Origin of the sequence: Pseudoxanthomonas sp. SGNA-20, from assembly GCF_003931635.1 — a bacterium.
In the GTDB taxonomy this organism is placed as follows: Bacteria; Pseudomonadota; Gammaproteobacteria; order Xanthomonadales; family Xanthomonadaceae; genus Pseudoxanthomonas.
In genome coordinates this window covers 55753-112102 of record NZ_RRYK01000003.1, presented here as the reverse complement: position 1 = coordinate 112102, position 56350 = coordinate 55753, and the positions used below count along the sequence as shown (strand labels likewise).

The following is a 56350-nucleotide window of genomic DNA, read 5'->3' as shown; positions in this document are numbered from 1 at the left end:
CGTTTCGGCCGTCCCTTGCCGCGACGCCGGCGCCGCGGCGGGTAGAATCGGGAGAACGTCCCCCGTGCAAAGGAATGACCCATGACGCTCCCCGCTTTCAAGGCCTACGACATCCGTGGGCGCGTTCCGGACGAACTGGACGAGGACCTGGCCCGCAGGATCGGCGTGGCCCTCTCCGACCAGCTGCGCCCCGGCCCGGTGGTCCTGGGCCATGACGTGCGCCTGAGCAGCCCGGCGCTGCAGGCGGCGCTGTCGGCCGGCCTGCGCAGCAAGGGCCGCGAGGTGATCGACATCGGCCTGTGCGGCACCGAGGAGGTGTACTTCCAGGTCGACCACCTCGACGCGGCCGGCGGCGTGATGGTGACCGCCAGCCACAACCCGATGGACTACAACGGGATGAAACTGGTGCGCGAGAATGCGCGCCCGATCTCCTCCGACACCGGCCTGTTCGCCATCTCCGACGCGGCCGAGGCCGACACCGCCCCGGCCGCGCCGCCGACCGCCGGCGAGCGCGCGCTAACCGACAAGGGCGCCTACATCGAGCACCTGCTGTCCTACGTGGACGTGCCGGCGCTCAAGCCGCTGAAGCTGGTGGTCAACGCGGGCAACGGCGGCGCCGGCGCCATCGTCGACCTGCTGGCGCCGCACCTGCCCTTCGAGTTCGTGCGCGTCAACCACGAGCCGGACGGCAGCTTCCCCAACGGCATCCCCAACCCGCTGCTGCCGGAGAACCGCCAGGCCACCATCGACGCGGTGCGCGCGCACGGCGCCGACTTCGGCATCGCCTGGGACGGCGACTTCGACCGCTGCTTCTTCTTCGACGAGCAGGGCCGCTTCATCGAGGGCTACTACCTGGTCGGCCTGCTGGCCCAGGCGATCCTGGCCAAGCACCCCGGCGGCAAGGTGGTGCACGACCCGCGCCTGGTCTGGAACACCGTCGAGCAGGTGCAGGAGGCCGGCGGCGTGCCGGTGCTGTGCAAGAGCGGCCACGCCTTCATCAAGGAGAAGATGCGCGCCGAGGACTGCGTCTACGGCGGCGAGATGAGCGCCCACCACTACTTCCGCGAGTTCGCCTACGCCGACTCGGGCATGATCCCCTGGCTGCTGATCGCCAGCCTGGTCTCCACCAGCGGGCGCAGCCTGGGCGACCTGGTCGAGGCGCGCGTGCGCAAGTTCCCGTGCAGCGGCGAGACCAACTTCCGCGTGGCCGACGCCAAGGCGGCGGTGGCGCGGGTGATGGACCACTTCGCCGCGCAGTCGCCGGCGCTGGACCACACCGACGGCATCAGCGCCGACTTCGGCGACTGGCGCTTCAACCTGCGCAGTTCCAACACCGAGCCGCTGCTGCGGCTGAACGTCGAGGCCCGCGGCGACGAGGCGCTGCTGCGCGCGCGCACCGAGGAAATCTCGCGGCTGCTCTCGGCCTGACCTGGAAGCCCATGAACGACCTGCTCCCCGTCCTGTTGTCCGGCGGCTCCGGCACGCGGCTGTGGCCGCTGTCGCGGGAGTCCTATCCCAAGCAGTTCCTGCCGTTGCACGGGGAGCTGACCATGCTCCAGGAGACCTGGCGCCGGGTGGCCCCGCTGGCCACCCGCGCGCCGCTGGTGGTGGCCAACGAGGCGCACCGCTTCGTCGCCGCCGAGCAGCTGCACCAGGTCGGCGCGGTGCCGCAGGCGATCCTGCTGGAGCCGGCCGGCCGCAACACCGCCCCGGCGATCGCCGTGGCCGCGCTGGAGGCCGGCGCCGGCGGCGAGGATCCGGTGCTGCTGGTGCTGCCCTCCGACCACGTGGTGCGCGACCCCGAGGCCTTCCGCCGCGCGGTGCTCGAGGCCCTGCCGGCGGCCGAGGCCGGGCGCCTGGTCACCTTCGGCATCGTCCCCACCGGCCCGGAGACCGGCTACGGCTACATCCGCGCCACCGCCGGCGAGGGCGTGCGCGCGGTGGAGCAGTTCGTGGAGAAGCCGGACCTGGCCACCGCGGAAGGCTACGTCGCCTCCGGCGCGTACTACTGGAACAGCGGCATGTTCCTGTTCCGCGCCTCGCGCTACCTGGCCGAGCTGGAGCGGTTCAACCCGCAGATGCTGGCGGCGGTGCGCAAGGCCTGGGCCGGCGCGCGCCGCGACGCCGACTTCGTGCGCCTGGACGCGGCGGCCTTCGCCGAGGTGCCCTCGGACTCGATCGACTACGCGGTGATGGAGAAGACCGACCACGCCTCGCTGGTGCCGCTGGACGCCGGCTGGAGCGACGTCGGCTCCTGGACCGCGCTGCGCGAGGTGTCCGAGCGCGACGCCGACGGCAACGCCCACCACGGCGACGTGATCGCGATCGACTGCCGCAACACCTTCGCCTACGGTGAACGCCTGATCGCCCTGGTCGGGCTGGACGACGTGGTGGTGGTGGAAACCGCCGACGCGGTGCTGGTCGGGCGCGGCGACCGCATGCAGGAGGTCAAGGAAGTGGTGGCGCGGATCCGCGCCGAGGATCGCCCGGAGGCCACTTGGCACCGCAAGGTCTACCGTCCCTGGGGCGCGTACGACTCGATCGACAGCGGCCAGCGCTTCCAGGTCAAGCGGATCACGGTCAAGCCCGGCGCCAGCCTGAGCCTGCAGATGCACCACCACCGCGCCGAGCACTGGGTGGTGGTCAGCGGCACCGCCGAGGTCACCCGCGGCGACGAGGTGATCCTGCTGACCGAGAACCAGAGCACCTACATCCCGCTGGGCGTGACCCACCGCCTGCGCAATCCCGGCAAGCTGCCTCTGGAGCTGATCGAGGTCCAGTCCGGCAGCTACCTGGGCGAGGACGACATCGTCCGCTTCGAGGACACCTACGGCCGCACCTGAGCGGCCGCGGGCAGCGCCGGCACGTTCCCGTGCCGGCCGTCAGGCCGCCGGAGCGGCGGCGCGTTCGGCCGCCAGTGCGGCGATCACCGGGCGCAGCGCGTCGCGCCAGTGCGGCAGCGCCACCGCGAAGTCGCGCCGCAGCGCGGTGGTATCCAGGCACGAGTAGGCCGGGCGCCGCGCCGGGGTCGGGAACTCGGCGGTGGTGATCGCCTGCACCCGCGGCGCGCGCGGCAGCAGGCCCGCTTCCACCGCTTCGGCGAAGATCGCCTCGGCAAAGCCATGCCAGCTGGTCTGGCCATCGGCCACCAGGTGCCAGGTGCCGCTGGTGCCGGTATCGTCCAGCGCCCGGCGCAGGGCCACCGCGGTGACCTCGGCGATCAGCGCCGCCGGGGTCGGCGTGCCGACCTGGTCGGCCACCACCCGCAGCTCGTCGCGCTCGGCGCCCAGGCGCAGCATGGAGCGCAGGAAGTTGTGGCTGTGCGCGGCGTAAACCCACGCGGTGCGGAACACCAGGTGGCGGCCGCCGGCGGCGCGGATCGCCTGCTCGCCGGCCAGCTTGCTGGCCCCGTACGTACCCAGCGGCGCGGTCGGGTCGTCCTCGCGGTACGGGCGCGTGCCGCTGCCGTCGAACACGTAGTCGGTGGAGTAATGCACCAGCGGGATGCCGGCCGCGGCGCAGGCCCGGGCCAGCGCGCCGGGCGCCTCGCCGTTGATGCGGAACGCGGCCTCCGGCTCGGACTCGGCCTTGTCCACCGCGGTGTAGGCGGCGGCGTTGATGACCGCGTCGGGCGCGACCTCGCGCACCACTTCAGCCAGGCGCCCAGGGCTATCCAGGTCGGCGGCGATGGCCTGGCCGCCATCGTGCAGGCGGCCGTCGCGGGTGGTGGCGACGACCTCGCCCAGCGGCGCCAGGCTGCGGCGCAGCTCGCGCCCCAGCTGGCCGTTGCCGCCGACCAGCAGCAGCCGGGTCATGGCGCGTACACCGGCAGGCGGTCCTCGGGGATCCCGGCCAGGAACGGCGCGCTGCTGTCCTTGGCCGACAGCACCGGCTCGGCGATGGGCCAGTCCACGCCGATGTCGCCGTCGTTCCAGCGCACCCCGGCGTCGGACTCCTTCACGTACACGTCGGTGCACAGGTAGCTGAAGATCGCGTGCTCGGACAGCACCGCGAAGCCGTGGGCGAAGCCCTCCGGGATCCAGAACTGGCGCCGGTTCTGCGCACTGAGCACCACCGCTTCCCAGCGGCCGAAGGTCGGCGAGCCGCGGCGGATGTCCACCGCCACGTCGTAGACCTCGCCTTCCAGCACGCTCACCAGCTTGCCCTGCGGCCGCGGCCACTGGTAATGCAGGCCGCGCAGCACGCCGCGGGTGGAGGTGGACACGTTGCTCTGCACGAACCGGGTCGGCAGGCCGTGCTGGGCGAAGCGCTCGGCGTTCCAGGTCTCGAAGAACACGCCGCGGGCGTCGCCGAACACCGCCGGCTCGATCACCACGCAGCCCGGCAGGGCGGTCTCGATCACCTTCATCGCACCACCCCGCGCTTGAGCAGGGCCAGCAGGTACTGGCCGTAGCCGTTCTTGGCCAGCGGCTGCGCCAGCTTCTCCAGCTGCGCCGCGTCGATCCAGCCGTTGCCGTAGGCGATCTCCTCCGGGCAGCACACCTGCAGGCCCTGGCGGTCCTGGATGGTCTGGATGAAGTTGGAGGCATCGTGCAGCGACTGGTGGGTGCCGGTGTCCAGCCAGGCGTAGCCGCGGCCCAGCTGCTCCAGGTACAGCGCGCCCTCGTCCAGGTAGCGCTTGTTGAGGTCGGTGATCTCCAGCTCGCCGCGGGCCGAGGGCTTGAGCTCGGCGGCGTAGTCGGCGGCCTTGCCGTCGTAGAAGTACAGGCCGGTGACGGCGTAGTTGGAGCGCGGGTTGGCCGGCTTCTCCTCGATGCCCACCACCTTGCCGTTGGCGTCGAACTCGGCCACGCCGTAGCGCTGCGGGTCGTTGACCCAGTAGCCGAACACGGTGGCGCCCTCGGTGCGCGCGTTGGCGCGGGCCAGGGTCGCGGTCAGGCCGTGGCCGTGGAAGATGTTGTCGCCCAGCACCAGGCAGCTGGGCTGGCCGGCGACGAAGTCGCGGCCGATCAGGTAGGCCTGGGCCAGGCCGTCGGGGCTGGGCTGGACCGCGTAGCGGATGTCCATGCCCCACTGCGAGCCGTCGCCCAGCAGGTTCTGGAACAGGGCCTGCTCGTGCGGCGTGTTGATGACCAGCACCTCGCGGATGCCGGCCAACATCAGCACGCTGAGCGGGTAGTAGATCATCGGCTTGTCGTACACCGGCAGCAGCTGCTTGCTGACGCCCTTGGTGATCGGATACAGCCGCGTGCCGGAGCCGCCGGCCAGGATGATGCCCTTGCGTTGCGTCATGGTTCTGTCCCGTGCGGCTTCAGGCCGCGGTGCCGATGCGTTCGAGGCGGTAGCTGCCGTCCAGCACCCGCCGCACCCAGTCCTGGTGCGCCAGGTACCAGTCCACGGTCGCGGCAATGCCCTGTTCGAAGCTGTACTTCGGCTCCCAGCCCAGCTCGTTCTTGAGCTTGGACGCATCGATCGCGTAGCGGCGGTCGTGGCCGGGGCGGTCGGTGACGTGGGTGATCAGGACCTCGTGCGGCTGCCCGTCCGGGCGCGGCCGGCGCTGGTCGAGCAGGCGGCAGATGGTGCGCACCACCTCGATGTTCTCGCGCTCGGCGTTGCCGCCGACGTTGTAGGTCTCGCCCACCCGGCCCTTGGCCAGCACCGTGCGGATCGCCTCGCAGTGGTCGGCCACGTACAGCCAGTCGCGCACCTGCTTGCCGTCGCCGTACACCGGCAGCGACTCCCCGGCCAGCGCGCGCTGGATCACCAGCGGGATCAGCTTCTCCGGGAAGTGGTACGGCCCGTAGTTGTTGGAGCAGTTGGTGGTGAGCGTGGGCAGGCCGTAGGTGTGGTGGAAGGCGCGCACCAGGTGGTCGGAGGCGGCCTTGGACGCCGAGTACGGCGAGTTGGGCGCGTACGGGGTGGTCTCGGTGAACTTGCCGGTCGCGCCGAGGGTGCCGTAGACCTCGTCGGTGGACACGTGCAGGAAGCGGAACGCGGCCTTCGCCTCGTCTTCCAGGCCCTTCCAGTAGTCGCGCACCGCCTCCAGCAGGGCCAGGGTGCCGACCACGTTGGTCTGGACGAAGGCCGCCGGCCCGTCGATGGAGCGGTCCACGTGGCTCTCGGCGGCGAAGTTGAGCACCGCGTCGGGGCGGTGCTCGGCCAGCAGGCGCGCCACCAGCTCGCGGTCGCCGATGTCGCCATGGACGAACACGTGGTCCGGATTGCCCTGCAGCGAGGCCAGGGTGTCGAGGTTGCCGGCGTAGGTCAGCGCGTCCAGGTTGACCACCCGCACCCCGCGGGCCACGGCCTCCAGGACGAAATTGCCGCCGATGAAACCGGCACCGCCGGTGACGAGCCAAGTGGCCAAGCCGATTCTCCTGTTCATTGGCGCTTTTCGCGCCCGAGCCGGCAAGCATACCGATGCCCCTTGAATCGGAGCTGTTCAGGCGGATCGGAGCGGGCCGCCCGGCCACCATACGTGATCGCATGGTGGCCCCGGGCCCGGTAGAATCGGTGACTCCGCCCCGGATTGGCCGCCGCGAACCGGGCCGTTCCCGTTCCAGCTCAAGGATTCCGCAAACGATGAAGATCCTCGTCGCCTACAAGCGCGTGGTGGACTACAACGTCCGCATCCAGGTCAAGCCGGACGGCTCCGGCGTGGTGACCGAGGGCGTCAAGCTCTCGCCCAACCCGTTCGACGAGATCGCGCTCGAGGAGGCCCTGCGCCTGCGCGACAAGGGCATCGCCACCGAGGTGGTGGTGGCCACGATCGCTCCGGCCGACGCCCAGGCGCACCTGCGCAACGGCCTGGCGATGGGCGCCAACCGCGCCATCCACGTGGTCACCGACCAGCCGGTGCAGCCGCTGGCGGCCGCCCGCACCCTGCTGAAGCTGGTGGAGAAGGAGCAGCCGGACCTGGTGATCCTGGGCAAGCAGGCGATCGACGACGACGCCAACCAGACCGGCCAGATGCTGGCCACCCTGTGGGGCCGCCCGCAGGCCACCTTCGCCAGCAAGCTGGAAGTGGCCGATGGCAAGGCCACGGTGACCCGCGAGGTCGACGCCGGCCTGGAGACCCTGGAAGTGGACCTGCCGGCGGTGGTGACCACCGACCTGCGCCTGAACGAACCGCGCTTCATCAAGCTGCCGGACATCATGAAGGCCAAGAGCAAGCCGCTGGAGACCCTGCAGCTGGCCGACCTCGGCGTGGACGCCGGCCCGGAGCTGAAGACCACCGCCTACGCCCCGCCGCCCAAGCGCAGCCGCGGCGTGATGGTCAAGGACGCGGCCGAACTGGTCGCCACGCTCAAGGCCAAGGGCCTGCTCTGATCCTCCCGGCCGCGCCGGGCGCCCCGCGCCGCGCGGCCCCCTGATTCCGGAGAACGCTCCAATGTCCAAGATCCTCGTCGTCGCCGAACACCTGGACGGCAAGCTCAACCCCGCCACCGCGCGCACCGTCAGCGCCGCACAGGCGCTGAACCCGGAGGCCATCGACGTGCTCGTGCTGGCCGCCGACCCTGCGGCGGTCGCGGCCGAGGCCGCGCAGATCGCCGGCGTGACCCGCGTGCTCGCCGTGGCCAACCCGGCCAATGCCCAGGCCATCGCCCAGGTGCTGGGCCCGCAGGTGGCGAAGCTGGCCGCCGGCTACAGCCACGTGTTCGGCCCCTCGACCACCTTCGGCAAGGACCTGATGCCGGTGGTCGCCGCCCTGCTGGGCGTCAACCAGGTCTCCGACCTGATGGCGGTGGAGGGCGAGTACACCTTCAAGCGCCCGATCTACGCCGGCAACGCCATCGTCACCGTCGAGGCCCCGGCCGGGCAGGTCGTGGTCGCCACCGTGCGCACCGCCTCCTGGCCGCAGGCCGCCGGCGGCAACAGCGCCCCGGTGGAGGCGGTGCAGGTCGAGGCCGCCCTGCCCTCGCATACCCGCTACGTGGGCCTGGCCGCCGGCGCGTCCGACCGCCCGGACCTGCAGTCCGCGCGCCGGGTCGTCTCCGGCGGCCGCGGCGTCGGCTCGGAGGAGAACTTCCGCCACATCTACTCGCTGGCCGACAAGCTCGGCGCGGCGGTGGGCGCCTCGCGCGCGGCGGTGGACGCCGGCTACTGCCCGAACGAGATGCAGGTCGGCCAGACCGGCAAGATCATCGCCCCGGAGCTGTACGTGGCCATCGGCATTTCCGGCGCGATCCAGCACCTGACCGGCATCAAGGACGCCGGCACCATCGTGGCCATCAACAAGGACCCGGAAGCGCCGATCTTCGAGATCGCCGACATCGGCCTGGTGGGTGACCTCTTCACCATCCTGCCGGAGCTGGAAGCGGCCCTCTGAGGGCCGCACCCGGGCCTACGGGCTGCACGGTTCGGTGGCCAGGGTGCGCCGGGCAAGCAGGCGGCCGCCGGCGGTCCGCAGGGTCACCGTGTAGCCGTCGTGCGCCCAGGCCCCGGCCTCGGCGCGGCCGCGCGGGCCCTCCAGCACCCACAGCTTGGGCGGCTTGCCGAGGTTGTTGACCTCCAGCCGCACGCCTCCCTCGCCGGCCTTGCCGGCGTCCCACTCCACCGCGGTGGCCGCCGGCGTGGTGCAGGCGCCGACCCGGCCGGGCTCCAGCACCAGCCGCGCGCTGCCATGGTCGACGTTGAGCCAGGCCGCGGCCGCCGTCGCAGCGGCCAGCAACGCCCCGCCGATGCAGCCACGCAGGCGCGCGCTCATCGCAGGAACTCCTCGAACCGGCCCTGCATGCGCGCCGCCGCCGCGGCCTCCACGCCGCGGCGCAGTTCATCCGCCTCCGGCGAATCGGGCGGCAGCGCGGCCAACCTGCGCCCAGCCACCCGCACCAGGTCGAAGTACGGGTCCCCGGCCAGCCCGGCCACTTCCAGCGCTTCGGCCGCCAGCTCCCAGGAGTGCAACGGCCGCGCCCCGGCCCGGCGCCCGCCGTCGCCCACGACCAGCCACGGCACCATCTGCTCCTCCGCCTGGCCGCCGTCGGCGAACTGCAAGGTGTTGTAGACCTCCGGCAGGGCCGGCAGGTGGTCGCCGAAGAACACCGCCACGAACGGACGCCCGCGCTGCTCCATCCGCCGTAGCAGGCGCTCCAGTTCGCGGTCGGCGTTGCCCAGGTGGTAGAGGTAGTTGCGCAGGCTGCCGGCAGCGCGCGCCGGCAGGAGGTCGGGCACCGGCACCGCCTCCTTGGCGGCGGCATCGCGAACCGGGGCCTCGCTTTCGTAAGGGCCGTGGTTCTCGATGCTGATGGCCGCCACGAACAGCGGCGCGTCGGCCGCCTCAAGCTCCTGCAGCACCAGGTCGGTCATCGAGGCGTCGGAGTACCAGACGCCGTCGCGCACGCCCTGCCCGCGGAATGCCTTCTCGGTCAGGAAGCGCTGGATGCCCATGGCGCGGAAGGCATCGGTGCGGTTCCAGAACGCGCCGGAATTGCCGTGCACCGCCACCGTGGCGTAGCCGAGGTCGCGCAGCAATGCAGGCAGTCCGGGCATCCGCGGCCTGGCCATGTCCACGTAGGGATACATCACCGAGGGGAAGGCGCTGACCGGCATCCCGGTCAGCACCTCGAACTCGGTACGCACGGTGCCGCCACCGTAGGTCGGCACCCGCATCGGCCCGCCCGCGCCCCGCTCCAGCAGCGCGCGGGTGGCGGGAATCGGGTCGGCGACCTGGTCCATGCCGGCCAGGATCCGCGGATCCATGAACGACTCGCTGAGGATCACCACGATGTCTGGCAATGCCTCCGCGCCGGCCTGCGCCGGCACGATGCCCGCGCGCTCCTCAGCGGTGGCCTCCAGCAGCGCGCGCAAAGCCGCCTCGTCCACCGCATGCACGGCGTTGGAAAGGTCCAGGTGCTTGAACACCAGGCTGCTCATCAGCCCGGCGTGGAGTGCGCCCGGCCCCGGCCCCAGCGGCGAGGGCCGCACGGCGTCCCGGGTATAGAACGCGGTCCATGGCCAGGCTGCCAGGTACAGCGCGGCCACCAGCGCCGCGCCGGCGCCGAAGACCACCACCTTGGCCAGGCGGGCGCGGCCCATCCACGGCCGCTCGGCCCAGAAGGCCAGGGCCAGCAGCAAGGCCCCGCCGCCGGTCCAGGCCCAGACGGCCGCAGCATCCTCGAGGTAGGAGCCGAGCAGCTCCAGGCTGGCGCGGTTGAAGCTGGTCAGGAAATAGAAGTCCTGCAGCGCCAGCGGCGCGCCCAGCACCTGCAGCTTCACCGCCGACACCTTGTACAACAGCACCTGCAGCAGCAGGACCAGCAGCAGCGAGGACAGCAGGCGCCGGCTCAGGCTCCACAGCACCAGCACGAACGGCACCGCGACCGCGGCGTTGAGCAGCATCGCCGCCGGGGTGCGATAGGCGCTGGCCGCCACGCCCAGGACCCAGCGGTCCATGCCCCACAGCAGCGGCACGTACAGCACTAACCCGAGGCACGCGCACAGCCAGTGCCAGGGTACCCGCCCCTGCCACGCGTCGCTTGCCGGGACCGCAACAGGCAACGCCTGCCTCATGCCACCGGGCCATCCGGCTGGCGCCGGACCGCGATTTCCGATGTCGGGAATCTTTCCACTTGCCCCTCCCGGACCCGTCGGCGAGGGCCGACGGATCCAGCTACCGCCCCCCCCGGGGCTGACAACTGGCAGGGGGCAGTCTAGCACCCGGCGCCGGCACTGCCGGGAAAGGGCCGGGAACGGCCAATCCCGGCAAAACCCGGGCGCCGGAGCCGCCACGGCACGGACCGGGGCGGCGGGAGGTCCACTGCGCCGGGCTAGTGGCCGCGCAACCTGCGCCCCAGGCGGCTGCTCAGTACCTTGCGCGGCACGGAGGCGATGTCATAGGCCAGGAATGCCAGCAGCAGCTGCAGGCCGACCAGCAGCGGGAGGGCGGCCAGCATCACGGTGCCGGTACTGGCGGGCGCGCCGGTCGAGACCGACCGCCCCCAGTGGTAGAGGCCGAACACGGCGCCGAACAGCACCAGCGCGCAGCCGGCCAGCAGCTCCAGCGACGCCAGCGACATGTCGCGCAGGAAGTAGCTGTAGAACACCCGCTTGAAGAAGTTGCGGCCGTGCTTGAGCAGGAACTCGGTGAGCACCTTGCCGATCCTGAGGTTGCTCACCTCGTCGCCGTAGCGGGCGTCCATCGGGATATCGACCACGACCGCGCGGAAGGTCCCGAGCCGGAACAGCAGGTCGGTCTCGAAGAAATAGCGGCGGCTGATCCGCTCGAACGGCAGCAGCGCCGCGACCCTGGCGGAAATGGCGGTATAGCCGTTGGTCGGATCGAACAGGTCCCAGTAGCCGGTGGAGACCTTGGCCATGAACGACAGGGCCGCGTTGCCGAACAGGCGGATCGCGGGCATCTGGCCGATGTTGCGCAGGTCGTAGAAGCGGTTGCCCTTGGTGTAGTCGGCCTCCAGCGCGGCGATCGGGGCGACGAAGTTGGGCAGCAGCGCCGGATCCATCTGCCCGTCGCCGTCGATCTTGACGATGATGTCCGCGCCCAGCTCCAGCGCGCGCTGGTAGCCGGTCAGGACCGCGCCGCCCACGCCCTGGTTCTGCGCGTGGTAGACCACGCACACCCGCGGGTCGCTGCAGCCAGATTCCACCAGCTTGCCGGACCCCTCCGGGCAGGCGTCGTCGACGACGATGATGTGGTCCACGTCGTCGCCGATGGATGCGATGACCTGCAGGATGTGGCGGGTCACCTTGTAGCTGGGGATCACCACCGCCACGCTGGGCGGCGAGGAATCGGTCGGTTTCATCGGTTGTTCCTCTGGAGGATCCGCCTGGCCTGGTCGCGTACTGCGCCGAGGCGGCATTCGCCCTGGCGGTTGCCGGGCAGCGACCACAGTTCGACCCCGCGCTCCCGGTCGACCGGGACGTAGCCCAGTGCCTGCATCGCCGCGCGCTGGCCGGGACTGGCCTCGGCCGGCACCACGATGCCGGAGGTGCCGGTGGCCCTGAGCACTTCGCGCCAGCGTTCGCCACTGGGGTCCTCGTCGGCCCACTCCTTGGCCAGCTTCAGGCGCTGGTCGTACCAGGCCATCGAGTGCGCGCGCCCCTTGCCGCCGGCGACGAACGGCGCGCTGGTGTCGGAATTGAGCACGCAGGTATCCGGATCCCGCGCCAGGTAGCGCTCGATCAGCGCGCGCTGCGGGATCATCTCCGCGACCAGCTGCGTCCTGGCGCCCCTGCCCTCGAGCAGCAGCGCCTGCCACGGGTTCTCCTTGAAGATCCAGATCGTGGTGGGCACCAGCGCCAGGTTGGCCGCGGCCAGCAGCGGGATGCCGGCCGCGAAGCCGGCCCGGCGGAGGCAGCCGGCGGCGCCCACCACGCCGACCGTGCCCAGCAGGGCCAGCGCCGGGAAGACGTAGCGCAGGTACTGCAGCTGGGCGAACAGCAGCAGGCCGGAGGCCAGCGCCCACAGGCCCACGGCGCAGGCGGCACGCGAGCAGGACATGGCGTAGATGCAACCCGGCAGCAGCACCAGGAACGCCAGTCCGGCCGCACCGGGGGCGTGCTCGCCGAAGCGCGGGCTGTGGAAGGTCAGGTCCCACAGGAGCGAGGCGTCGATGCCCGCGCGCCAGCGCGCATCGAGGAAGTCGACCGGCGGCATGTACGGCGACTGGAAGATCGAGTTGAACAGCGGGAACACCGGGTTGCCGGTGACGAGCAAAGCGTAGAAATAGCTGCTCCCGCCCACCACGCTGGCGGCGACCACCAGCCTGGCCAGCCCCCACCACTGCCGGTGCCGCAGCGCCTGCCAGCCGATCCAGGCCAGCGCCGGCAGGGCATAGACCACGTTCGACGCCTTCAGCCCGGCCAGCAGGCCGAACAGCGCGCCGATCGCCAGCGCGCCGCGCGACAGGTCGCACCTGCCGGCGAGCAGCGCCGCCAGGTGCAGCACCACCGCGGCCACGCAGCCGTCGACCTGCATGGTCGAGCCGAAATAAACCGTCAGCGGGTGCGAGGCGAATACCGCCGCCGCGGCCAGCGCGACCTCGCGGCGCCCGTCCAGCGCCAGGGCCAGGCGGTAGGCGCCGGAGATGCCGAGCAACAGCCACAGCAGGCCCATCGAGGCCCGCGACTCCTGGCCCGCCAGCAGGGCGGCGAGGGAATGCAGGACGTTGTTGGCCCAGGGCGCGACCGCCCAGACCTGGCTGGAGACGTCCAGCCGGTAATAGCCGCCCTCCAGCAGCTGGCCGACCATGCCCAGGTGGGCGGCGTTGTCGTCGTAGTTGAGGCTGGGCAACCACAGCGCGATCGAGGCGAAGCCGGCGACGCCCGCCAGCAGCGAGCTCCACCACGGGTGCTGGCGGCGCAGCTGGCCGAACCCGGCAGCCACCGCACGGGCCTGCTCGAGGACCGCTTCCCGGCGCCAGGCGACCAGCAGCACCGCCGCGGCCAGGTGGATGCGGCCGTCGTGCACCTGGAACGGCAGCAGCCAGCCGACCACCGCCGCGACCACCGCGAGGCCGACCAGGCTGGTCAGCCAGGGATCGGACCCGGAGCCGGTGTGGAACAGGCTGCCGACGCCCCAGGACACGGCCAGCAGCAGGGCCGCCGCGGCAAGCGCGGAAAGCCCGCAGTAGTAGGCCACGCCCAGCACCGCGAGGAAGCCGAGCACCAGCGCTGCCCCGCCCGGGCGCCCGGAACGGGCGGCCACGAGGTTGACGAGCAGTGCCCCGGCCGCGGCGGCGAGCGCCGCCTGCAGGTAGCCACCGAGGTAGCCATTGGCGCTGGCCGGGAACAGGCCCTTCCGCCATGCGGCATAGCCGACGACCACGAAGAACAGCACGAGGAGGAGCTCCGCCCCCCCGCGCAGGCCGGACCGCAACACCTGCTGGTTCATTCCATTGCTCCGTCAGTCGGTCCGAGGCAGGCCAGGCCCGCGACCTCGAAGGCGGCGAGGTCCCGGCGGCTGTCGGCATCGACCAGATGGAAGCGCGTGCCCCCGGCGACCCACTGCCCGGTTTCCGCCTCGCCCTGCGCCGCGCCTGAGGCGAACACCTTGCGCCCGCCATCGTCGCCGCGCACCTGGACCAGGACCGACTGCACCGCCGGATCCTTCACCTTCCACGCGATCCGCGCCGCGACCCGCTGGCCCTCACAGGCGCCCACGGCGCCGGGCTCGACGCTGAGCACGGCATCCTCGTTCTCCACCGAGGTCGGATGGGGGGGCACGCCGTCCTGCACCGGCTCGATCCGCCCGCAGGCGGACAGGAGCGGGAGGGCCAGCACCGCCAGGGTGCCAACGATGGCAGTTCGCATCATGTGTTACCGGACTCGCCTTTCAGGAAAAGACCCGCGGGATTCCCGCAGGCAATTCGAACCTCGTTACTCCACCGGCACTGTCGGCGGATCCATGGATGGCAAGCCGCTTTGCGTCGCGCGGTCCGCCGGGCCCGTGCCTGGCGACGACCGGCCGCATCGGGCGCCGATGATCCGGGCATTGCCCATGCACTTCAAGCTTTCACGCCAGCGGCGCGCGCGAACCGTGACGGCCGGCCGCCGGAGCGGCCTCCCCGGCGCCGGCCACCAGCGTCCTGGCAACCTCGTCCAGGCTGGCGACCGCGATCCCCGCCGCACGCTCGCCCGGCTCCGCCCCGGGGCCGCACAGCAGGAACCGGCGGACGACCCCCGCAGCCGCGGCCGCCTCCATGTCCTTGGGCGTGTCGCCGACCATCACCGACCCGGCCGGATCCAGCCCGTGCCGGCCAATGGCCTCCAGCAGCATCCCCGGCTCCGGCTTGCGGCAGGCGCAGGCCACCTTGTACGCGCCCTGCCCCGCCTCCGGGTGGTGCGGGCAGTAATAGGTCGCCAGCAGCGGCGCGCCCTCCTCGGCGAAGCGCGCGTGCACCCAGCGCATGTAGGCGCGGAACTGCGCCTCGTCGTAGTAGCCGCGGGCGATGCCGGCCTGGTTGGTGGCCACCACGAGCACGTAGCCGGCCGCGCGCGCGGCGCGCGCCAGCTCGAAGATCCCGGGGACCCACTCGGTGCGCCCGGGGGTATGCACGTAGCCGTGGTCGACGTTGACCACGCCGTCGCGGTCCAGGAACAGCGCCCGGTGCGGCCCGCCACCGACCAGCCCCGCCGCTTCCGGCGGCACCGTCACCACGGGCTCGCGGACCCCGCTCACGCCGCGCCTTCCCGGAACAGGTGCTGAGCGCGGGCGTAGTCCTCCGGTACGCCGATGTCGATGAAATCCGCGGTGCGCTCGAACGCGGCCACCTGGCCGGACTCGCTCCATGGCCGCAGCACCAGCTCCTCGAACGACCAGGCGCCGGCGGCGTCCGGCAGGCGCGCGAATCCCTCGGCGGCCAGGAAGTAGCTGCCGGCGTTGATCAGCCCGGCGCCGCTGCCGCCCTTCTCGCGGAAGCCCACCACGCGCCCGTCGGCGACCTCCACCGCGCCGTAGCGGCCGACGTCGTCCACCGCCGCCAGGGCGATCCCCAGCACGCAACCACGCGCGCGGGTGGCGTCCTCCAGCGCCCGCGGGTCGTAGCGGAGGAAAGTGTCGCCGTTGGCCAAGTGGACGCCGTCGCCCCGCACGTATGCCAGGGCCTGGCGGATGGCGCCGCCGGTGCCCAACGGCGCGTCCTCCACCGAATAGGCGATCTCCATGCCCTGCCAGCGGCGCCCGACCGCGTCCTCGACCTGCGCGGCGCGATAGCCCGTGGCGAGGATCACCCGGCGCACCCCGGCCGCCGCATAGGCGTCCAGCAGCCAGGCCAGGAACGGGCGGCCGGCCACCGGGGCCAGCGGCTTGGGCACGTCGCTGACCACCGCACGCAGGCGCGTGCCGAGGCCGCCGACCAGGACGATCGCTTCCTCAGCGGCCATCTTTGGGGAAGATCTCCGACTCGATCAGGGCGCACAGCAGGTGGCCGATGAACTCGTGGCCTTCCTGGATGCGCGGGGTCTCGTTCGATGGGACCTGGAAGCAGACGTCGCAACGGCCGGCCATGTCGCCGCCGCCCGCGCCAGTGAAGCCGATCACCTTCACGCCCTTGGCCTCGGCCGCGTCGAGCGCGCGCAGGATGTTCTTCGAGCGCCCGGAGGTGGAGATGGCGATGAACACGTCGCCCTCCTGGCCCAGCGCCTCGACCTGGCGGGCGAAGGTGTAGTCGTAGCCGTAGTCGTTGCCGATCGCGGTGAGGATCGAGGTGTCGGTGGTCAGCGCGATCGCCGGCAGGCCCGGGCGGTCGTAGTAGAAGCGGCTGACCAGTTCGCCGGCCCAGTGCTGGGCGTCGGCGGCGCTGCCGCCGTTGCCGGCGAACAGCAGCTTCCTGCCTGCGCGCAGGGCGTCGACGCACAGCCGCACCGCCTGCGCGATCTGCTCGCGCAGCCGCGCGTCGGCGGCCATCGCGTTGAAGTTGGCCAGGGTCTTGTCGAACTCCGCCTGGACGAAGGTATTCAACCGATTTTCCATGAGGACGCTCCGTGCGGAGTGAAGTGGGTGTCGTAGACGGTGCCGCCGGCGCCGGACAGCGCGCGCACCAGGCGCACGCGTTCGGCCGGGTCGCACACGAACATCATGAAGCCGCCGCCGCCGGCGCCGGAGACCTTGGTGGCGAGGGCGCCGTTGGCGAAGGCCAGCGCCTCCAGTTCGTCGATCATCGGGTTGGTGATGCTGGATGCGCTCTGCTTCTTGGCTTCCCAGCCGGACTGCATGACCTGGGCGAAGCGCGCCAGGTCGCCGCGCAGCAGCGCCTCCTTCATCTGCACCGCCTCCTGCTTGAGCCGGTGCATCGCCTCCAGCGAATCGGTGCGGCCCTCGCGGATGTTGCGCGACTGCTCGTCGATGATCTTGGCCGAGGCCCGCGACACGCCGGTGAAGTACAGCACCAGGCTGGCCTCCAGCTCGTTCCAGATCCATTCCTTGATCCGCAGCGGGTTCACGATGACCCGGTCGCCGGCGTAGAACTCCATGAAGTTGAAGCCGCCGAACGCCGCCGCGTACTGGTCCTGCTTGCCGCCGGCCAGGGCCAGGTCCTTGCGCTCGATGTCATAGGCGATCTGCGCGATCTCGTACTCGCCCAGGGCCAGGCTGAAATACTCGTTGAACGCGGTGACCAGGGCCACGACCATGGTCGAGGACGAGCCCAGGCCGGATCCGGGCGGGGCGTCCGAATGCGCGCGGATGCGCAGCGCCGGGCGGCGCCCGCCGAGCAGGCGGTCGGCCACGTGCAGGTACACGCCGCGCATCAGCTGCTGCGGGCCCGGCGAGCGGTCCACCTCCTCCGGGTCGAGCACCTGCACCGAACCGGCGTCGAGCGCATGCAGTTCGAGCTTGCCGGTCGGGGAACGGTCGAGGGTGGCGTACGCGAACTTGTCGATGGTGACGTTCATGACGAAACCACCGTGCTGCTCGCTGTACGGCGAGACGTCGGTGCCACCGCCGGCCAGGCCCAGGCGCAGCGGCGCGCGGGAACGGATGATCATGCCCGGTTTTCCTTGTCGCGATTGGTCGAAAGCGCGTCCAGCAGCTGCGCGGTCAGCGCCTGGCGCGAGAACAGCGAACGGGCCAGGCGCGCGCCCTCGCGCGAGCGCCGGCGCCACAGGCCGTCGTCGGCCAGCAGGCGGGCGATGGCCTCGGCCAGTTCCACGGCGTCGTCGGCCACGGCGGCCACCTGTTCCAGGCCCGGCAGGCCCTGGGCACCCACGGAGGTCGTCGCCAGCGGCAATCCGTTCTGCAGCGCCTCCACCACCTTGCCCTTCACCCCGGCGCCGTAGCGCAGCGGCACCACCGCCACCCGCGCCTGGCGGTAGCGGCGGCAAAGTTCGGCGTCGCTCACGTAGCCGGTGACCTCGACCTGGCGCCCGGCCAGGCCCTTGACCACGTCGGTGGGATTGGAGCCGACCAGCGACAGCGTCAGCTGCGGATGTTCGCGCCACAGCCGCGGCATCACTTCCTGGACCAGCCACAGCGCGGCGTCGACGTTGGGCGAATGCGCGAAGCCGGCGACGAACACCAGCCCCGAACGCCCGTCCGGCTCGGCGTCGTCGACGAAGTGGTCGAAGGCATACGGCGAGATGGCGCGGACCGGGGTTCCGGGCGCCAGCGCCGCGACCTCGTCGGCCTCCTCCTGCGACGGGTAGAGGACGATGTCCGCCCCCTGCCACAGTTGCCGTTCCAGCGCCTCGATGCGGCGCGCCTCGTGGCGCAGGTCATCACGCCCGGCCACGTCCGCCTCGCGCGCCAGGCGGCGGAAATGCAGGTCGTGCCCGTAATAGGCCACCGGCACCCCCGGCGCCTGCTTGCGCAGCGCCTGCAGGTAGGGCAGCGAGATGTGCGGCCGCGACAGCAGCACCGCGTCCAGCCCGGCCCCGCACTCGCGCAGGTAGTCGGCGAAGCCGCCCATGCGCCGGCTGCCGTAGATCACCTCCACCCCGCGCCGCTGCAGCGGCGGCGTATACACCGGATCCTGGTGCAGGTTGTCCGGCCAGAACTTGACCACCCAGCCGGCGGCCAGCAGGGAATCGATGAAGGCCACCATCGTGCGCGAGCCGGCGTCGCGGTCCGGCTGCGGCACGTAGTGGTCGACGATCAGCACGACCTTGCGGCCCCAGGCGCGGTCGCGCGCCCGCATCACCTGCTCGCCGTTGGGGTAGTGCGCCGCCAGTTCCGCCTCCCAGCGCCGGCGCAGCTTCTCCTGGTTGGCGACCTGGTAGGCCTTCACGCCACCGGAGGTGTCGGTGCCGTGGGAGATGCCCTCGAAGTGCACCACGGTGGAGAACGGGGTGTAGTAGACCTCGCGCCCGGACTGCCGCACCTTGAACGCCAGGTCCGAGTCCTCGCAGTACGCCGGGCAATAGTGCTCGTCGAACCCGCCCAGCTCGCGGAACAGGGCCAGCGGCAACAGGATGCTCGCGCCGGAGCAGTAGTCGGCCGGGCGCACGTAGTTGAACTCGTGCTCGCCCGGGTCGCGCAGGCGGCCGTAGTTCCAGGCCGAGCCGTCGCGCCAGACGATGCCACCGGCCTCCTGCAGGCGGCCATCGGGGTACACCAGGCGCGAGCCGGCCATGCCGGCGTCCGGATGGTCGGCGAACACGTCCAGCAGGCCGTCCAGCCAGCCCGGCATCACCTGGGTGTCGTTGTTGAGGAAGCACACATACTCGCCGCGGGCCAGCTCCGCCGCGGCGTTGCACGAGCGGATGAAACCGAGGTTCTGCGGATGCTCGTGGTAGCGCAGCCCCGGCACCCCGGCCAGGCGTCCGATCTCGGTGTCGCCGGAGGCGTCCTCGGCGACGATGATCTCGTAGGGCACGCGCGGCGCCGACTCGACGATCGAGCGCACCGCCGCGGCGGTGTAGCCCAGGTTGCCGTAGGCCGGGATCACCACCGAGACCCTGGGCGCCTCGAACTGCGGCACCACCAGGCCGTCGAGCAGGCGCTCCACGTCCTTGACGGCGGGAACCACGAAGGCGGAGGCGCGCTGGCGCTCGAGCCTGGCCTGCAGCCAGCGGCGGGCGGGAGCGGCCAGCGGCGCCAGCAGCGGATGCGAAGCCAGGCCGCGGCCGCGCAGGGAGGCAGCCACGGAGTCCCAGTCGCCATGCAGCAAGCGCCCGGCCAGGCGCAGCGGCCTGGTGATGCGCCAGGAGCGCGAGCGGGTGATCACCGCCAGCTGCTGCTCCAGCTCGCGCACGCGCTGCAGGTGCTGTTCGGCATCGCAGCTGCGCGCCTGCAGTTCGGCGGCACGCGCCTGCAGCTCGGCGGCACGCGCCTGCGCCTCGTCCAGCCGCGCCTGCAGCTTGGTGGTCCGCGCTTGCAGCTCGCGGTTGCCGGCCTCCAGCTCTTCCGCGTGGTGCCGCAGTTCCCCGCTACCCTGGAGCTCGCGCTCCCTGTCGGCCAGCGCTTTGTCCAGCGAGTGCGCCCAGGCTGCGACCTTCTCGTGGTCGGCTTCCAGCTGGGCATAGACGCGGCGCAGGCGTTCCAGGTCGGCGCCCTGGGCAAGGGCGCGTTCGACCGCGGCGCCGGCGGCGCCCTCCACCGTCGCGAACGGCGCGCGGTGCAACCGCGCCGCCTCCAGTTCCGCGCGCGTGGTGCCCTCGCGGCCGGCCACGGCGCGCTGGAAGCCGGACTCCAGCTCCAGGTAGGCCTGCAGCCGCTGCGCGGAAAGTTCGAAGCCCGCGCCGGCGGTGGCCATCAACCGGGTGATGAAGGCCAGGAACGAAAGCTCGCCCTCGTCGTGCGGCCGCGCCACCGGCGGGCAGGCGGACAGGGTCTCGAACAGGCCACGGAACACGAGGTAGCCGAGCGGCACCCCACCCTCGCGCGCCCATTCATGGTCGATGAAGCGCGCCGTGCCGTCGCCGGCCAGGATCAGGTTGTGCGGGAGCAGGTCGATGCTGCTGCCGGGCAGCACCAGGTCGGCATTCCAGTGCGCGGCGCTGCTGCCGGCCACGCCGGCGGATGCGCATACCTGCTCCATCCAGCCTTGCAACCAGTCGCCGCAGTCCGCCGCGCGCCAACCGTCGCGCCGCAGCCGCCGGTAGAGCGAAGAGCTCCACGCTTCGCCGGCCACGTACGGCTCGCTGGCCGGGTGGAAGCGCAACGGCGCGCCGTCCTCACCGGCGTCCGGGGCCAGCGCGCGGCGCACCACCATCGGGCCTTCCGCTGCGCGGACGAAGGCCGCCTCCTTGCAGTAGGCCGGGCGGCGGTCGACCGAATAGTGGTACGCGGATCGGTCGGCGTTGTCGTCGCCGTACACATGCCCCTGGGCGTCGACCCGGGCCACCACGAGGAACGAATTGGCCATGTCCACCAGCAGACCGTTCTCGGCCAGCACCCGCCAGGTGCGGTCGAGCGGGAACAGGGGCAGGCCCTCCAGGCTGGCGTCGCGCGCGACCGATGCCTCGGCCAGTGCCGCGCCGCCGTCGAACCCGGGCATGGCGTCGTCGCCCTCGGACAGCAACACCGAGCTGGGCAGCTTGTAGTCCGGCAGCGGCACGGCGAAGCCGGTGCGCGCGAAACCGGCCTGGTGCAGCATCGCCTCCAGTTCGGCGCGGCCCCAGGTGCGCGGGCCACGGGCCTCGTACAGGTCGCCGATGCCGAGCATGGGCCGGCCCAGGTGGTCCTCGGGCGCACCGGCGAAGTACTTCAGGCCCAGCTTGTTCTCGATGGCCAGCAGCAGCGCGCCGCCCGGGCGCAGCATGCCCCTGGCCAGCCGCAGCCAGTGCAGCGCCGCGTCCGGGCGCTCGCAGAAGCGGTGGGCGTACTCGAGCACGCCAATGAGGGTGATCGCGTCGAAGGTCTCGCCGGTCCGGGCGAACGATTCCAGCTCGTCCACCACCACCTTCACCGACGCCAGCCCGCGGCAGCGCGCCGCGGCCACCCGTGCGCGCTGCGCCGAGGGCTCCAGCGCCACGACCTCGGCCGCGGTCTCGCCCAGGTAGCGGGTGACCGCGCCGCAGCCGGCGCCGATCTCCAGCACCCGTCCGCGCAGCAGGCCGGCGAACGGGCGCAGCAGGTTGGCGCGGCGCGGGCTGAAGTAGTACATCGTCGGCCAGTCGTGGATCCTGCGGGCCAGCTCGGGCGACAGCGCCGAGCGGTCCGTGCAGGCTTCCACTGCCTGCAAAAGCGCCTGCTCCACCTGGTCTCCGTCGCTGTAACCCCAGGAGACGGGCGTTCCCTCGCGCATCCACAGCCCGCTCGCCTCGTCGCGCGCGTAGGACGGAGGGACCGGATTCTCGTGATTCATCATAGGACCTGGAGTTCGGCCTTCAGATCGGTGATACCCAGGAACGCGTCGGACGACTCGACGCACAGGTGGACCGAGTCATAGCGGCGGTCGTGCGGCACCACCTCGCCATTGCCGTCGCGGCTGGCGATGCCGAAGGAAAGGAAGTAGTCGCCCGGCGCGCAGTTGAGTTCGAAGCTGCACGCGACCACGCCGTCGCCGGCCGCCAGCGCGTCGCCCATCCCGGCCATCTCGCTGTTGGTGCCGTACACCGTCAGCCCCTCCTTGGTCTTGAGGGTGATGCCGAAGATCGGCCGCACCACCGGCGCGTGCAGGCGGTAGCGCACGTAGCAGTCGACCCGGGTGCGGGCGCGCACCTGCTGCGGGTAGGTCTCGCCGGCGGCGAACACGGCGAAGTCGGTGATCTCGGCGCGGCGGTCGCCCCAACGGTGCTCGTACGGGTTGTACAGCGGGCGGGTGGCGAACAGCGGATCGGCGCGGGTGGCGAATTCCGGGTCCAGCGCCTGCAGCTGCTCCGGCAGGCCCGCCTCGCGTCCGGTGCCGGCCGCCGGGGCGGCCTCCGCCGCGCCGCCGGCGGCAGCGGCGGGCTTGCGCCCGTAGAGCAGGTCCAGGTAGCGGTTGACGATCGGCCGCGGCTCGCCTTCGTCCAGCTTGTGGCCGCGGTCGAGCAGCACCGCGCGGTCGCAATGGGTGACCACCTGCTCGGTGGAATGGGTCACCAGCAGGATCGAGGTGCCGCGCTCGCGCAGCGCCTTCAGGCGCGCGAAGCACTTGGCCTGGAAGCGGGCGTCGCCCACGGCCAGCGCCTCGTCCACGATCAGCACGTCCGGGTCGATCTGCGCCTGCACCGCGAAGGCCAGGCGCACGACCATGCCGCTGGAGTAGGTCTTCACCGGCTGGCGCACGAACTCGCCGATGTCGGCGAAGGCGAGGATGTCGTCGAGCTTGGCGTCGACCTCCTCGCGGCGCATGCCCAGCAGCGAGGCGTTGAGGTAGACGTTCTCCAGGCCGGTGAACTCCGGGTTGAAGCCCGAGCCCAGCTCCAGCAGCGCGGCCACCCGCCCGTCCACCGCGATCCGCCCCGAGGTCGGGGCCAGGGTGCCGGTGATGATCTGCAGGAGGGTGGACTTGCCGGAGCCGTTGCGCCCGATCAGGGCCACGCACTCGCCCTTGCGCACCTGCAGCGAGACGTCGCGCAGCGCCCAGAACTCGCTGTAGTAGCGACGCGGGCTGCCGCGGGTCAGGCGCGCCATGCCCGAGGCCAGCATCTGCCGCAGGCGGTCGGCCGGACGGTCGTAGATGGCGTAGCACTTGGACACGCCATCGGCCCGGATGGAAAGGTTCGCGTCAGATGACATCGGCGAAACCCTTCCTGGTGAGCTGGAACGCCAGCCAGCCCAGCCACGCCGTGGCCAGCGCCACGACCAGGTAGGCCAGCGCCAGCCTCCAGTCGGGCAGCCGCCCCCACAGCAGCAGGTTGTGCGCCGTTTCCACGATGTAGCTCAGCGGATTGAGCAGCAGCACCCAGCGGTATTCCTCCGGGAGCATGGTGCGCGGGTAGAAGATCGGCGCCAGGAACACCAGCGCGGTGGACAGCACGGTGACGAACTGCAGCAGGTCGCGGAAGTAAACGCCCATGGCCGCGAGGAACCAGGTCAGGCCGGCCACCATCGGCACGAACAGCACGAACACCAGCGGCAGCAGCAGCGCGGTGGCCGGCAGGTGGGTGCCGGTGGCCACCATCGCCAGCAGCAGCACCGCCACGCCGACGCAGGCGTGGAACAGCGAGGTGCCAACCGCCACCCAGGCCAGCACGTCCAGCGGGAACACCACCTTCTTGACGTAGTTGGGGTTGGACACCACCAAGGCCGGCGCGCGGTTGAGGCACTCGGTGAAGAAGTTGGCGAAGATCAGGCCAACGAACAGCACGATCGGGAAGGCGACGTTCCCGGTCTGCGCCGCGGTCCAGCGCGCCTGGAAGATGTAGCCAAAAACGAACGAGTAGACCGCCAGCATCAGCAGCGGGGTGAGGAAGGCCCACAACTTGCCGCCCATGGCGCCGCGGTAGCGCCCGGCCACGTCGCGCCGCACCAGGTCCAGGATCAGCCGGCCGTGGGCGGCGAAACCGAGGTAGGGCGCGAGCGGGTTGAGGAGACGCGCCGTCGGGAGCCGGGCCCCGACGGCATGCCAGGGGCTCATCGGAGCGCCTCCTCCAGGTCGCGCCGCAGGTCGCCGACGTCCTCGATGCCCACGCTCAGGCGCACCAGCGAATCGCTGATGCCCAGGCGCGCGCGGCGCTCCGGCGGGACCGAGGCGTGGGTCATCACCGCCGGGTGGTTGAGCAGGCTTTCCACCCCGCCCAGCGATTCGGCCAGGGTGAACAGCCGGGTACGCGAGCAGAAGCGGCTGGCGGCCTCGAAGCCGCCCTTGAGCACCACCGAGACGATGCCGCCAAAGCCGGACATCTGCCGCGCCGCCAGGGCGTGCTGCGGGTGCGATTCCAGGCCCGGGTAAATGACCTTTTCCACCTTCGGGTGCGACTGCAGCCACTGAGCCAGCGCCAGGGCGTTTTCGCAGTGCGCGCGCATGCGCAGCGGCAGGGTCTTGGCGCCGCGCAGGGCCAGGAAGCTGTCGAACGGCCCCTGCACCGCGCCGACCGAGTTCTGCAGGAAGGCCATGCGCTCGCCCAGCTCGTCGCTGGCGGCAACCACCACGCCGCCGACCATGTCCGAATGGCCGTTGAGGTACTTGGTGGCCGAGTGCAGGACCAGGTCCGCACCCAGCTGCAGCGGACGCTGCAGCGCCGGCGAGGCGAAGGTGTTGTCGACCACCACCAGCAGGCCGTGGCGATGGGCGATCTCCGCCACCGCGGCGATGTCCACCAGCTTGAGCATCGGGTTGGTCGGGGTCTCGATCCAGACCATGCGCGTGCGCGGGGTGATCGCCGCGGCGAACGCGTCCAGGTCGGCCAGGTCGACGAAGCTGAAGTCCAGCGCCGCGCTGCGCCGGCGCACGCGCTCGAACAGGCGGTAGCTGCCGCCGTAGAGGTCGTCCATGGCGACCACGTGGTCGCCGCTGTCCAGCAGTTCCAGCACGGTGGAGCTGGCGGCCATGCCGGAGGCGAAGGCGAAGCCGCGGCTGCCACCCTCCAGCGCGGCCACGCAGCGCTCCCAGGCGAACCGGGTGGGGTTGTGGGTGCGCGAGTACTCGAAGCCCTGGTGCTCGCCCGGCGCGGACTGCGCGTAGGTCGAGGTGGCGTAGATTGGCGGCATCACCGCCCCGGTGGACGGATCGGGCGCCTGGCCGCCGTGGATGGCCAGGGTGGCGAACGCGTGAACGTCCGGGGACAGGCCGTCGCGGGCGGTGTGGTCGGGCATGGCGGCTCTCTCGAGGTAGCCGCGGATTCTAGCAACCGCCCCTTAACCAAACCTTGGCGCCGGTCCCGTCCCGGCCAGGAACCGGCGCCCGGCCCTCACTGCGCCCGCCGGCGCAGGTAGTTGAGCAGGTCGATGCGGGTGATCAAGCCCAGGAAGCGGTCGCCGTCGATGACGATCGCCACCTGGCCGCGGTCGAACACCGGCAGCAGGGCCTCGATCGGCGACTTCACGTCCAGCTTCTCCAGCTTGGTGACCATGGCCACCGAGACCGGGTCGCGGAAGCGCGCCTCGTCGCCGTACACGTGCAGCAGCACGTCGCTCTCGTCGATGATGCCGGCCAGGCGGTCGCCTTCCATCACCGGCAGCTGCGACACGTCGTACAGCTTCATCCGCTGGTAGGCGGTGGTCAGCAGGTCGGTCGGGGCGACCACCACGGTGTCGCGCTGCGCGTACGGGCGCATGATCAGGTCGCGCAGGTCGCCGTGGTGCGGGCGCTCCAGGAAGCCGTTGTCCAGCATCCAGTAGTCGTTGTACATCTTCGACAGGTACTTGTTGCCGGTGTCCGGCACCAGCACCACGACCTTCTTCGGCGTCGTCTGTTCGCGGCAGTAGCGCAGAGCGGCGGCCAGCAGGGTGCCGGTGGACGAGCCGCCGAGGATGCCCTCCTTCTCCAGCAGTTCGCGCGCGGTGTGGAAGCTCTCCGCGTCGGGGATGGCATAGGCCTTCTTCACCCGGCTGAAGTCGGAGATCGAGGGCAGGAAGTCCTCGCCGATGCCCTCCACCAGCCAGCTGCCGGACTTGTCGCTGAGCACGCGCTCGTTGATGTACTGGGCCAGGATCGAGCCGACCGGGTCGGCCAGCACCATCTCCACGTGCGGGGCGTGCTTCTCGAAGCAGCGCGACAGGCCGGTCATGGTGCCGGAGCTGCCGCAGCCGAACACGATCGCGTCTAAGCCACCGGCCGCGGCCATCTGCTCGATGATCTCCGGGCCGGTGCCGAACTCGTGCGCGGCCGGGTTGTCAGGGTTGCCGAACTGGTTGATGAAGTACGCCCCCGGGGTCTCGGCGGCGATCCGCGCGGCCAGGTCCTGGTAGTACTCCGGGTGGCCCTTGCCCACGTCCGAGCGGGTCAGCACCACCTCCGCGCCCATGGCCTTGAGGTTGAAGATCTTCTCCCGGCTCATCTTGTCCGGGACCACCAGGATCAGCTTGTAACCCTTCTGCTGGGCCACCAGCGCCAGGCCCAGGCCGGTGTTGCCGGCGGTGCCCTCGACCAAGGTGGCGCCTGGCTTGAGGTCGCCGCGGCGCTCGGCCGCCTCGATCATCGACAGGCCGATGCGGTCCTTGATCGAGCCTCCGGGGTTGAAGTTCTCGAGCTTGAGGTAGAGCTCGCACGGGCCGGTGTCCAGGCGGCGCGCCTTGACGATCGGGGTGCGGCCGATGAGTTCGAGCACGGAAGCGTGCAGGGCCATTCTCGGGTCCGTTTCCTGGGCGCCGCGTCGCGGCGGAGCCCGGATTATCGGCCGGATCGCCGGCGCCGGTAAGGGCGCCGGCGGGCATCGCGGCGGCACCGGCCCCGGAAAGAATTGCGCGGGCGGCAGTGGCCGACGAGGAGGCCACCACCGCCCGCGGCGGTGAAACGCGGGAGATCGCGGTCAGTGCGACCGTTCGTAGATGCGCAACAGGCGCTCCTTGGCGGCAAGCTTCTCGCGCTTCATCTGCCCCAGGGTCATGTCGTCGATGGGGAGCACCCCGAGTTCGGCCTGCATGCACTTCTTGTCCAGCAGCCGGTGTCGCTGGTAGAGCTGCTTGAATTCGGGGTTGCTCTTGATCAGCGCGTCGATTTCGGCCTGCGATTGCCCTTCGAACATCTGTGCACCTCCTGGGTCGTTACGTCCCTGACGGCGTACTGCCGGCGGTCCTGGCCGGCGCCGGAAAAACAAACGCCCCGGGCCGGGAGCCCAGGGCGCAGGATTGCCGGAATGGCAGATGCGGGATTTTCCGCTCCCCAAGCCGCCGCCGCGGCGGATGCCCGGCTTCGACAGGGACGGGAGCGGCGGAATGCAGCATCGGCGCGTACTCCGGATCTGAGCGGCGGCACGGGGGTGTGCTGCCGGCTCGATTCCGACCCTACTCCCAAGCCCGGGGGCCTTCAAGGGGCCGCGGCGTGAAGGCGCCGGAAGTGTTAACCGCGCCACCCGGCGTCCCGCACCAGGGCGAGACGCCGGCTGCAAGCCATTGATTTTACAAACCTAAATGAAGTCAGAGGGCGACGGTGACCTCGGCCGCGCGCTTGCTGGTGGCCGGATCCTTGACGCCGTCGGCCTTGATCCTGCCCTTGTCCACCCCGGCCGCCACCAGGGCGTCGCGCAGGGCCGAGGCGCGGGCCATCGCCACCTTCGGGTCGCTGTCCCAGGCACGGATGCGGACCGAGCGCCGGGCACCGATCTGCAGGTACGCGGCCAGCGCTTCCGCCGCGTCCTTGCCGGCGGCGGTGAGGCTGGACTTGCCGCTGGCGAAGACCGCGCCGGGCAGCACGAAGACCTCGCCCTGCCTGCCGAAGGTCGAGGCCGGCAGCTTCTTTCCGGACACCAGCTCCGCCTCCTGGCGGGCCAGCTCGGCTTCCTTGCGCCGCGCCGCGCTCACCTGCGCGCTCTGCCGGCCGGCGGCCTTGCCCAGCGCCGCCTCGGCCTCGCTGCGCGCCAGCGCCTCGGCCTCGGCGACCAGGCGCAGGCGCTCGGCCTCCTCGGCCTGGATCTGGGCCTGGATGCGCAGCTGCTCGGCCTCGCGGCGGGCCCTCTCGACCTCGCGCCGACTGGCTTCCACCAGCAGTTCGCTGCGCTGCAACTCCAGCCGCGCCAGCTCGCCGCGGGCGGCCGCGGCGCGGCCCATGGTCTCGGCGATCTCGACCCGGCGCTCGGCCAGGTACAGGGCCTCGGGGCGGTCGCTGCGGCGGGCCTGCTCCAGGGCGGCAATCGCCTGCTGGGCCTGCAGCAGCTCCAGGCCGGCGCCCCGCGCCAGCGACGGATCGGCCTGCAGCGCCTCCAGCCGCGCGCGCAGGCGTGCCGCGTCGGCGTCCTCGGCGGCCAGCGCGGGGGCGGCCAGGGCCAGCAGCAGGCAGGCGGCCAGTGGACCGGACAGGCGGCGCGCGCTCATTCGGCGCCCTCCAGCCGGGCCAGGCCCAGCTGCCGGCGCAGGCCATCGACCTCCTGCCGGCGCTGCAACACGTCCGCCTCGGCCCTGGCCAGCTCGCTGCGGGCCCGGGCCAGGTCGGCATCGGCCGCCACCCGGCGGGCGCGGGCCTCGGCGTTGCGCTGGTCGCTGCGCGAGCGCGAGGCGGCCAGCGCCTGGGCCTCGATCAGCCCCTGGCGGGCGGCCTCGATCAGGTCCGGGGCGTAATGGTCGGCGTCGGCCTGCTGGGCCTCCAGTACCGCGCGCTCGGCCTGCTGCACGGCCGGCAGGGCGGTCTGCGCCTGGGCCGTGACAACCAGCCCGAAAGTGCATACCAGCGCGTACAGGGTCCTGCGGAAGTATGCGAAGCTAGGATCGTTCATCGGGGAAAGTCGCGTCCCTTGGGGTCGCGGCCATTGTCGGAAGCCGGAGGCGTCCATGCAAATGGATGCCCGGGCACCTTGCTATTGGGGAACGTCACTTAATGGATATCGGCTACTTCCTGAAGCTGATGACCGAGAAGAATGCCTCGGACATGTTCCTGACCACCGGGGCGCCGGTCTACATCAAGATCGAAGGGAAGCTCTACCCGCTCGGCAACACCGGGCTGCCGCCGGGCATGGTCAAGAAGATCGCCTATTCCCTGATGGACGAGGGCCAGGTGCCGCAGTTCGAGCGCGACCTGGAGCTGAACATGGCCATCGCCGTGGCCGACGCCGGCCGCTTCCGCGTCAACGTGTTCAAGCAGCGCGGCGAGGTGGGCATGGTGATCCGCGCGATCCGCAGCGTGATCCCGTCCATCGAGGAACTGAACCTGCCGGAGGTGCTGAAGGACATCATCATGACCCCGCGCGGGCTGGTGCTGATCGTCGGCTCCACCGGCTCGGGCAAGTCGACCTCGCTGGCGTCGATGATCGACTACCGCAACAGCAACATGACCGGGCACATCCTCACCATCGAGGACCCGATCGAGTACCTGCACAAGCACAAGAAGTCGATCGTCAACCAGCGCGAGGTGGGCCTGGACACCCACGCCTTCCACAACGCGCTGAAGAACGCCATGCGCGAGGCGCCGGACGTGATCCTGATCGGCGAGATCCTCGACGCGGAGACCATGGAGGCAGCGATCGCGTTCGCCGAGACCGGCCACCTGTGCCTGGCCACCCTGCACTCCAACAACGCCGACCAGACCATCGAGCGCATCCTCAACTTCTTCCCCGAGAGCGCGCACAAGAACGTGCTGATGAACCTGGCGCTGAACCTGCGCGCGGTGGTCTCGCTGCGCCTGGTCCGCGGCGTCGACGGCCGCCGCCTGCCGGCCACCGAGGTGCTGCTGAACACGCCGATGATCCGCGACCTGCTGCGCCGCGGCCAGGTGCACGAGATCAAGGCGGCGATGGAGGCCTCGCTGGAGGAAGGCATGCAGACCTTCGACCAGTGCCTGTTCCGGCTGGTCAAGCAGGGCCGGATCGACCAGGAGGAAGCGCTGCGCGCGGCCGACTCGCGCGACGGCCTGGCGCTGAAGTTCCGCCTGTCCGAGGGCGCCGAGGGCGAGCACGATCCCTACGCCGACCTCAACCAGCCCAGCGCCGGCATCAGCCACGGCTTCGTCTGAAGCCTGGCCGCGGTGGACCCGGGGGCCGCGCACTGCGCGGCCCCTTGCCTTTGCAGGCTCAGGAACGCGGCGCGTCCGGCTGCGCCTCCGGCGCCGCCGCGGCGAACGCCGGCAGCGCGGCGCAGGCGGCCCCGATCCGGGCGATCGCCGGCCACGCCGCCAGGTCCAGGCCAAAGCGGCGGGCGTTGTACAGCTGCGGCACCAGCACGCAGTCGGCCATGCCGGGCGCATCGCCGTGGCAGAAGCGGCCGGTGGCCGGATCGCCGGCCAGCAGCCGTTCCAGCGCGTCCAGGCCCAGCCCGATCCAGTGCCGGACCCAGGCCTCGCGCGCCGGCTGGGCCTGTTCCAGCCCGTGCTCCAGGTACTGCAGCACGCGCAGGTTGTTGAGCGGATGCACGTCGCAGGCGATCGCCTGGGCCAGCGCGCGCACCCGCGCGCGGCCGGCGGCGTCGGCCGGCAGCAATGCCGGCTCGGGCCAGGTCTCGTCGAGGTACTCGAGGATGGCCAGCGACTGCCGCAGCACCAGATCGCCGTGCCTGAGCACAGGCACCAGCTCCTGCGGATTGAGCGCGGCGAACGCGGGCGCGTGCTGCTGGCCGCCATCCCGGACCAGGTGCACCGGCTCGCTGGCGTAGTCCAGGCCCTTGAGCGCCAGGCCGATGCGCACGCGGTAGGCGGCGCTGGAACGCCAGTAGGTGTAAAGCGTCAGTTGCGCGGACATCCTGCCTCCCGGTGCGGCGCGCCTGCGTGGGCCGGCCTCAGGCCGCCGGCGGCTGCGGTTCGATGCGCTGCTCGATCGCGCCGAAGATGCTGTTGCCCTGGCGGTCGAACATCTCGATGCGGATGCGGTCGCCGAACTTCATGAACGGCGTGGACGGCTTGCCGTCGCGCAGGGCCTCGACCGTGCGCCGCTCGGCGAAGCACGAGGCCCCCCGGGACACGTCCTGGTTGGCGATGGTGCCGGAGCCGACGATGGTGCCGGCCGCCAGCGGCCGGGTCCTGGCCGCGTGCGCGACCAGCTGGGCGAAATCGAACTGCATGTCCTCGCCCGCCTCCGGGGCGCCGAACCACTCGCCGTTGTAGTGGGTGACCAGCGGCAGGTGCAGCTTGTTGCCGCGCCAGGCATCGCCCAGCTCGTCGGGGGTCACGAACACCGGGCCCAGCGCCGAGCGCGGCTTGGACTGCAGGAAGCCGAAGCCCTTGGCCAGCTCGGCCGGGATCAGGTTGCGCAGGGACACGTCGTTGACCAGGCCGACGAGCTGGATATGGCCGGCGGCCTGCTCCGGCGTCACCGCCATCGGCACGTCGTCGGTGACCACCACGATCTCGGCCTCCAGGTCGATGCCGTAGTCCTCGCTGACCACGCGCACCGGGTCACGCGGGCCGAGGAAGCCGGCGCTGGTGGCCTGGTACATCAGCGGGTCGGTGTAGAAGCTCTCCGGCACCTCGGCGCCGCGGGCGCGGCGCACCCGCTCGACATGCGGCAGGTAGGCGCTGCCGTCGACGAATTCGTAGGCGCGCGGCAGCGGCGCGGCCAGGGTGGCGTGGTCCAGCTCGAACGCGTCCGCGGCCTGGCCCTGCTCCAACGCCTCGGCCAGCGCCACCAGGCGCGGCGCGGCACGCTGCCAGTCGTCCAGGGCCTGCTGCAGGGTGGCGGCGATGCCGGTGGCGCGCACGGCGCGGGACAGGTCGCGGGAGACCACGACCAGGGTGCCGTCGCGGCCGCCTTCCTTGAGGGTTCCGAGCTTCATTGCGCGCTCCTGCTGGCTGTGGATGGCGGATTGTAGCGGCTCGGCACGGACGGTTTCACCCGAAAGCATCGCCGCGGGACGCGCCTGAATGCTTCCCGCGGCCGCGCCGGACGCCGCCGGCGCGCTTGCCGTAGAATGCGCGCACCGATTGCCAGCGGCCGTCCGTTTCCCCCAGGGACCGGCAGCGCCGGAACAGCTCCGGCGTCCCGCTCCATCCCCGACGCCTTCCGCCTGGCATTCGCGCCGGACCTTTCCGGCCCATCCCTTCTCGCAGCGCGGATTCACGGGAACGCTCCGAGTCATCGGCCTTGACGGCCACCCGGCGGCAGCCGCCGCGGGTCACCCATGGAGTGTTCCCTGATGTCGTTCGAATCCCTGGGCCTTGCGCCCTTCCTGCTGCGCGCGCTTGCCGAGCAGGGCTACCAAACCCCTACCCCGATCCAGCAGCAGGCCATCCCGCTGGCGCTGGCCGGCCACGACCTGCTGGCCGGCGCCCAGACCGGCACCGGCAAGACCGCCGCCTTCGGCCTGCCGCTGCTGCAGCACCTGGGCACCGCGCCGCAGAAGGTCAGCGGGCCGCGCAAGCCGCGCGCCCTGGTCCTGGCGCCCACCCGCGAGCTGGCCACCCAGGTGCACGACAGCCTGCGCGGCTACAGCAAGTACCTGCGCATCCCCAGCGCCGTGGTCTACGGCGGCGTGGGCATGGGCAACCAGCTGGATGCGCTGCGCCGCGGCGTGGACCTGGTAATCGCCTGCCCGGGCCGCCTGATCGACCATATCGAACGCCGCAGCATCGACCTGTCCGGGATCGAGATCCTGGTCCTGGACGAGGCCGACCGCATGCTCGACATGGGCTTCCTGCCCTCGATCAAGCGCATCCTGGCCAAGCTGCCGAAGCAGAACCGCCAGACCCTGCTGTTCTCGGCCACCTTCCCCGAGTCGATCAAGCAGCTGGCGATGGAGTTCATGCGCAACCCGCGCGAGGTCCAGGTCACCCCGCAGAACACCGTGGCCGAGACCATCGCCCACCGCGTGCACCCGGTCGACGCGGCGCGCAAGCGCGAGCTGCTGCTGCACCTGCTGGGCCAGGACACCCGGGTGCAGACCCTGGTGTTCGCCAAGACCAAGCACGGCAGCGACAAGCTGGCCACGCACCTGGAGAAGGCCGGCATCCGCGCCGCGGCGATCCACGGCAACAAGAGCCAGAGCCAGCGCCTGCGCGCGCTGGGCGACTTCAAGTCCGGCAAGGTCAACGTGCTGGTGGCCACCGACATCGCCGCGCGCGGCATCGACATCGACCAGCTGCCGCGGGTCATCAACTACGACCTGCCGATGGTCGCCGAGGACTACGTGCACCGGATCGGCCGCACCGGCCGCAACGGCGCCAACGGCGAGGCGCTGTCGCTGGTCTCGCAGGACGACGCCAAGCTGCTGCGCCAGATCGTGCGCCTGCTCGGCCGCGACATGGAGATCCGCGACCTGCCCGGGTTCGAGCCGCAGGTGTCGATCCGCTGGGGCAACAGCGCGCCGGGCAAGGCCGAGCAGCCGGGCGGCCAGCGCCCGCCGCGCAAGCCCGGCGGCGGCCGCGGCCGGCGTCCGCATGGCGGCGGCGAAGGCCAGGCCCACGCCCATGCCGGCAATCGCGCCGGCAACCGCGGCGGCAATGGTCGCGGCAACCGCGCGCCGGCGGCCGCCACCCATGCCCAGCAGCGCAACCAGCAGCGCAATGGCGGCGGCCCGCGCCGCGACGCCAACCGCTGATATCCACGGATAACGCGCAGGATGGAACGGCAGCCACGGCTGCCGTTCCCGTCCCGAGGCCCGCAACGGGCCCAGCCCGTGGCATTGCCCGCCCGCCCGGCCACGAACGACAATCCACGCCATGGAAATCTTCAAGGTCTTCACCCTCGAGGCGGCGCACCGCCTGCCCAACGTGCCCGAGGGCCACAAATGCGCGCGCCTGCACGGGCACTCGTTCCGGGTGGAACTGCACGCGGAAGGGCCGGTCGACCCACAGGCCGGCTGGGTGATGGACTTCGCCGACCTCAAGGCGGCGTTCAAGCCGCTGTACGAGCAGCTGGACCACCACTACCTCAACGAGATCCCAGGCCTGGAAAACCCGACCAGCGAGAATCTGGCCGCCTGGATCTGGGCCCGGCTCAAGCCCTCGGTGCCGCTGCTGAGCGAGGTCGTGGTCCACGAGACCTGCACCTCCGGTTGCCGCTACCGCGGCTGACCCGGCGACCTGCCGGGCCGCCCCTGCCCTCCTTCCGCGCCGCCGGCCCGTGCCGGCGGCGTTTTCGTGCGCGCCTTCACAAAGCAGAACAACGGTTGCGGACGATGTTGCATCGCACAAAAGGACGGGGTATGCTGCATCGCACCATAGAGGTGATCCGTACTGGAGCCAGCCATGTCCTACCAGTTCAACGAGCAGCTCAGCGCCTATACCCACCAGTTTGCGGCCGTGGCCGCGCGGGTGAACCGCCTGGCCCTCGAGAACGCCGAGTCGCTGTTCGGCGTGCAGCTGCGCACCCTGGAGAAGAACGTCGAGGCGACCACCAGCTACCTGGGCGAACTCGCCGAGGCGCGCGACCTGGACGCTTACCGCACCCTGCTGCCGAAGGGCCTGCAGGTGGCCCGCGACAACGCCGAGCGCGTCGCCGCCGCCGGCCAGGAAGTCATCGGCCTGACCCTCAAGACCGGCGAGGCGCTGGGCGAGCTGGCCAAGAGCCAGTTCGAGAGCGCCACCAGCCAGGTGCAGGCGACCGTCGCCAAGGCCGCACGCAAGCGCTGAGCCATCCCGGGCCGCGGCCCGGACCACGATTCAAGTCTTTGCGCGGTTCCCTCCCCCGCGCAAACCCGGGCCCGGCAGCATCCCCTCCCGCTGCCGGGCCTTTTTTTGTCCCGGTTCCGGCGCCGGCGCCCGGGGCGGCCGGCCCCGGCAACCGGGGTGCGCGAGGCATGCGCGACGTCCAGGCACTCGACGCCAGGATCGCCGGCGCCATCACCGTGCGCACGCCCGGCGGGCACTTCCATGGCAACGGGAGAAGCGCGAAATTGCGCTCCCCCGACAGCGTGGAGCACGCCATGAAAGCGATCGGTACCGCACAACCCCTGCCTGTTTCCGACCCGCGCTCGCTGCTGGACCTGGAACTGCCCGATCCGGAGTACGCGGCGCACGACCTGCTGGTCGAAGTGCAGGCGATCTCGGTCAACCCGGTGGACGTGAAGGTGCGTCTCTCGGCGCGGCCCGAGCCGGGCGAGCACCGCATCCTGGGCTGGGATGCCGTGGGCCGGGTGCGCGCGGTGGGCAGCCAGGTGCAGGGATTCCAGCCCGGCGACCGCGTGTTCTACGCCGGCCAGATCGACCGTCCCGGCAGCAATGCCCAGCTGCAGGCGGTGGACGCGCGGATCGCCGCGCATGCGCCGCAGACCCTGGGCGACGAGGACGCCGCGGCGCTGCCGCTGACCTCGCTGACCGCCTGGGAAACCCTGTTCGACCGCCTGCGCGTGGACGACCCGGTGCCGGGCGCGGCCAATGCCCTGCTGGTGATCGGCGGCGCCGGCGGCGTCGGCTCGATCACCGTGCAGCTGGCGCGGGCACTGACCGGGCTGACCGTGATCGCCACCGCCTCGCGCCCGGAAACGGTGGAGTGGGTGAAGAAGATGGGCGCCCACCACGTGCTCGACCACCGCCAGCCGCTGGCGCCGCAGGTCGCGGCGCTGGGCCTCGGCGCGCCGGCGTTCGTGTTCTCCACCACCCATACCGACCGCTACCTGGCCGACGTCGTGGAACTGATCGCGCCACAGGGCCGGATCGCGCTGATCGACGACCCGGCCGCGCTGGACGTGATGCCGCTCAAGCGCAAGAGCCTGTCGCTGCACTGGGAGCTGATGTTCACCCGCCCGCTGTTCGGCACCGCCGACCTGCAGCGCCAGCAGGAGATCCTGCGCGAGGTGGCGCGCCTGGCGGACGCCGGGACCATCGCCACCACCCGCACCGGCTCGCTGGGCACGATCAACGCCGCCAACCTGCGCAAGGCGCACGCGCTGCTGGAGAGCGGCACGGCGATCGGCAAGACCACCCTGGCCGGCTTCGACTGATGCTGCCCCTGGCGCTGGCCCGTCGGGTTCAGCCGGCCAGCGCCAATCCTGCCGCCATGCGTTCCGGATCGGGCGCCGGCACGTACGGCAGCCGTCCCAGGCAGGGCGCGTCCAGGCGCGCGGACAGCAGCTCCAGGTTGTCCTCGCGGCAGGCCATGTCCGGATCGACCTCGCTGGCGATCCAGCCGGCCAGGCGCAGGCCGTCGGCGGCGATGGCGCGCGCGGTCAGCCGCGCATGGTTGAGGCAGCCCAGGCGCATCCCGACCACCAGCACCACCGGCGCGCGCAGCGCACGCACCAGGTCGGCCTGGTCCAGGTCGCCGGCCAACGGCGCGGCCCAGCCGCCCACGCCTTCGACCACGACCACGTCGGCCTGCGCGCGCAGGCGGGCGAAGGCCTCCAGCAGCGGTGGCAGCGCGACCTCGATGCCCGCGGCGCGCGCGGCCAGTTCCGGCGCCAGCGGTTGCGGCAACGCGAACGGGTTGAGGTCGGCGTAGGCCGGGCGCGGCGCGCTGGCCGCCTGCAGCGCCAGCGCATCCTCGTTGCGCCAGGCGCCATCCACCAGCGCGCAACCGCTGGCCACCGGCTTCATCCCCACCGCGCGCCGCCCGGTCCGGCGCAGCGCATGCAGCAGGCTGCAGCTGGCGACGGTCTTGCCGGCGCCGGTATCGGTGCCGGTGACGTAGAGGCGGTCGAGGCTGCGCAGGTCCATGTCCAACTCCAGGCGGCCGCACGATGCGGCCGGCGGATCATACGCGCCACGCAGCATCCCGCGATCCGGGCGATGCCCGGCCAGCGCTGCGGGTAACATGCGCGCATGTCCTTCTCCGCCATCCCGCTTACCGGCAGCAAGCCGGAACAGTACGAACAGCTCCTGGCCCAGGTGCGCGGCCTGCTGCACGGCGAGCGCGACCGCGTCGCCAACGCCGCCAACCTGTCCTCGCTGGTCTACCACGCCCTGCCCGCGCTCAACTGGGTCGGCTTCTACTTCTACGACGGCAAGGAACTTGTCGTGGGCCCGTTCCAGGGCCTGCCGGCCTGCGTGCGCATCCCGCTGGACAAGGGCGTGTGCGGCGCGGCCGCGCGTACCCGCCAGACCCAGCGCGTGGCCGACGTGCACGCCTTCCCCGGGCATATCGCCTGCGATTCGGCCTCGCGCTCGGAGCTGGTGGTGCCGCTGGTGGGCGGCGACACCCTGCTCGGCGTGTTCGACCTGGACAGCCCGGAGCCCGACCGCTTCGACGCCGAGGACCAGGCCGGCCTGGAAGCCATCGCCGCCGCGTTCGTGCAGTCGCTACGCTGACCGCACGGTCCGCGGGCATGGCTGCACGGCCTGCCCGCCATCCCGCTCCATTGCCCGCCCCCGCCGATAGGCATAGACTGCGCCCACTTTCGGGTGACCGCGGCATGGGCCGCGGTTGAAACGGGAAGCCGGTGACTCCGTCGCGGCCGCAGGGCCGCGCGGACATTCCGGCGCTGCCCCCGCAACGGTAAGCAGGACAAGTCCGGGCAACACCGCCACTGTGCCCCGCGCATGGGAAGGCGCCCGGATGGAGCAGGCCATGCGCCTGTTCGCCCGCGAGCCCGGAGACCGGCCCGGAAGACGACTGATTGCGATGCGGAGGGCATTGCGGGCGGCAGCCGCGTGCGGTCGCACGCGCCTGGCGTTTGCCTCTCTCCCTCGCAGCCCCACGCCACCGGTCGCGCGGGCGTGCGCGACAGCAGGAGAGATGCATGAAGCCGTTCCCGTTCCGTCCCCTATGCCTTGCCGTGGCCGCGGCCCTGGCGCCGGCCAGCGCCTGCGCGCTGGAGGCCGCCACCGACCTGGACGAGGTCGTGGTCACCGCCACCCGCACCGTCCAGTCCGTGCACGAGAGCCTGGTTCCGGTGCAGGTGATCGACCGCGCCACCATCGAGCGCAGCCAGGCCGGCTCGCTGCAGGACCTGCTGCGCGGCCGCGCCGGCGTCAACCTGTCCAACCAGGGCGGGCACGGCAAGGTCAGCGCGCTGATGCTGCGCGGCACCGAGTCCGACCACGTGCTGATGCTGGTGGACGGCATGCGCATCGGCGCGGCCAGCAACGGCATGCCGGCGCTGCAGGACATCCCGCTGGACCAGGTGGAGCGGATCGAGATCGTGCGCGGACCGCGCTCGAGCCTGTACGGCCCGGAGGCGATCGGCGGCGTGATCCAGGTGTTCACCCGCGGCGCCGGCAAGGGCCTGCGCCAGGACCTGCGCCTGGGGGTGGGCAGCCACGCCCTGCGCGAGGCCAATGCCGGCCTGTCCTGGCGCGGCGAGCGCGGCTGGGTCTCCGCCCGCGCCGGCCACCGCGAGGAAGACGGCTTCGACGCCTGCCGCGGCACCGCCGCCGGCTGGGGCGCCGGCTGCTATGTCGACGAGCCGGACCGCGACGGCCACCGCAACAACTCGCTCAACCTGCGCGCCGGGACCAAGCTTGGCGAGGACGTGGAGCTGCAGGCGCACCTGCTGGATTCGGACAGCCGCAACGAGTACGACGGCGGCCCGTACAGCGGCAACGAGGCCGACAACCTGCAGCAGGTGGCCGGCGCGCGCCTGGACTGGCGCCTGGGCGAGCGCGTCTCGCTGCAGGCCCAGGCCGGCCGCACCCGCGACGACGCCGAGGGCTATTACCGCCAGGACGGCGCGCGCCGCCTGGTCAACAGCTACCGTACCCGCCGCGACCTGGCCTCGCTGCAGCTGGACGCCGGCTTCGGCGCGGGGCAGCTGTTCAGCGCCGGACTGGACTGGCAGGACGACCGCGTTTCCAGCAGCGCCGGCTTCGAGCGCGGCCGCCGCGACAACCTCGGCGCCTTCGTCGAGTACCAGGGCCGCTTCGGCGCGCATTCGCTGCAGGCCAGCGCGCGCAACGACGACAACGCCCAGTTCGGCAACCACGCCACCGGCAGCCTCGGCTACGGCCTGGCCCTGGGTGAAACCTGGCGGCTGAGCGCCAGCGCCGGGACCGGTTTCAAGGCACCGACCTTCAACGACCTGTACTACCCCGGCTTCAGCAATCCGCTGCTGGAACCGGAGGAGTCGCGCAGCGTGAACCTTGGCGTGCACGGCCAGGGCGAAGGCTGGAGCCTGGGCGTGGACGTGTTCCAGACCCGGATCGACGAACTGATCGGCTATGACACCGGCTTCAACCTGGTGAACATCGACCGCGCCCGCATCCGCGGCGCCGAGCTGACCGCGGCCACCGCGCTGGCCGGCTTCGACCTGGCGCTGGAACTGAGCTGGCTGGATCCGCGCAACGACAGCGACGGCCTCAACGACGGCAACTGGCTGCCGCGGCGCGCGCGCCGCAGCGGTCGGATCGACCTGGACCGCCGCTTCGGCGCGTTCGCCGCCGGCCTGACCGTCAGCGGCGCCGGCCGGCGCTACGACGACGTGGCCAATACCACCCGCCTGGGGGGCTACGGCCTGCTCGACCTGCGCCTGGAATGGACCCTGTCCCCGGCCTGGACCGTGCAGGCCAAGGCCAGCAACGTGTTCGACCGCCAGTACGAGACCGTGGCCTGGTACAACCAGCCCGGCCGCGAGTACGCGCTGGCGCTGCAGTACCGCACGCCCTGAGCGCGCGCCGGCGGTGCGGGCGGCGCCGTCCGTCCGCGCCGCGCCCCGCGGATCAGGGCGCCGCGGCCGCCGCCGGCTTGTCCCTGGCCTCGGCCATGAACGCGCGCACCTCGCGCTGCAGGGTCGTCAGCGGCACCGCGCCCAGGCCGAGGATGCGGTCGTGGAAGGCCTTCTGGTCGAAGCGCGCGCCCAGCTCGCGTTCGGCCTCGCGGCGCAGGTCGAGGATGGTGCGGTAGCCGACGTAGTAGGACAGCGCCTGCCCCGGCCACGAGATGTAGCGGTCGACCTCGTTGACGATGTCGATGTGCGCCAGCGCGGTGTGGCTGGCGAGGTAGTCGATCGCCTGCTGCCGGCTCCAGCCGTACTCGTGCAGGCCGGTGTCGATCACCAGGCGCGCGGCGCGCCACATCTCGAAAGTCAGGCGGCCGAACTCCTCGTACGGGGTCTCGTAGATCCCCATCTGGGTGCCGAGCCATTCGGTGTACAGGCCCCAGCCCTCGCCGTAGCCGGAGAAGTACACCTGCTGGCGGAACTCGGGGCGCGCCGGCGCCTCCAGCGCCAGCGCGGCCTGCAGGCTGTGGCCGGGCGCGCACTCGTGCAGCACCAGCGCCGGCAGGTTGTACAGCGGCCGCGACGGCAGGTCCCAGGTATTGAACAGGCACGACTCCAGGCCGCCGCGGCCGGAGGTGTAGTTGGGCGCGATGTCGTCCGGCACCGGGCGGATGGTGAAGCGGTAGCGCGGCAGGGTGCCGATCACGTGGTTGAGCTCGCCGTCGATGCGCTTGGCGTGGTACGAGGCCGCCGCCAGCAGCTCGCGCGGGGTCCTGGCGTAGAACCGCGGATCGGTGCGCAGGAACTGCAGGAACTCGGCGAAGCTGCCCTGGAAGCCTGCGCGCGCCATCACCTGGCGCATTTCCGCCGAGATCCGCTCGACCTCGGCCAGGCCCAGCTGGTGGACCTGCTCCGGGGTCATGTCCAGGGTCACGTATTCGCGGATCTGGCTGCGGTAGAACTCCGCGCCGCCGGGCAGGTCGCGCGCCGAGACCGTGGTGCGGGTGCGCGGCAGGTACTGGTTGCGGAAGTAGTCCAGCAGCCCGGCGTAGGCCGGCACCACCTGTTCCAGCACCACCTTGCGGCCTTCCTCGCGCAGGGCGCGGCGCACCTCCTCCGGGACCGAGGCGGGGATCGCGTCGAACACGTCCAGCGCCGGGTTGCCGGCGCCAGTGCGGGTGTACGGCTCGATGGTGCGGTCGCGCCCGTCCAGCGAGGCGCGCGGCACGCTCCAGCCGCGCGCCAGGCCGGCCTCCATGTTGGCGCGCTGGTCGGCGAAGTAGCGCGGCACGTCGCGCAGGCGCTGGATGAAGCGGCGCCACTCGGCCTCGCTGCGGTACGGCGCCCAGGGCACGATCTCGGCCCAGAAGAAGCTGTCGCTGTTGAACGGCGCCTCCCAGGTGCGCCAGCGGGCGTTGTTGAGGTCGGCCTCCACCATCGCCCGGAACACCTCGGCGTTGATCCGCTCCTCCGGCGGCAGCGCCGCGGCCGGGATCGCGTCGAGCCTGCGCAGCACCTGCTCCCAGTAGGCCACGCGCCGCTCCCAGTCGCGCGGGGCGACCGCGGGCAGGCGGCTGCCCGGCTGCCAGCGACCCTCGACGTACTCGTAGCCGTACTCGCGCTGGCGCCATTCCCACTCGGCCGTGTACAGCTCGCGCAGGGCCTGCGCGGCGGCGCTGGCTTCGGCGGCCGGGCGGTTGGCAGCGGCGGCCGGGCTGGCGGCGGCCAGGCCCGGGGCCAGCAGCAGGGACAGGGCGAGGACGGAGGCGCGGGACAGCTGGGACATGAAGGCTCCGGATTGGCGGCTGGGCGGCGCCGTCCACGGCCGATGTTCGCGCAAGGCCGCGGCGACGCCGATCGCGCCGGCAGGCGCGGATGGCGGATGGTAGCCGGCGGTCCACACCCCCGCCCCTGCCAAAGGGGCTAGCGCGCCGGCGCGTCCGCGGGCACGGCCAGCTCGCCGAACAGGTCGCCCTGCGGCGCCACTTCCTCGGCGTCGCGGAAGCCGGACAGGCCCACGCCCACCAGCCGGTAGCGGGTGTCGGCCGGCAGCGCCACCCGCGCGCGCAGGGCGCAGGCCAGCTCGCCCAGTTCGGCGGCCGAGGCCGGCGGCCGCTCCAGGGTCAGGCTGCGGGTAAGGATGCGGAACTGCGCGGTCTTGAGCTTGAGCACCACGGTGTGCCCGGCGCGGCCGGCGCGGCGGGAGGCGTTCCAGGTCTTTTCCGCCAGCTGCCGGATCGCCGGCTCCAGCGCTTCCAGCGGCAGGTCCTGGGCGAAGGTGTCCTCGGAGGAAACCGAGCGCACCGGCTGCTCCGGTTCCACCGGGCGCTCGTCGATGCCGCGCGCGCGCCGGTACAGGGCCGCGCCGAAGCTGCCGAAGCGCCGCTGCAGTTCCTCCAGCGGGCGCTGGCGCAGGTCGCCGACGGTGGCGATGCCCAACTGCGCCAGCTTGCCCTGCATCACCCGGCCCACCCCGGGGATGCGTTCCACCGGCAGCGGGGTCAGGAACCGCTCCACGTGCTGCGGGCGGATCACGAACAGGCCGTCGGGCTTGTTCCAGTCCGAGGCGATCTTGGCCAGGAACTTGTTCGGCGCCACCCCGGCCGAGGCGGTCAGCCCGGTCTCGGCGCGGATCCTGGCGCGGATCGCCTCGGCCACCGCGGTGGCGCTGGGCAGGCCGGTCTTGTTCACGGTCACGTCCAGGTAGGCCTCGTCCAGCGACAACGGCTCCACCAGGTCGGTGTGCTCGAGCATGATCTGCCGCACCTGGCGGGAGACCGCGCGGTAGCGCGGGAAGTCCGGCGGCACGAACACCGCGTCCGGGCACAGGCGCTCGGCGCGCAGTGCCGGCATGGCCGATCGCACCCCGAACCTGCGCGCCTCGTAGGAGGCCGCGCACACCACCGAGCGCGCCCCGCGCCAGGCCACCACCACCGGGCGGCCGCGCAGGGAGGGATCGTCGCGCTGCTCGACCGACGCGTAGAACGCGTCCATGTCCACGTGGATGATCTTGCGCTGGGCGGGAACGGGCGGGGACTGCATCGCCCGCCATTGTGGACCGCGGCGGCGCACCCGGCGCGACCCGGCGCCCGCGGCCCGCCAGGCAGCCCGCCGCGCGCGGATGGATGGGCCGGCGGCGGGTGGTCGCCGGGCGCGCCGGTGTAAAACATTTGATTGAAACGCCGCCCTCGGGCACGCTTCTAGTGCTTTCTCCACCGGATTCCGCATGAACCGCGCTTCTTCGTTCACCCGCGAGCAGCTGGAAGCCAGCGCCCGTGGTGAGCTGTTCGCCACCGGCGACGCCCGCCTGCCCGCCGACCCGATGCTGATGTTCGACCGCATCGTCGAGATCAACGAGGACGGCGGCAAGTACGGCAAGGGCTTCATCCGCGCCGAGCTCGACATCCGCCCGGACCTCTGGTTCTTCCAGTGCCATTTCATCGGCGATCCGGTGATGCCCGGCTGCCTGGGCCTTGACGCCATGTGGCAGCTGGTCGGCTTCTACCTGACCTGGCTGGGCGCCCCGGGCCGCGGCCGCGCCCTGGGCTGCGGCGAGGTCAAGTTCTTCGGCCAGGTGCTGCCGACCGCCAGGCTGGTCGCCTACGAGATCGACATCAGCCGCGTGATCAACCGCAAGCTGGTGATGGCCCAGGCCGATGCGCGCATGCTGGTGGACGGTCGCGAGATCTACACCGCCAAGGACCTGCGCGTGGGCCTGTTCACCTCGACGGAGGATTTCTGACCATGCGTCGCGTCGCCATTACCGGCATGGGCATCGCTTCCTGCCTGGGCAACGACCTGGACACCGTCTCGGCCGCGCTGCGCGAAGGACGCGCCGGAATCCGCCACCTGCCCGACGCCGCCGAGCACGGCCTGCGCAGCCAGGTCGGCGGTGCGGTGGACCTGGACCTGGACGCGGTGATCGACCGCAAGCTCAAGCGCTTCATGAGCGACGCGGCGGCCTACAGCTACGTCTCCCTGCGCGACGCCATCGCCGACGCCGGCCTGGACGAGGCCTTGGTGAGCCATCCGCGCACCGGCCTGGTCGCCGGTTCCGGCGGCGGTTCCAGCCACTGGCAGGTGGAGACCGCCGACCTGCTGCGCGCCAAGGGCGTGCGCAAGGTCGGCCCGTACATGGTCCCGCGCACGATGTGCTCGACGGTGTCCGCCAACCTGGCCACCGCGTTCAAGATCAAGGGCGTCAGCTATTCGATCAGCGCCGCCTGCGCGACCTCGGCGCACTGCATCGGCGCGGCCGCGGACCTGATCCGCCACGGCGCGCAGGACATCGTGTTCGCCGGCGGCGGCGAGGACCTGGACTGGACCATGAGCGTGATGTTCGACGCCATGGGCGCGCTGTCGTCCTCGTACAACGAGACCCCGGAGAAGGCCTCGCGCCCGTACGATGCCGGCCGCGACGGCTTCGTCATCGCCGGCGGCGGCGGCATGCTGGTACTGGAGGACTGGGACCACGCGGTGGCCCGCGGCGCGCGCATCCACGCCGAGCTGGTGGGCTACGGCGTGACCTCCGACGGCGCCGACATGGTGGCCCCGTCCGGCGAAGGCGCGGTGCGTTGCATGCGCATGGCGCTGGAAGGCCTGGGCGGGCGCAAGATCGACTACCTCAACACCCACGGCACCTCGACCCCGCTGGGCGACATCGTCGAGCTCAACGCGGTGCGCGAGGTGTTCGGCGAGGACATGCCGCCGATCTCCTCGACCAAGGCGCTGTCCGGCCACTCGCTCGGTGCGGCCAGCGTGCACGAGGCGATCTACAGCCTGCTGATGATGCGCGACGGCTTCATCGCCGGCTCGGCCAACATCGAGACCCTGGACCCGAAGGCCGAGGGCTTCCCGATCGCGCGCGAGAGTCGCGATGCGCAGCTGGACGTGGTGATGTCCAACAGCTTCGGCTTCGGCGGTACCAACGCCACCCTGGTGTTCGCGCGGGTGTAAGTGACGCGCTGACGAACACAAAAAAGCCCGGCTTTCGCCGGGCTTTTTTGTGTTCGTGATTCGTGATTCGTGATTCGGGATTGGTGGGACAGGGTCGCCGCCCGATTGGGCGGCCAGGCAAGGGACCGGCACCAACCCAGTGCGGACGCGGCCTCCGGCCTTGCCGGGCCACGCGCAAAAGCCAAGCGAAGCCACACACCAAAACGTGCCCGAAGCCCGCCCTCACACCCGTCCCCTCTCCCGTCCGGAAAGAGGGAGAGGAGCTCTCACGCCGCCATGCCGTTGTGGCGCAACAGGGCGTCGATGCTCGGCTCGCGGCCGCGGAAGGCCTTGAAGTTCTCCAGCGCGCTGCGGCTGCCGCCGCGGGAGAGGATCTCGCGCAGGAAGCGCGCGCCGGTCTCGGCAAGCTGGCCAGGCGCTTCCTCGAACGCGGCATAGGCGTCGGCGCTGAGCACCTCGGCCCACTTGTAGCTGTAGTACCCGGCCGCGTAACCACCGGCGAAGATGTGGCTGAACTGGTGCGGGAAGCGGTGCCAGGCCGGGGCGCGGTTGACCGCGACCTCGTCGCGGATCCGCTCCAGCAGCTGCAGCACGCTGTCCTGCGCCGGATCGAAGCGGCTGTGCAGCTCCATGTCGAACAGGCCGAACTCCAGCTGGCGCACGGTGAACATGCCGGCCTGGAAGTTCTTCGCCGCCAGCATCCGCTCGAACAGCGCGCGCGGCAGCGGCGCGCCACTGTCCACGTGCGCGGTCATCGCCTGCACCCGCTCCCACTCCCAGCAGAAGTTCTCCATGAACTGGCTGGGCAGCTCCACCGCGTCCCATTCCACGCCATTGATGCCGGCCACCGGCAGCTCGCCGATCGCGGTCAGCAGCTGGTGCAGGCCATGGCCCATCTCGTGGAACAGGGTGGTGACCTCGTTGAAGCCCAGGGTGGCCGGCTTGCCGTCCACGCCCTTGCCGAAGTTGCACACCAGGTACACCAGCGGCGTCTGCACGCCGTCGGCGCACATGCGGCGGTTGCGGCAGTCGTCCATCCACGCGCCGCCGCGCTTGCCCTCGCGCGCGTACGGATCAAGGTAGAACTGGCCGAGCAGGCGGCCGTGCGCGTCCTCCACCCGGTAGAAGCGCACGTCCTCGTGCCACACCGGCGCGCTGTCCGGCTTCACCTTCACCCCGTACAGCGACTCGATCACGGCGAACAGGCCGCCCAGCACCTTCGGCTCGGTGAAGTACTGCTTCACCTCCTGCTCGGAGTAACTGTAGCGGGCCTGCTTGAGCTTCTCGCTGGCCCAGGCGATGTCCCAGGGCTGCAGCTCATCCAGGCCCAGCTCGTCGCGGGCGAAGGCCTCCAGCTCGGCGCGGTCGCGGCGCGCGTACGGCAGCGCGCGCGCGGCCAGGTCGCGCAGGAAGGCCAGCACCTCGTCCGGGCTCTGCGCCATCTTGGTCGCCAGGGAATACTCGGCGTAGCTGGAAAAGCCCAGCAGGGCCGCCAGCTCGCCGCGCAGGGCGACGATCCGGTCGATGTTGCCGCTGTTGTCCCACTCGGCCGGGCCGGCCTCGGAGGCACGCAGGCCGTGGGCGCGGTACAGCGCCTCGCGCAGGCCGCGGTCCTCGGCGTAGGTCTGCACCGGCAGGTAGCACGGCATCTGCAGGGTCAGCTTCCAGCCTGGCTTGCCGTCCTTCTCCGCGGCCGCGCGGGCGGCAGCCACCACCTCGGCCGGCAGCCCGGCCAGGCGCGACTCGTCCTCCACGTACAGGGCGAAGGCGTCGGTGGCATCCAGCACGTTCTGCGCGAACTTCGCCGACAGCGCGGCCAGTTCCTCCTGGATGGCGGCAAAGCGCTGCTTGGCCGCCTCGTCCAGCTCGGCGCCCCCCAGGCGGAAGTCACGCAGCGCGTTCTCCACCACCTTGCGCCGCACCGGGTCGTAGCCGGCGTACTCGGGCGAGGCGGCCAGGGCCTTGTACTGCGAGTACAGCGCCAGGTTCTGGCCCAGCGCCGCGCCAAAGCGGGTCACCTTGGGCAGGTTGGCGTTGTAGGCCTCGCGCAGCTCCGGCGTGTTCACCACCGCCTGCAGGTGCTGGACCTGGCCCCAGGCCCGCCACAGGCGCTCGGTGGCGTCCTCCAGCGGGGTGACGAAGCCGTCCCAGGTCACCGGGCTGACGGTCTCGGCGTGCTTCACCGCGGCCTCGGCCTGCGCCAGCAGGGCATCGATGGCCGGGCCGATGTGCCCGGGCCGGATCTGGTCGAAGCGGGGCAGGCCGGAGAAGTCGAGCAGCGGATTGTCCATGGGACCTCGGGGGGCGATGCGGCGGCGCCGCGCATGTCATGACAGATGGCCCCGGCGGCGCGGAATTCAACCCGCGCCGGGGCGGTTCACAGCTCGCCGCAGGCCTCCAGCGGCAGCGGTTCCCCGGCCACCGCGGCGGCGATGGCGCGGTCCGCCTGCTCCACCTCGATGCCGTGGCGGCGGTACCAGTCCGGGTTGTAGTAGCTGTGCGCGTAGCGGTCGCCGCTGTCGCACAGGATGGTGACGATCGAGCCGCCCTGCCCCGCCTCGTGCATCGCCTGGGCCGCGCGCAGCACGCCGACGAAGTTGGTGCCGGTGGAGCCGCCGACGCGGCGCCCCAGCACCGCGCTGACGTGGCGCATGGCCGCCAGGCTCAGGGCGTCGGGCACCTTGACCATCGCGTCCACGCAGGAGGGGATGAAGCTGGCCTCCACCCGCGGCCGGCCGATGCCCTCGATGCGCGAGCCGCGCGGCAGCGACAGGCCCGGGTCGCCGCGGCCCTCGCGCGCGCCGCGGTAGTAGTCGAAGAACACCGAGTCCTCCGGGTCGGCGCACAGCACCCGGGTGGCGTGGCGGCGGTAGCGCACGTAGCGGCCGAGGGTGGCACTGGTGCCGCCGGTGCCCGGGCCGCACACGATCCAGGCCGGCACCGGGTGCGGCTCCTGCGCCATCTGCTTGAAGATGGCCTCGGCGATGTTGTTGTTCGCGCGCCAGTCGGTGGCCCGCTCGGCGTAGGTGAACTGGTCCATGAAGTGCCCGCCGGTCTCGCGCGCGACCCGCTCGGACTCGGCATTGAGCGAGCAGGCGCTCTCGACCAGGTGGCAGCGGCCGCCCTGGAACTCGATCGCGGCGATCTTCTCCGGCGAGGTCGAGGCCGGGATCACGGCGATGAACGGCAGGCCCAGCAGGCGGGCGAAATAGGCCTCCGACACCGCGGTCGAACCGCTGGAGGCCTCCACCACGGTGCTGCCCTCGTGCAGCCAGCCGTTGGCCAGCGCGTACAGGAACAGCGAGCGCGCCAGGCGGTGCTTGAGGCTGCCGGTCGGGTGGCTGGATTCGTCCTTGAGGTAGACGTCGATGCCCGGGTAGCCGGGCAGCGGCATCGGGATCAGGTGGGTATCGGCCGAACGGTTGAAGTCGGCCTCGATCTTGCGGATGGCGGCGGCCACCCACTCGCGCTGCGACATGGCGGTGCACGGGAACGGAAAGACCCGATTATCCCCCTCGGCCCCGGGGACCGGAACCGGGCCGGGCCGCCGCGCGGCGGCCCGTCAGCGCGTTCAGTGGCGGGTCTGCCCCGCCGGTGCCGGCCAGGCGTGCCGGAACTGCGGCTCGCCACGCAGGCCGCGCAACACCTGCACCAGTTCGCGGTAGCCCTCGGCCAGCTGGCCGAACAGGGCGCCATAGGCGGCGCGGCTGGCCTCGGCCACCCCGCGGTAGGCGCCGCGGCCCAGTTCCACGAAGTAGTCCACGCTCACCCGACGGCGCGCGGCCAGGCCCGGGAACAGCCCGGCCACCAGCAGGCAGCGGTCGCCCACGTCGCGCAGGGCATCGGCGCGCAGCCGCCCCACCTGCTCCTGGGCGCGGAACCAGTCCAAGGCATGGGTGTGCGCCAGCAGCTGCGCGTCGCCCTGGTAGCGCAGCAGCACGAACACCAGGTAGGCCTCGCGCGATTCGTCCAGCGGGTGGCCGGCGCGCCCGGCTGCTTCCCGCACCAGCGCCTGCCACAGCTCGGCCGGCGCGCCCTGCTTCATCTCGAACATGTCTTCCTCCTGCCATGAAGACAGCTTCGAGACTAGTACGGTCCGGCGCGCCGTGCTGGCAGCCGCCGGGGACGAGTGCCAGCCAGGCAGGCGTTCCGTCCAGGGACGTGTCAGGCCGTGGCGCCGGTCTCCCGCGCCAGCCGCTCCAGTTCCTCGGCCAGCAGTTCCGGGTGCAGGTCGAACTGGTCGGACAGCAGCAGCTCGCGCGCCGCCTCCTTCACCTCCACCCGCTCGGCCTGCAGCAGGTCGCCGTCGCGGAACAGCTCGATATAGCTGTCCAGCACACCGGACAGGGTGCCCTGGGCGGTATCCGGCGCCGCCAGCACCAGCTGCAGCCCCAGCGAGCGCAGGTAGTTGGTGGTGGCGCGCGCGTTCTGGGCGTCGATCTTGTCGCCGAACTCATCCAGCAGGATCACGCCCATGCCGCCCGGGTGCGCCTCGCTCTTGCCGTAGGCCGCGGCCAGTGCGGCGCCGGCGATCACGTACAGCGGCGCGCGGTGCTCGCCGCCGGAGCCCGAGCGCATGCGCTCGCTGAGGGTGCCGACCACGCGGTCGTCCTGGCGGATCTCCACGCCGAAGTGGAAGAAGCGGCGGTAGTCGTCCAGCGGCGAGGCAGCCAGCTTCGCGCTGGCGCTGTCCTCGATCAGCTGGCGGAACGCCTCCGGCACCTCGCCGGCAGTGCCGAACAGGGTGTCCTCGGCGCCGACGTCAGCCACCTTCTGGATGAAGCGGTGCAGGTCCCTGTACTCGGCCACCACCTCGTAGTGGAAGCGGTAGCGCTCGTTGTTGGAGAACGCCGGGCTGTTGCGCAAGGTGCGGTTGAGCGCGTCGATCTGCGCCTTCAACCGCACGAAGTTGTCGTGCAGGGTGTTGGCGACGTTGGAGCGGAAGGTCTCCACCGCGGTCTCGTAGGCGCGCTCGGCCTCGGCGCGGTAGTTGACCAGCTCGGTCTCGCGCAGCTGCACCAGCTCGCGCTGCATCAGCGCGCGCGCCGGCTTCCAGGCGTCGGCGGCGAAGTCCAGGTCCAGGCCGTGGGCGCCGGCATAGCGCTGCAGCTGGCTCCAGGCCTCCGGCAGCAGCGCGGCCAGCTGGCGGTCGTTGTCCTGGGCACGCCGCTCGCACAGGTTGCGCGCCTCCTCCAGGCCGGTGCCCTTGGCCTCCAGCTCCTCGCGCAGCTGTTCGACCCGGTTGGGATCGACGTGCGGGTCGCGGAAGGCCTCCACCGCGTTGCGGGCGACGATCTCCTCCTGCGCCTGCAGCGCGCGCAGCAGCGCCTGGCGGCGCTCCAGCTCGCCCTGGGCCAGGGCCTCGGCGCGCACCAGGGCCTCGATGGTGGCCTCGGCCTTCTGCACCTGCGCCTTCAGCGCGGTGGCGCGCTCGCCCAGGCGCAGCAGGTCCGGGGCGACCGCCTCGGCCTGGCTGCGCTCCAGCGCCTGGTAGCGCGCCAGCACCTGGCGGTACTGCAGCAGCAGCTCGTGCAGGCCGCGGGCCACGTCCTCGCCCTCCAGCCGCGCCAGCTTCTGGCGCAGGCCCTCGGCCCGGCGCGCCTCCGGCTCGCACTGGCGCAGCTCGCGCTCGGCGTTCTCCAGCTCGGCGCGCAGCAGGCGCAGGCGCTCGCCGTCCTGGGCCACGCCGATCTTCAGCTCGCCGCTGGACGGCAGGCGCCGGCGCTCGATGCCGCCGCCTTTGGCCACCAGGCCGTCGCGGGTCAGGCCCTGGCGGCTGCGCACCACCTCCGCCTCGGTCTCCACGCAGCGCAGGTCGCCGAGCTGGCGGCGCAGGTAAGCCACCGCGTCGGCGTCCTCGCCCTCGACCAGGGCGGCGACGCTGTCCTCGGCCAGGCGGTCCTGGCGGTGGGCGCGGGCCTGGCTGGGCAGGGCCAGCTTGACCCCGTACACCGCGCGCGCGCCCTGCAGCGAGCGGTACACCCGCACCGCGTCCTCCGCCTGCCCGGCCGGGACCAGCAGGGCCTCGACATGGCTGCGCAGGTAGGCCTCGATCGCCGGCTGCCAGCGCTTGTCGGTCACCCGCACCAGGTCGCATACCGGGCGCGCCTCGATCCCGGCCTCGCGCAGGTGGTTGAGCAGGCGCATGACCTCGTCGCGCAGGTTGGCCTGGCCGGCGCCCAGGCGCTGCTGGTTGCCGCGCAGGGCGTCGCGACGCGCGCGCGCCAGCTGCCAGGCCTCGTGCGACTGCCGTGCCCAGGCGGCGACCGTGGCCTGCACCGGGGCGGCCGCGGCCAGGGCCTGCTTCAGGCGCGCATGGAACGCATCCGGCGCCGGGCCTTCGCCATCGCCCCCGGGCGCGGCGGCGACTTCGGCATGCAGCTCCTCCAGCGGCGCCAGCGCCTTGCCCAGGCCGGCCTCGTCCACGCCCGGCAGGCGCAGCGCGGCGACTTCCCGCAGCGGCTCGCGCAGCTGCTCCAGCCGCCGCAGCAGGTCGGCCTGCAGGCGCTGCAGCTGCTCGCGGTCGCGGCCGGCCAGCTCGCGGAACGAGGCCTGCTCGCCGTAGCCGGCGCTGCCCTGCAGCTGCTCGCGCACCCGCTCGTATTCCTCCTGCAGGCTGCGGCGCTCGGCGCGCGCCTGCTCCAGGGCCAGGCCGGCGGCGGCCAGTTCCTCGCGTCCGGCGTCGCAGTCGGCCTGGGCCTGCTCGACCTGCTCGCCGAGCAGGTCGCGCGCGTACTCGGCGGCCAGGGCACGGTAGGACGCGGCGCGCACCGCCTGCGCGGCGACCTTGCCGTACTGCGCGTCCACCGCCTCGGCCTCGGCGATGCGCCGCTCCAGCTGCTCGATCCGCTCCTTGATCTGGCGGAAGCTGTCCAGCAGCGCCTTGAAGCGGGCGATGTCGGTGGGCCGGTCCTCGGCCACCAGGGTGCGCACGAACAGGTCCACGTCCTCGACCCGCTGCAGGTTCAGCGCGTTCTGGAAGGCCTTGCGGTAGGCGTTGAAGTCCACGCCCCCGCCGGGGTTGGCGCGCAGGCGGTGCAGCAGGTCCTTGACGAAGCGCTCGCCGCTGGCGTGGAACTCCGGGGTGGTGCCGGCCTTGCGGCAGCGCTTTGCGGCCAGCTCGCGGAACCGGCTCCACTCCAGCGGCAGTTCGCGGCCGTCGACCTTCTCCAGGTGCTCGTCCAGCTCCAGGGCCACGCCCGGCAGCAGGTACAGGCCATGCTGGCGGTGCTCGGGCTCGTCGGCCGAGGCGCCCAGCGAGATGCCGGCGGTCAGCGGGGCGCCGGTCTCCTCGTCGCGGAACACCAGGCTGATGTAGGTGGTGGCGGTGCGCCGCTTGCGGCCGTCCTCGCCGCTGCGGTACACGCCCAGGCAGTAGTCGCGGATGCTGCGCGCGCGCGCCTTGCCGCCGGCCTGGGCGTTGAAGTGGATGTGGCGGCGGTCGCCGCCCAGCAGGACCAGCTGCAGCGCGTCCAGCAGCGCGCTCTTGCCCGCGCCGTTGGGCGCGATGATGGCGCTGGTGCGGTCCAGCTGCAGGGTCTTGGCCTCGAACAGGAAGTACTGCACGAGGTGCATGCGCTCAAGCAGCTGCATGGTCGTCCTCCGTGTCCACGGCGTCGTCGCCGGCATCGGCTTCCGCGTCGGCGCCGCCCAGGTTGTGCTGGTCCAGCCGGTGCAGCCACTGCTCGCCGACGATGTCCACGATCGCCGGGCGCACCACCAGGTGGAACGGCTGCAGGTCGTCCGGCTCGCCCTCGACCAGGCGGCACACGCCCCAGCGGCGGGCGGTGGCGGCCAGCGCGCGCAGCGCGCCGACCTCAGGCATCGGCCGCCCGGTCAGTGCCGGCCAGGCCTCCTGCAGGTCGGGCAGCTCCACCACCACCTCGCCCAGCTCCTCGACCAGGCCTTGCTTCATGCCCTCGTCGTAGCGCTGGCGCAGGACCAGCAGGAACAGGGTCTCGTCCAGGCGCACCGGGGTGCCCTCGCCGTGCTTGGGCAGGGCCACGACGTAGCGGTGGTGGGCGTTGCGCTCCAGGCGGATGCCAAGCGGGTCCAGCGCCGCGGCGAAGTCCTCCAGGTAGGCCTCCACCAGGTGGTAGGCGCTGCGCGAGCGGGCATCGCTGGCGTACAGCACCTGCTCGGTGACCAGGCGGTAGGCGGCGCGTTCGAAGTCGGCCACGGCATACATGCCGTTGGACTGCTGGCTGAGGGTGTTCCAGGAACGTTTCATGCGGGATCGGGCTCGGCCTGCGCGCTGGCGCGCGCGGCATTGGAAGCGGAGGGACCGCGGCCTGCGGCGTGGTGGACGACGAAGCGCGGGGCGCGCAGCCAGCCGTTGTCGCCCGGCTCGCCGCGGTCGACCAGTTCGACCCGGAAGCCGCGCAGCAAGCGGCCCAGCGGGTCGTCGCGACGCAGGCCGCCGGGGCGGCTGCCACGCAGGGCCAGGGTCAGCAGGGTCTGGTAGGCGCGCAGGTCCTGGATGCTGGAGATCTCCAGCGCGCCGGAATCCACGCTGCCGCCGGGCGGCAGCTGGCGGCCGACGTAGGAGGCCATGTCCTCGGCGGTGACCAGGCGCACCCGCTTCATCCGCCGCAGCAGGCTCAGCCGCGCGATCTGCTCGGCGCTGGGCTGGGCCTGGCTGTTGGCGCTGCGCGGGATCGGCTGCGGGCGGCGGCGCGGCGGGCGCAGCTGGGCCTCGTCCATCAGCGCGCCGGGGCCGACCGGCATGCGCAGCGCGTTTTCGTCGGCGGCCAGCGCACCCCTGGCGGCGCGGTGCAGCAGCACGTCGAGGCGGTCCGGCGCGCGCAGGCGGTAGTCGAGGAAGGCCAGCGCGCGGCGGTTGGCCTGGCGCATGTCCTCGTCCAGGCGTGCGAGGTACTCATCGATGCGCTCCAGCTCGCGCAGGCGCATCAGGCTGCGCTGCAGCAGCTGGCGGGCACGGGCATCGTCGCCCTCGGCCACGTGCTCGCGGTACCAGGCGGCGATGTCCTCGCGCAGCGGGCCGTTCTCGATCTCCTGGACCATCAGCAGGATCTGCGCGCGCCGCGCCAGCGGGTGGTCGGCGCGGTGCAGGTCGGCGTAGTCGCGGATGAAGAACTGGGCCACGTAGCGCTCGAACCACTGCCGCGCGAACTGGGCGGTGGTCTCCGAGCGCACCAGCTCGGGCATCAGGTCGCGCACCTGCAGGCTCATCGAGGCCAGCGAGGACAGCAGCCGGCGCGCCTGCTCGGCCGCCTCGTCCAGCGCCTCGCCGCCGGCGCGGCCGTCGACCACCTGCTGCAGCTGCAGCTCGATCGAGCGGATCTTGGCCGAAACGAAAGTGGGACCGCGGTCGGCGAACTCCACCAGGGTGCCCAGCAGCTGGGCCAGGGCCGGCGGCATCAGCACCATCTCGCGCGCGCCGAGCTTGTCCTGGCGCAGCCAGCCGGCTTGGCGCAGGCGCTCGTACACCGCCGCCGCGCGCGCGGCCAGGCCGCCCTGGAGCGGGGTCTCGCCCTCGTCCTCCCAGGTTTCCTCGGCCAGCAGGTAGCGCTCCAGCGCGGCGACGATCTCGCGCCGGGCGAAGCCGTGGCTGGGCGGCAGCGGCGCGTCCGGGCCGAAGTACTCGTCGAACAGCCGGCACAGCAGGCGCCAGTAGCGCTCGCGGTTGGGCGAGGCCAGTGGCCCGAAGGCGCCGGCCGGCACGTGCGCGAACAGGGACGGGAAGGTGTTGCTCGTCAAGCGTGGATCCTGCCGGGCGCCACGCCCGGATCGGCCGCCATTTTCCCAGATCGGCGCCATGCCCGCGCAGGCGGCGGCGGTTGACCGGTCGCCGGTGGACCGGCTACCTTCTCCGCGCCGAAGGTTTCATCGCTTCATCCAGATGTAGCGATGAATTAAAAGGGAAGTCCGGTGCGTCCTGCCCTGCAGGACAATTCCGGCGCTGCCCCGCAGCGGTAATTGGAAACGAACCCCGCCATCGCACTGGCCCACCGGCCGGGAAGCGGCGGACAGTAGGCACGCGGCCCCGGCCGCCCGTCCATGAGCCCGAAGACCTGCCCCGGCCGGAAGACGCGTCCGTCTTCCGCCTGACCTGGAGCCTCCGCGGGGAGGTGGCCGGAGGCATCGCGTGGCCGTGGCCACGCAGTGTTCCCGCGCCCGTCCCCCTGGCTGCTCCGGCTCGCCCGCGGGGGCGAAGGTCGCCATGGCGGCGTGCGCGGTGTCCAGCCGCGCACGCCGCCGGTCCTTCGTTCCTCATCGTCCACGCATGAGGAATCACATCGATGACACTGACCACCAACCTCGGCTTTCCCCGCATCGGGCCACGCCGCGAACTGAAGCGGGCCCTGGAAGCCCACTGGCGCGGCGAGCTGCCCGCCACGCAACTGCTCGACACCGCGCGGGAGCTGCGCGCCCGCCACTGGCGGCTGCAACGGGAGGCCGGCATCGACCTGCCGCCCTCCAACGACTTCTCGCTGTACGACCAGGTCCTGGACACGGCGTTGCTGTTCGACGCGATCCCCCGGCGCTACCGCGCCGTGGTCGAGGCGGCACCGCTGGCCGGCTACTTCGCCATGGCGCGCGGACTGCAGCGCCCGGGCATCGACCTGCACGCGCTGGAGATGACCAAGTGGTTCGACACCAACTACCACTACCTCGTGCCCGAGCTGGAGGCCGGCCAGGACTTCGCCCTGCGCGGCGACACGCCGGTGGCGCAGTACCTGGAGGCGCGCAGGCTCGGCATCGAGACCCGGCCGGTCCTGATCGGGCCGGTCACCTTCCTGTGGCTGTCCAAGACGGTCGACGGCAGCGACCGCTTCGCGCTGCTGGACCGGCTGGTCCCGGCCTATGTGCAGCTGCTGGAGAAACTGCACGCGGCGGGCGCGGGCTGGGTCCAGGTCGACGAGCCGGCGCTGGTGCTGGACCTGCCGGAGCCGGTTCGCGACGCCTGCCGCCGGGCCTATGCGGCTCTGGCAGCCGGCCCCCGGCCGAAACTGATGCTCGCCTCCTACTTCGGCGCGCTCGGCGACAACCTGCAGCTGGCCGCATCGCTGCCGGTGGACGGCCTGCACCTGGACCTGGTCCGCGCCCCCGAGCAGCTGGAAGCGGCGCTGGATGCGCTGCCGCCCGGGCGCATGCTGTCGCTGGGCCTGGTGGACGGGCGCAACGTATGGCGCACGCGCCTGGACAACGCGCTGCTGCTGGCGCGGTACGCGCGCACCCGGCTCGGCGCGGACAACGTGTGCCTGGCGCCGTCGTGTTCGCTGCTGCACGTGCCGGTGGACCTGGACGCCGAGAACGGCCTGGATCCGGAACTGCGCTCCTGGCTGTCCTTCGCCAAGCAGAAGCTCGGCGAGATCCGGGTGCTGGCCGATGCCCTGGATGGCCACCCCGGTGCCGAGGCCGCGCTGGAGGACGCACGCCTGCGCCACGCCTCGCGCCGCGCCTCCACGCGCGTGCACCGGCCGGAGGTGGCGCAGCGCCTGGCCACGATCAGCCCGGCCCTGGCACAACGTGGCTCGCCCTACCCGGCGCGCCGCCAGGCCCAGCAGGCGGCCCTGGCATTGCCGCCGTACCCGACCACGACCATCGGCTCCTTCCCGCAGACCCGCCAGGTGCGCGAGGCGCGGGCGAAGTTCAAGTCGGGCAAGCTGGAGGGGGCGGCCTATGAGGCGTTCCTGGAGGCGCAGACCGAACAGTGCGTGCGCTTCCAGGAGCAGGTCGGGATCGACGTCCTGGTCCACGGCGAGTTCGAGCGCAACGACATGGTCGAGTATTTCGGCGAACAGCTGGACGGCTTCGCGTTCACCAGGCTGGGCTGGGTGCAGAGCTACGGCAGCCGTTGCGTGAAACCCCCGGTGATCTTCGGTGACGTGGCGCGGCCGGCGCCGATGACGGTGCGCTGGGCGCGGTACGCCCAGTCGCTGACCTCGCGCCCGGTCAAGGGCATGCTCACCGGCCCGGTGACCCTGATGCAGTGGTCGTTCGTGCGCGACGACCAGCCGCGCGCGGACACCTGCAGGCAGATCGCACTGGCCCTGCGCGACGAAGTCCTGGACCTGGAGGCGGCCGGCATCCGGGTGATCC

General features: G+C 71.9%; 46 protein-coding genes and 2 riboswitches (1 of these 48 cut by a window edge). Of the genes, 14 read left to right on the top strand and 32 right to left on the bottom strand.

All coding sequences use genetic code 11. The features are described from left to right. The first annotated feature begins 81 nt into the window (after positions 1–81). Entirely contained in the window at positions 82–1428 is a 1347-nt protein-coding gene (locus EIM48_RS07500) for a phosphomannomutase (RefSeq protein WP_125108812.1), read from the top strand. Positions 1429–1439: 11 nt separating this feature from the next. Beyond that, positions 1440–2843, top strand: coding sequence for a mannose-1-phosphate guanylyltransferase/mannose-6-phosphate isomerase (locus tag EIM48_RS07495; protein ID WP_019399569.1), 1404 nt, complete (start codon positions 1440–1442; stop codon positions 2841–2843). Between the two features lie 39 nt (positions 2844–2882). On the opposite strand, the gene rfbD is transcribed toward EIM48_RS07495, so the two are convergent. The 4 genes from rfbD to rfbB are packed head-to-tail and all read right to left on the bottom strand — an operon-like array spanning position 2883 to position 6328. Beyond that, positions 2883–3815 (bottom strand): dTDP-4-dehydrorhamnose reductase, encoded by a 933-nt coding sequence (rfbD, locus tag EIM48_RS07490; protein ID WP_125111408.1) that lies wholly within the window; start codon positions 3813–3815, stop codon positions 2883–2885. Further along, on the bottom strand, positions 3812–4369 hold the full coding sequence (rfbC, locus tag EIM48_RS07485; protein WP_019399571.1) for a dTDP-4-dehydrorhamnose 3,5-epimerase: 558 nt from the start codon (positions 4367–4369) through the stop codon (positions 3812–3814). Before rfbC ends, rfbD begins: the two co-directional genes overlap by 4 nt. Beyond that, positions 4366–5253 (bottom strand): glucose-1-phosphate thymidylyltransferase RfbA, encoded by an 888-nt coding sequence (gene rfbA, locus EIM48_RS07480; protein ID WP_125111407.1) that lies wholly within the window; start codon positions 5251–5253, stop codon positions 4366–4368. The genes rfbC and rfbA overlap by 4 nt, the downstream gene beginning before the upstream one ends. Positions 5254–5272: 19 nt before the next feature. Then, positions 5273–6328 carry a dTDP-glucose 4,6-dehydratase gene (gene rfbB / locus EIM48_RS07475; protein WP_125111406.1) on the bottom strand — a complete coding sequence of 352 codons (1056 nt, stop codon included), beginning with the start codon at positions 6326–6328 and terminating at the stop codon, positions 5273–5275. Between the two features lie 215 nt (positions 6329–6543). Here rfbB and EIM48_RS07470 point away from each other — a divergent pair, with 215 nt between their 5' ends. Continuing rightward, positions 6544–7290 carry an electron transfer flavoprotein subunit beta/FixA family protein gene (locus EIM48_RS07470; RefSeq protein ID WP_019399574.1) on the top strand — a complete coding sequence of 249 codons (747 nt, stop codon included), beginning with the start codon at positions 6544–6546 and terminating at the stop codon, positions 7288–7290. A 61-nt stretch (positions 7291–7351) separates the two neighbouring features. Continuing rightward, positions 7352–8290, top strand: a complete 939-nt coding sequence (locus EIM48_RS07465) for an electron transfer flavoprotein subunit alpha/FixB family protein (protein WP_019399575.1) — start codon at positions 7352–7354, stop codon at positions 8288–8290. A gap of 15 nt (positions 8291–8305) precedes the next feature. On the opposite strand, the gene EIM48_RS07460 is transcribed toward EIM48_RS07465, so the two are convergent. The 17 genes from EIM48_RS07460 to EIM48_RS07380 all read right to left on the bottom strand — a co-directional run bounded on the left by EIM48_RS07460 (position 8306) and on the right by EIM48_RS07380 (position 28593). Next, positions 8306–8668: a hypothetical protein gene (locus EIM48_RS07460; RefSeq protein ID WP_019399576.1), complete on the bottom strand. Its 363-nt coding sequence runs from the start codon at positions 8666–8668 to the stop codon at positions 8306–8308. Then, positions 8665–10380 carry an LTA synthase family protein gene (locus EIM48_RS07455; protein WP_125111405.1) on the bottom strand — a complete coding sequence of 572 codons (1716 nt, stop codon included), beginning with the start codon at positions 10378–10380 and terminating at the stop codon, positions 8665–8667. The genes EIM48_RS07460 and EIM48_RS07455 overlap by 4 nt, the downstream gene beginning before the upstream one ends. A gap of 347 nt (positions 10381–10727) precedes the next feature. Continuing rightward, positions 10728–11720 (bottom strand): glycosyltransferase family 2 protein, encoded by a 993-nt coding sequence (locus EIM48_RS07450; RefSeq protein WP_125111404.1) that lies wholly within the window; start codon positions 11718–11720, stop codon positions 10728–10730. Further along, on the bottom strand, positions 11717–13810 hold the full coding sequence (locus EIM48_RS07445) for a hypothetical protein (protein ID WP_125111403.1): 2094 nt from the start codon (positions 13808–13810) through the stop codon (positions 11717–11719). The genes EIM48_RS07450 and EIM48_RS07445 overlap by 4 nt, the downstream gene beginning before the upstream one ends. Then, entirely contained in the window at positions 13807–14229 is a 423-nt protein-coding gene (locus EIM48_RS07440; RefSeq protein WP_125111402.1) for a hypothetical protein, read from the bottom strand. Before EIM48_RS07440 ends, EIM48_RS07445 begins: the two co-directional genes overlap by 4 nt. A 202-nt stretch (positions 14230–14431) precedes the next feature. Next, complete coding sequence (locus EIM48_RS07435) at positions 14432–15097, bottom strand: HAD family hydrolase (protein ID WP_199728399.1); 666 nt, start codon at positions 15095–15097, stop codon at positions 14432–14434. Then, positions 15094–15801: a nucleotidyltransferase family protein gene (locus EIM48_RS07430; protein WP_125111400.1), complete on the bottom strand. Its 708-nt coding sequence runs from the start codon at positions 15799–15801 to the stop codon at positions 15094–15096. The genes EIM48_RS07435 and EIM48_RS07430 overlap by 4 nt, the downstream gene beginning before the upstream one ends. After that, complete coding sequence (locus tag EIM48_RS07425; RefSeq protein WP_019399583.1) at positions 15791–16378, bottom strand: D-sedoheptulose 7-phosphate isomerase; 588 nt, start codon at positions 16376–16378, stop codon at positions 15791–15793. The genes EIM48_RS07430 and EIM48_RS07425 overlap by 11 nt, the downstream gene beginning before the upstream one ends. Next, the gene (locus EIM48_RS07420) at positions 16375–17403 is read right to left on the bottom strand and encodes a hypothetical protein (RefSeq protein WP_019399584.1); all 1029 of its coding nucleotides are present in this window, start codon (positions 17401–17403) and stop codon (positions 16375–16377) included. The genes EIM48_RS07425 and EIM48_RS07420 overlap by 4 nt, the downstream gene beginning before the upstream one ends. After that, a complete protein-coding gene (locus tag EIM48_RS07415; protein ID WP_019399585.1) occupies positions 17400–21662 on the bottom strand; it encodes a glycosyltransferase in 4263 nt (1420 codons plus the stop codon). The genes EIM48_RS07420 and EIM48_RS07415 overlap by 4 nt, the downstream gene beginning before the upstream one ends. Continuing rightward, positions 21662–23020, bottom strand: a complete 1359-nt coding sequence (locus EIM48_RS07410) for an ABC transporter ATP-binding protein (protein ID WP_026010720.1) — start codon at positions 23018–23020, stop codon at positions 21662–21664. Before EIM48_RS07410 ends, EIM48_RS07415 begins: the two co-directional genes overlap by 1 nt. Next, on the bottom strand, positions 23010–23861 hold the full coding sequence (locus EIM48_RS07405; RefSeq protein WP_028915440.1) for an ABC transporter permease: 852 nt from the start codon (positions 23859–23861) through the stop codon (positions 23010–23012). Before EIM48_RS07405 ends, EIM48_RS07410 begins: the two co-directional genes overlap by 11 nt. Then, positions 23858–25039 (bottom strand): cystathionine gamma-synthase, encoded by a 1182-nt coding sequence (locus EIM48_RS07400; protein WP_125111399.1) that lies wholly within the window; start codon positions 25037–25039, stop codon positions 23858–23860. The genes EIM48_RS07405 and EIM48_RS07400 overlap by 4 nt, the downstream gene beginning before the upstream one ends. Before the next feature lie 95 nt (positions 25040–25134). Next, a complete protein-coding gene (locus EIM48_RS07395; protein ID WP_125111398.1) occupies positions 25135–26511 on the bottom strand; it encodes a pyridoxal-phosphate dependent enzyme in 1377 nt (458 codons plus the stop codon). Between the two features lie 183 nt (positions 26512–26694). Next, positions 26695–26910: a YdcH family protein gene (locus EIM48_RS07390; RefSeq protein WP_019398592.1), complete on the bottom strand. Its 216-nt coding sequence runs from the start codon at positions 26908–26910 to the stop codon at positions 26695–26697. A gap of 391 nt (positions 26911–27301) precedes the next feature. After that, positions 27302–28195, bottom strand: coding sequence for an OmpA family protein (locus EIM48_RS07385; RefSeq protein WP_125111397.1), 894 nt, complete (start codon positions 28193–28195; stop codon positions 27302–27304). Next, positions 28192–28593 carry a DUF4398 domain-containing protein gene (locus tag EIM48_RS07380; RefSeq protein ID WP_019398590.1) on the bottom strand — a complete coding sequence of 134 codons (402 nt, stop codon included), beginning with the start codon at positions 28591–28593 and terminating at the stop codon, positions 28192–28194. Before EIM48_RS07380 ends, EIM48_RS07385 begins: the two co-directional genes overlap by 4 nt. 101 nt (positions 28594–28694) lie before the next feature. On the opposite strand from EIM48_RS07380, the gene EIM48_RS07375 reads away from it, so the two are divergent. Beyond that, positions 28695–29825 (top strand): PilT/PilU family type 4a pilus ATPase, encoded by a 1131-nt coding sequence (locus EIM48_RS07375; RefSeq protein WP_125076632.1) that lies wholly within the window; start codon positions 28695–28697, stop codon positions 29823–29825. A 58-nt stretch (positions 29826–29883) separates the two neighbouring features. Here the strand turns inward: EIM48_RS07375 and maiA are convergent, their stop codons facing one another. After that, positions 29884–30546, bottom strand: a complete 663-nt coding sequence (maiA, locus tag EIM48_RS07370) for a maleylacetoacetate isomerase (protein ID WP_019398588.1) — start codon at positions 30544–30546, stop codon at positions 29884–29886. A gap of 37 nt (positions 30547–30583) precedes the next feature. Further along, entirely contained in the window at positions 30584–31576 is a 993-nt protein-coding gene (locus EIM48_RS07365) for a fumarylacetoacetate hydrolase family protein (RefSeq protein WP_019398587.1), read from the bottom strand. A 360-nt stretch (positions 31577–31936) separates the two neighbouring features. On the opposite strand from EIM48_RS07365, the gene EIM48_RS07360 reads away from it, so the two are divergent. The 4 genes from EIM48_RS07360 (at position 31937) to EIM48_RS07345 (ending at position 35680) form a co-directional block, all read left to right on the top strand. Then, positions 31937–33337, top strand: coding sequence for a DEAD/DEAH box helicase (locus tag EIM48_RS07360; RefSeq protein WP_125111396.1), 1401 nt, complete (start codon positions 31937–31939; stop codon positions 33335–33337). Between the two features lie 121 nt (positions 33338–33458). Then, positions 33459–33812: a 6-carboxytetrahydropterin synthase QueD gene (gene queD, locus EIM48_RS07355; RefSeq protein ID WP_028915443.1), complete on the top strand. Its 354-nt coding sequence runs from the start codon at positions 33459–33461 to the stop codon at positions 33810–33812. Between the two features lie 174 nt (positions 33813–33986). Beyond that, positions 33987–34370, top strand: a complete 384-nt coding sequence (locus tag EIM48_RS07350) for a phasin family protein (protein WP_019398584.1) — start codon at positions 33987–33989, stop codon at positions 34368–34370. A 293-nt stretch (positions 34371–34663) separates the two neighbouring features. Next, on the top strand, positions 34664–35680 hold the full coding sequence (locus EIM48_RS07345; RefSeq protein WP_125111395.1) for a zinc-binding alcohol dehydrogenase family protein: 1017 nt from the start codon (positions 34664–34666) through the stop codon (positions 35678–35680). 28 nt (positions 35681–35708) lie between these two features. On the opposite strand, the gene bioD is transcribed toward EIM48_RS07345, so the two are convergent. Beyond that, on the bottom strand, positions 35709–36392 hold the full coding sequence (bioD, locus tag EIM48_RS07340) for a dethiobiotin synthase (protein WP_026010513.1): 684 nt from the start codon (positions 36390–36392) through the stop codon (positions 35709–35711). A gap of 105 nt (positions 36393–36497) precedes the next feature. On the opposite strand from bioD, the gene EIM48_RS07335 reads away from it, so the two are divergent. Together EIM48_RS07335 and btuB are read left to right on the top strand one after the other, a co-directional pair. Next, the gene (locus EIM48_RS07335; RefSeq protein WP_019398581.1) at positions 36498–36983 is read left to right on the top strand and encodes a GAF domain-containing protein; all 486 of its coding nucleotides are present in this window, start codon (positions 36498–36500) and stop codon (positions 36981–36983) included. A gap of 74 nt (positions 36984–37057) precedes the next feature. Next, positions 37058–37295, top strand: a riboswitch (cobalamin riboswitch). A gap of 119 nt (positions 37296–37414) precedes the next feature. Continuing rightward, positions 37415–39277: a TonB-dependent vitamin B12 receptor gene (gene btuB, locus EIM48_RS07330; RefSeq protein WP_125111394.1), complete on the top strand. Its 1863-nt coding sequence runs from the start codon at positions 37415–37417 to the stop codon at positions 39275–39277. Positions 39278–39329: 52 nt separating this feature from the next. Here the strand turns inward: btuB and EIM48_RS07325 are convergent, their stop codons facing one another. Both EIM48_RS07325 and dinB read right to left on the bottom strand, forming a co-directional pair. Beyond that, positions 39330–41114, bottom strand: coding sequence for a DUF885 domain-containing protein (locus tag EIM48_RS07325; protein ID WP_019398579.1), 1785 nt, complete (start codon positions 41112–41114; stop codon positions 39330–39332). Positions 41115–41251: 137 nt separating this feature from the next. Beyond that, positions 41252–42370, bottom strand: coding sequence for a DNA polymerase IV (dinB, locus tag EIM48_RS07320; RefSeq protein WP_125077062.1), 1119 nt, complete (start codon positions 42368–42370; stop codon positions 41252–41254). Between the two features lie 184 nt (positions 42371–42554). Here dinB and fabA point away from each other — a divergent pair, with 184 nt between their 5' ends. Together fabA and fabB are read left to right on the top strand one after the other, a co-directional pair. After that, the gene (fabA, locus tag EIM48_RS07315) at positions 42555–43070 is read left to right on the top strand and encodes a 3-hydroxyacyl-[acyl-carrier-protein] dehydratase FabA (protein ID WP_125111393.1); all 516 of its coding nucleotides are present in this window, start codon (positions 42555–42557) and stop codon (positions 43068–43070) included. A 2-nt stretch (positions 43071–43072) separates the two neighbouring features. Then, entirely contained in the window at positions 43073–44284 is a 1212-nt protein-coding gene (gene fabB / locus EIM48_RS07310) for a beta-ketoacyl-ACP synthase I (RefSeq protein ID WP_028915450.1), read from the top strand. Positions 44285–44550: 266 nt separating this feature from the next. Here the strand turns inward: fabB and EIM48_RS07305 are convergent, their stop codons facing one another. The 6 genes from EIM48_RS07305 to EIM48_RS07280 form a co-directional block, all read right to left on the bottom strand. Beyond that, entirely contained in the window at positions 44551–46575 is a 2025-nt protein-coding gene (locus EIM48_RS07305; protein WP_125111392.1) for a M3 family metallopeptidase, read from the bottom strand. An 86-nt stretch (positions 46576–46661) separates the two neighbouring features. Further along, positions 46662–47762, bottom strand: a complete 1101-nt coding sequence (locus tag EIM48_RS07300; RefSeq protein WP_019398574.1) for a PLP-dependent cysteine synthase family protein — start codon at positions 47760–47762, stop codon at positions 46662–46664. A gap of 93 nt (positions 47763–47855) precedes the next feature. Then, positions 47856–48338: a hypothetical protein gene (locus EIM48_RS07295; RefSeq protein WP_028915452.1), complete on the bottom strand. Its 483-nt coding sequence runs from the start codon at positions 48336–48338 to the stop codon at positions 47856–47858. Between the two features lie 110 nt (positions 48339–48448). Continuing rightward, positions 48449–51877, bottom strand: a complete 3429-nt coding sequence (locus EIM48_RS07290; protein ID WP_125111391.1) for an SbcC/MukB-like Walker B domain-containing protein — start codon at positions 51875–51877, stop codon at positions 48449–48451. Beyond that, complete coding sequence (locus tag EIM48_RS07285) at positions 51864–52514, bottom strand: DUF4194 domain-containing protein (protein WP_125077060.1); 651 nt, start codon at positions 52512–52514, stop codon at positions 51864–51866. Before EIM48_RS07285 ends, EIM48_RS07290 begins: the two co-directional genes overlap by 14 nt. Continuing rightward, positions 52511–54004 (bottom strand): Wadjet anti-phage system protein JetA family protein, encoded by a 1494-nt coding sequence (locus tag EIM48_RS07280; protein WP_125111390.1) that lies wholly within the window; start codon positions 54002–54004, stop codon positions 52511–52513. The genes EIM48_RS07285 and EIM48_RS07280 overlap by 4 nt, the downstream gene beginning before the upstream one ends. Before the next feature lie 104 nt (positions 54005–54108). Next, positions 54109–54341, top strand: a riboswitch (cobalamin riboswitch). Positions 54342–54546: 205 nt separating this feature from the next. Between EIM48_RS07280 and metE the strand changes: the two genes are divergently transcribed. Beyond that, positions 54547–56350, top strand: the 5' portion of a protein-coding gene (gene metE, locus EIM48_RS07275; RefSeq protein ID WP_125111389.1) for a 5-methyltetrahydropteroyltriglutamate--homocysteine S-methyltransferase. 482 nt of this gene lie beyond the right edge of the window; only the first 1804 of its 2286 coding nucleotides appear in the window; its start codon is at positions 54547–54549; its stop codon lies beyond the right edge, outside the window.

Coding starts and splice junctions, on each gene's coding strand:
- EIM48_RS07500 (WP_125108812.1), top strand. CDS start 82: ATGACGCTCCCCGCTTTCAAGGCCTACGACATCCGTGGGCGCGTTCCG.
- EIM48_RS07495 (WP_019399569.1), top strand. CDS start 1,440: ATGAACGACCTGCTCCCCGTCCTGTTGTCCGGCGGCTCCGGCACGCGG.
- rfbD (WP_125111408.1), bottom strand. CDS start 3,815: ATGACCCGGCTGCTGCTGGTCGGCGGCAACGGCCAGCTGGGGCGCGAG.
- rfbC (WP_019399571.1), bottom strand. CDS start 4,369: ATGAAGGTGATCGAGACCGCCCTGCCGGGCTGCGTGGTGATCGAGCCG.
- rfbA (WP_125111407.1), bottom strand. CDS start 5,253: ATGACGCAACGCAAGGGCATCATCCTGGCCGGCGGCTCCGGCACGCGG.
- EIM48_RS07470 (WP_019399574.1), top strand. CDS start 6,544: ATGAAGATCCTCGTCGCCTACAAGCGCGTGGTGGACTACAACGTCCGC.
- EIM48_RS07465 (WP_019399575.1), top strand. CDS start 7,352: ATGTCCAAGATCCTCGTCGTCGCCGAACACCTGGACGGCAAGCTCAAC.
- EIM48_RS07460 (WP_019399576.1), bottom strand. CDS start 8,668: ATGAGCGCGCGCCTGCGTGGCTGCATCGGCGGGGCGTTGCTGGCCGCT.
- EIM48_RS07450 (WP_125111404.1), bottom strand. CDS start 11,720: ATGAAACCGACCGATTCCTCGCCGCCCAGCGTGGCGGTGGTGATCCCC.
- EIM48_RS07445 (WP_125111403.1), bottom strand. CDS start 13,810: ATGAACCAGCAGGTGTTGCGGTCCGGCCTGCGCGGGGGGGCGGAGCTC.
- EIM48_RS07440 (WP_125111402.1), bottom strand. CDS start 14,229: ATGCGAACTGCCATCGTTGGCACCCTGGCGGTGCTGGCCCTCCCGCTC.
- EIM48_RS07430 (WP_125111400.1), bottom strand. CDS start 15,801: ATGGCCGCTGAGGAAGCGATCGTCCTGGTCGGCGGCCTCGGCACGCGC.
- EIM48_RS07420 (WP_019399584.1), bottom strand. CDS start 17,403: ATGATCATCCGTTCCCGCGCGCCGCTGCGCCTGGGCCTGGCCGGCGGT.
- EIM48_RS07415 (WP_019399585.1), bottom strand. CDS start 21,662: ATGAATCACGAGAATCCGGTCCCTCCGTCCTACGCGCGCGACGAGGCG.
- EIM48_RS07410 (WP_026010720.1), bottom strand. CDS start 23,020: ATGTCATCTGACGCGAACCTTTCCATCCGGGCCGATGGCGTGTCCAAG.
- EIM48_RS07405 (WP_028915440.1), bottom strand. CDS start 23,861: ATGAGCCCCTGGCATGCCGTCGGGGCCCGGCTCCCGACGGCGCGTCTC.
- EIM48_RS07400 (WP_125111399.1), bottom strand. CDS start 25,039: ATGCCCGACCACACCGCCCGCGACGGCCTGTCCCCGGACGTTCACGCG.
- EIM48_RS07395 (WP_125111398.1), bottom strand. CDS start 26,511: ATGGCCCTGCACGCTTCCGTGCTCGAACTCATCGGCCGCACCCCGATC.
- EIM48_RS07390 (WP_019398592.1), bottom strand. CDS start 26,910: ATGTTCGAAGGGCAATCGCAGGCCGAAATCGACGCGCTGATCAAGAGC.
- EIM48_RS07385 (WP_125111397.1), bottom strand. CDS start 28,195: ATGAGCGCGCGCCGCCTGTCCGGTCCACTGGCCGCCTGCCTGCTGCTG.
- EIM48_RS07380 (WP_019398590.1), bottom strand. CDS start 28,593: ATGAACGATCCTAGCTTCGCATACTTCCGCAGGACCCTGTACGCGCTG.
- EIM48_RS07375 (WP_125076632.1), top strand. CDS start 28,695: ATGGATATCGGCTACTTCCTGAAGCTGATGACCGAGAAGAATGCCTCG.
- maiA (WP_019398588.1), bottom strand. CDS start 30,546: ATGTCCGCGCAACTGACGCTTTACACCTACTGGCGTTCCAGCGCCGCC.
- EIM48_RS07365 (WP_019398587.1), bottom strand. CDS start 31,576: ATGAAGCTCGGAACCCTCAAGGAAGGCGGCCGCGACGGCACCCTGGTC.
- EIM48_RS07360 (WP_125111396.1), top strand. CDS start 31,937: ATGTCGTTCGAATCCCTGGGCCTTGCGCCCTTCCTGCTGCGCGCGCTT.
- queD (WP_028915443.1), top strand. CDS start 33,459: ATGGAAATCTTCAAGGTCTTCACCCTCGAGGCGGCGCACCGCCTGCCC.
- EIM48_RS07350 (WP_019398584.1), top strand. CDS start 33,987: ATGTCCTACCAGTTCAACGAGCAGCTCAGCGCCTATACCCACCAGTTT.
- EIM48_RS07345 (WP_125111395.1), top strand. CDS start 34,664: ATGAAAGCGATCGGTACCGCACAACCCCTGCCTGTTTCCGACCCGCGC.
- bioD (WP_026010513.1), bottom strand. CDS start 36,392: ATGGACCTGCGCAGCCTCGACCGCCTCTACGTCACCGGCACCGATACC.
- EIM48_RS07335 (WP_019398581.1), top strand. CDS start 36,498: ATGTCCTTCTCCGCCATCCCGCTTACCGGCAGCAAGCCGGAACAGTAC.
- btuB (WP_125111394.1), top strand. CDS start 37,415: ATGAAGCCGTTCCCGTTCCGTCCCCTATGCCTTGCCGTGGCCGCGGCC.
- EIM48_RS07325 (WP_019398579.1), bottom strand. CDS start 41,114: ATGTCCCAGCTGTCCCGCGCCTCCGTCCTCGCCCTGTCCCTGCTGCTG.
- dinB (WP_125077062.1), bottom strand. CDS start 42,370: ATGCAGTCCCCGCCCGTTCCCGCCCAGCGCAAGATCATCCACGTGGAC.
- fabA (WP_125111393.1), top strand. CDS start 42,555: ATGAACCGCGCTTCTTCGTTCACCCGCGAGCAGCTGGAAGCCAGCGCC.
- fabB (WP_028915450.1), top strand. CDS start 43,073: ATGCGTCGCGTCGCCATTACCGGCATGGGCATCGCTTCCTGCCTGGGC.
- EIM48_RS07305 (WP_125111392.1), bottom strand. CDS start 46,575: ATGGACAATCCGCTGCTCGACTTCTCCGGCCTGCCCCGCTTCGACCAG.
- EIM48_RS07300 (WP_019398574.1), bottom strand. CDS start 47,762: ATGTCGCAGCGCGAGTGGGTGGCCGCCGCCATCCGCAAGATCGAGGCC.
- EIM48_RS07295 (WP_028915452.1), bottom strand. CDS start 48,338: ATGTTCGAGATGAAGCAGGGCGCGCCGGCCGAGCTGTGGCAGGCGCTG.
- EIM48_RS07290 (WP_125111391.1), bottom strand. CDS start 51,877: ATGCAGCTGCTTGAGCGCATGCACCTCGTGCAGTACTTCCTGTTCGAG.
- EIM48_RS07285 (WP_125077060.1), bottom strand. CDS start 52,514: ATGAAACGTTCCTGGAACACCCTCAGCCAGCAGTCCAACGGCATGTAT.